The organism is Hymenobacter terricola, from assembly GCF_017921975.2.
Classification (GTDB): domain Bacteria; phylum Bacteroidota; class Bacteroidia; order Cytophagales; family Hymenobacteraceae; genus Hymenobacter; species Hymenobacter terricola.
This window is the reverse complement of record NZ_JAGEMO020000007.1, coordinates 287,681-345,351: the sequence shown is the minus strand read 5'-3', so window position 1 is coordinate 345,351 and position 57,671 is coordinate 287,681. Positions and strand designations below refer to the sequence as shown.

At 62.7% G+C, this 57,671-nt stretch carries 46 protein-coding genes (2 of these 46 running past the window's edge); 18 read left to right on the top strand and 28 right to left on the bottom strand.

What is annotated here, in order from left to right; translation table 11 throughout:
- A protein-coding gene (locus J4G38_RS08150) for a M16 family metallopeptidase (protein ID WP_210513671.1) crosses the window boundary here: on the bottom strand, nucleotides 1-434 show its beginning. It extends 814 nt beyond the left edge of the window; only the first 434 of its 1,248 coding nucleotides appear in the window; its start codon is at nucleotides 432-434; its stop codon lies off the left edge, out of view.
- 172 nt (nucleotides 435-606) lie between these two features.
- Between J4G38_RS08150 and J4G38_RS08145 the strand changes: the two genes are divergently transcribed.
- The 3 genes from J4G38_RS08145 to J4G38_RS08135 are packed head-to-tail and all read left to right on the top strand — an operon-like array spanning nucleotide 607 to nucleotide 5,267.
- Complete coding sequence (locus tag J4G38_RS08145; RefSeq protein WP_210513672.1) at nucleotides 607-1,296, top strand: hypothetical protein; 690 nt, start codon at nucleotides 607-609, stop codon at nucleotides 1,294-1,296.
- Nucleotides 1,297-1,308: 12 nt separating this feature from the next.
- Nucleotides 1,309-1,638 (top strand): hypothetical protein, encoded by a 330-nt coding sequence (locus tag J4G38_RS08140; protein ID WP_210513673.1) that lies wholly within the window; start codon nucleotides 1,309-1,311, stop codon nucleotides 1,636-1,638.
- Nucleotides 1,635-5,267, top strand: a complete 3,633-nt coding sequence (locus tag J4G38_RS08135) for a fibronectin type III domain-containing protein (protein ID WP_210513674.1) — start codon at nucleotides 1,635-1,637, stop codon at nucleotides 5,265-5,267. Before J4G38_RS08140 ends, J4G38_RS08135 begins: the two co-directional genes overlap by 4 nt.
- A 75-nt stretch (nucleotides 5,268-5,342) precedes the next feature.
- Here J4G38_RS08135 and J4G38_RS08130 read toward each other — a convergent pair whose 3' ends face one another.
- The 3 genes from J4G38_RS08130 to J4G38_RS08120 form a co-directional block, all read right to left on the bottom strand.
- A complete protein-coding gene (locus tag J4G38_RS08130; protein WP_210513675.1) occupies nucleotides 5,343-8,162 on the bottom strand; it encodes a TonB-dependent receptor plug domain-containing protein in 2,820 nt (939 codons plus the stop codon).
- A gap of 112 nt (nucleotides 8,163-8,274) precedes the next feature.
- The gene (locus J4G38_RS08125; RefSeq protein WP_210513676.1) at nucleotides 8,275-8,928 is read right to left on the bottom strand and encodes a hypothetical protein; all 654 of its coding nucleotides are present in this window, start codon (nucleotides 8,926-8,928) and stop codon (nucleotides 8,275-8,277) included.
- 177 nt (nucleotides 8,929-9,105) lie between these two features.
- Complete coding sequence (locus J4G38_RS08120; RefSeq protein ID WP_210513677.1) at nucleotides 9,106-9,792, bottom strand: hypothetical protein; 687 nt, start codon at nucleotides 9,790-9,792, stop codon at nucleotides 9,106-9,108.
- 87 nt (nucleotides 9,793-9,879) lie between these two features.
- Between J4G38_RS08120 and J4G38_RS08115 the strand changes: the two genes are divergently transcribed.
- The 4 genes from J4G38_RS08115 (at nucleotide 9,880) to ytxJ (ending at nucleotide 13,531) form a co-directional block, all read left to right on the top strand.
- Nucleotides 9,880-11,916 (top strand): alpha-ketoacid dehydrogenase subunit alpha/beta, encoded by a 2,037-nt coding sequence (locus J4G38_RS08115; RefSeq protein WP_210513678.1) that lies wholly within the window; start codon nucleotides 9,880-9,882, stop codon nucleotides 11,914-11,916.
- Nucleotides 11,917-12,039: 123 nt separating this feature from the next.
- Nucleotides 12,040-12,690, top strand: coding sequence for a hypothetical protein (locus tag J4G38_RS08110; protein WP_210513679.1), 651 nt, complete (start codon nucleotides 12,040-12,042; stop codon nucleotides 12,688-12,690).
- Nucleotides 12,671-13,003, top strand: a complete 333-nt coding sequence (locus J4G38_RS08105) for a hypothetical protein (protein WP_210513680.1) — start codon at nucleotides 12,671-12,673, stop codon at nucleotides 13,001-13,003. The genes J4G38_RS08110 and J4G38_RS08105 overlap by 20 nt, the downstream gene beginning before the upstream one ends.
- A 186-nt stretch (nucleotides 13,004-13,189) precedes the next feature.
- Nucleotides 13,190-13,531 (top strand): bacillithiol system redox-active protein YtxJ, encoded by a 342-nt coding sequence (gene ytxJ / locus J4G38_RS08100; RefSeq protein WP_210513681.1) that lies wholly within the window; start codon nucleotides 13,190-13,192, stop codon nucleotides 13,529-13,531.
- A gap of 83 nt (nucleotides 13,532-13,614) precedes the next feature.
- Here the strand turns inward: ytxJ and J4G38_RS08095 are convergent, their stop codons facing one another.
- On the bottom strand, nucleotides 13,615-14,022 hold the full coding sequence (locus tag J4G38_RS08095; protein ID WP_210513682.1) for an OsmC family protein: 408 nt from the start codon (nucleotides 14,020-14,022) through the stop codon (nucleotides 13,615-13,617).
- A 106-nt stretch (nucleotides 14,023-14,128) separates the two neighbouring features.
- Between J4G38_RS08095 and J4G38_RS08090 the strand changes: the two genes are divergently transcribed.
- The 3 genes from J4G38_RS08090 to J4G38_RS08080 all read left to right on the top strand — a co-directional run bounded on the left by J4G38_RS08090 (nucleotide 14,129) and on the right by J4G38_RS08080 (nucleotide 23,364).
- A complete protein-coding gene (locus tag J4G38_RS08090; RefSeq protein ID WP_210513683.1) occupies nucleotides 14,129-15,025 on the top strand; it encodes a hypothetical protein in 897 nt (298 codons plus the stop codon).
- Between the two features lie 183 nt (nucleotides 15,026-15,208).
- Nucleotides 15,209-16,102 (top strand): lipoyl synthase, encoded by an 894-nt coding sequence (gene lipA, locus J4G38_RS08085; RefSeq protein ID WP_210513684.1) that lies wholly within the window; start codon nucleotides 15,209-15,211, stop codon nucleotides 16,100-16,102.
- Between the two features lie 494 nt (nucleotides 16,103-16,596).
- Complete coding sequence (locus tag J4G38_RS08080) at nucleotides 16,597-23,364, top strand: Ig-like domain-containing protein (RefSeq protein WP_226163276.1); 6,768 nt, start codon at nucleotides 16,597-16,599, stop codon at nucleotides 23,362-23,364.
- A gap of 111 nt (nucleotides 23,365-23,475) precedes the next feature.
- On the opposite strand, the gene J4G38_RS08075 is transcribed toward J4G38_RS08080, so the two are convergent.
- The gene (locus J4G38_RS08075; RefSeq protein WP_210513687.1) at nucleotides 23,476-24,072 is read right to left on the bottom strand and encodes a DUF4136 domain-containing protein; all 597 of its coding nucleotides are present in this window, start codon (nucleotides 24,070-24,072) and stop codon (nucleotides 23,476-23,478) included.
- Between the two features lie 229 nt (nucleotides 24,073-24,301).
- On the opposite strand from J4G38_RS08075, the gene J4G38_RS08070 reads away from it, so the two are divergent.
- Nucleotides 24,302-24,610, top strand: a complete 309-nt coding sequence (locus J4G38_RS08070; protein WP_210513688.1) for a hypothetical protein — start codon at nucleotides 24,302-24,304, stop codon at nucleotides 24,608-24,610.
- 78 nt (nucleotides 24,611-24,688) lie between these two features.
- Here J4G38_RS08070 and gcvP read toward each other — a convergent pair whose 3' ends face one another.
- Nucleotides 24,689-27,607: an aminomethyl-transferring glycine dehydrogenase gene (gene gcvP, locus J4G38_RS08065; RefSeq protein WP_210513689.1), complete on the bottom strand. Its 2,919-nt coding sequence runs from the start codon at nucleotides 27,605-27,607 to the stop codon at nucleotides 24,689-24,691.
- A 415-nt stretch (nucleotides 27,608-28,022) separates the two neighbouring features.
- On the opposite strand from gcvP, the gene J4G38_RS08060 reads away from it, so the two are divergent.
- A complete protein-coding gene (locus J4G38_RS08060; protein ID WP_210513690.1) occupies nucleotides 28,023-29,246 on the top strand; it encodes an NAD(P)-dependent oxidoreductase in 1,224 nt (407 codons plus the stop codon).
- A gap of 50 nt (nucleotides 29,247-29,296) precedes the next feature.
- On the top strand, nucleotides 29,297-29,893 hold the full coding sequence (locus J4G38_RS08055; protein ID WP_210513691.1) for a Uma2 family endonuclease: 597 nt from the start codon (nucleotides 29,297-29,299) through the stop codon (nucleotides 29,891-29,893).
- An 8-nt stretch (nucleotides 29,894-29,901) separates the two neighbouring features.
- Here J4G38_RS08055 and fucP read toward each other — a convergent pair whose 3' ends face one another.
- The 10 genes from fucP to J4G38_RS08000 all read right to left on the bottom strand — a co-directional run bounded on the left by fucP (nucleotide 29,902) and on the right by J4G38_RS08000 (nucleotide 43,373).
- Nucleotides 29,902-31,170, bottom strand: a complete 1,269-nt coding sequence (gene fucP / locus J4G38_RS08050; RefSeq protein WP_210513692.1) for an L-fucose:H+ symporter permease — start codon at nucleotides 31,168-31,170, stop codon at nucleotides 29,902-29,904.
- A gap of 215 nt (nucleotides 31,171-31,385) precedes the next feature.
- Nucleotides 31,386-32,585 (bottom strand): glycoside hydrolase family 130 protein, encoded by a 1,200-nt coding sequence (locus J4G38_RS08045; RefSeq protein WP_226163275.1) that lies wholly within the window; start codon nucleotides 32,583-32,585, stop codon nucleotides 31,386-31,388.
- Between the two features lie 224 nt (nucleotides 32,586-32,809).
- Complete coding sequence (locus J4G38_RS08040; RefSeq protein WP_210513693.1) at nucleotides 32,810-33,907, bottom strand: LamG domain-containing protein; 1,098 nt, start codon at nucleotides 33,905-33,907, stop codon at nucleotides 32,810-32,812.
- A gap of 59 nt (nucleotides 33,908-33,966) precedes the next feature.
- The gene (locus J4G38_RS08035) at nucleotides 33,967-35,469 is read right to left on the bottom strand and encodes a RagB/SusD family nutrient uptake outer membrane protein (RefSeq protein ID WP_210513694.1); all 1,503 of its coding nucleotides are present in this window, start codon (nucleotides 35,467-35,469) and stop codon (nucleotides 33,967-33,969) included.
- Nucleotides 35,470-35,680: 211 nt separating this feature from the next.
- A complete protein-coding gene (locus J4G38_RS08030; RefSeq protein WP_210513695.1) occupies nucleotides 35,681-39,142 on the bottom strand; it encodes a SusC/RagA family TonB-linked outer membrane protein in 3,462 nt (1,153 codons plus the stop codon).
- A 64-nt stretch (nucleotides 39,143-39,206) separates the two neighbouring features.
- Entirely contained in the window at nucleotides 39,207-40,277 is a 1,071-nt protein-coding gene (locus tag J4G38_RS08025; protein WP_210513696.1) for a FecR family protein, read from the bottom strand.
- 194 nt (nucleotides 40,278-40,471) lie between these two features.
- On the bottom strand, nucleotides 40,472-41,053 hold the full coding sequence (locus J4G38_RS08020) for an RNA polymerase sigma factor (RefSeq protein ID WP_210513697.1): 582 nt from the start codon (nucleotides 41,051-41,053) through the stop codon (nucleotides 40,472-40,474).
- Between the two features lie 321 nt (nucleotides 41,054-41,374).
- A complete protein-coding gene (locus J4G38_RS28945; RefSeq protein ID WP_317198184.1) occupies nucleotides 41,375-41,803 on the bottom strand; it encodes a CsbD family protein in 429 nt (142 codons plus the stop codon).
- Between the two features lie 148 nt (nucleotides 41,804-41,951).
- On the bottom strand, nucleotides 41,952-42,566 hold the full coding sequence (locus tag J4G38_RS08005; RefSeq protein WP_210513698.1) for a hypothetical protein: 615 nt from the start codon (nucleotides 42,564-42,566) through the stop codon (nucleotides 41,952-41,954).
- Between the two features lie 30 nt (nucleotides 42,567-42,596).
- Entirely contained in the window at nucleotides 42,597-43,373 is a 777-nt protein-coding gene (locus J4G38_RS08000; protein WP_210513699.1) for a hypothetical protein, read from the bottom strand.
- 194 nt (nucleotides 43,374-43,567) lie between these two features.
- On the opposite strand from J4G38_RS08000, the gene J4G38_RS07995 reads away from it, so the two are divergent.
- Complete coding sequence (locus J4G38_RS07995) at nucleotides 43,568-45,142, top strand: hypothetical protein (RefSeq protein ID WP_210513700.1); 1,575 nt, start codon at nucleotides 43,568-43,570, stop codon at nucleotides 45,140-45,142.
- Nucleotides 45,143-45,202: 60 nt separating this feature from the next.
- On the opposite strand, the gene J4G38_RS07990 is transcribed toward J4G38_RS07995, so the two are convergent.
- The gene (locus J4G38_RS07990) at nucleotides 45,203-45,634 is read right to left on the bottom strand and encodes a hypothetical protein (RefSeq protein ID WP_210513701.1); all 432 of its coding nucleotides are present in this window, start codon (nucleotides 45,632-45,634) and stop codon (nucleotides 45,203-45,205) included.
- A 166-nt stretch (nucleotides 45,635-45,800) separates the two neighbouring features.
- Here J4G38_RS07990 and J4G38_RS07985 point away from each other — a divergent pair, with 166 nt between their 5' ends.
- The 4 genes from J4G38_RS07985 (at nucleotide 45,801) to J4G38_RS07970 (ending at nucleotide 49,144) form a co-directional block, all read left to right on the top strand.
- Nucleotides 45,801-46,202, top strand: a complete 402-nt coding sequence (locus tag J4G38_RS07985; RefSeq protein ID WP_210513702.1) for a hypothetical protein — start codon at nucleotides 45,801-45,803, stop codon at nucleotides 46,200-46,202.
- Between the two features lie 135 nt (nucleotides 46,203-46,337).
- Nucleotides 46,338-47,354, top strand: a complete 1,017-nt coding sequence (locus J4G38_RS07980; protein WP_210513703.1) for a hypothetical protein — start codon at nucleotides 46,338-46,340, stop codon at nucleotides 47,352-47,354.
- A 95-nt stretch (nucleotides 47,355-47,449) separates the two neighbouring features.
- Nucleotides 47,450-48,454 carry a DUF3089 domain-containing protein gene (locus tag J4G38_RS07975; RefSeq protein ID WP_210513704.1) on the top strand — a complete coding sequence of 335 codons (1,005 nt, stop codon included), beginning with the start codon at nucleotides 47,450-47,452 and terminating at the stop codon, nucleotides 48,452-48,454.
- 60 nt (nucleotides 48,455-48,514) lie between these two features.
- Nucleotides 48,515-49,144, top strand: coding sequence for a DUF6624 domain-containing protein (locus tag J4G38_RS07970; RefSeq protein ID WP_210513705.1), 630 nt, complete (start codon nucleotides 48,515-48,517; stop codon nucleotides 49,142-49,144).
- 56 nt (nucleotides 49,145-49,200) lie between these two features.
- On the opposite strand, the gene tsf is transcribed toward J4G38_RS07970, so the two are convergent.
- The 10 genes from tsf to recA all read right to left on the bottom strand — a co-directional run.
- Complete coding sequence (tsf, locus tag J4G38_RS07965; protein ID WP_210513706.1) at nucleotides 49,201-50,037, bottom strand: translation elongation factor Ts; 837 nt, start codon at nucleotides 50,035-50,037, stop codon at nucleotides 49,201-49,203.
- Between the two features lie 101 nt (nucleotides 50,038-50,138).
- Complete coding sequence (rpsB, locus tag J4G38_RS07960; protein WP_210513707.1) at nucleotides 50,139-50,906, bottom strand: 30S ribosomal protein S2; 768 nt, start codon at nucleotides 50,904-50,906, stop codon at nucleotides 50,139-50,141.
- Between the two features lie 18 nt (nucleotides 50,907-50,924).
- Entirely contained in the window at nucleotides 50,925-51,311 is a 387-nt protein-coding gene (gene rpsI / locus J4G38_RS07955; protein ID WP_210513708.1) for a 30S ribosomal protein S9, read from the bottom strand.
- Nucleotides 51,312-51,346: 35 nt separating this feature from the next.
- Nucleotides 51,347-51,799, bottom strand: a complete 453-nt coding sequence (gene rplM / locus J4G38_RS07950; protein ID WP_210513709.1) for a 50S ribosomal protein L13 — start codon at nucleotides 51,797-51,799, stop codon at nucleotides 51,347-51,349.
- A gap of 265 nt (nucleotides 51,800-52,064) precedes the next feature.
- Nucleotides 52,065-52,778 (bottom strand): RluA family pseudouridine synthase, encoded by a 714-nt coding sequence (locus tag J4G38_RS07945; RefSeq protein ID WP_210513710.1) that lies wholly within the window; start codon nucleotides 52,776-52,778, stop codon nucleotides 52,065-52,067.
- Nucleotides 52,779-52,895: 117 nt separating this feature from the next.
- Complete coding sequence (locus J4G38_RS07940) at nucleotides 52,896-53,957, bottom strand: sensor histidine kinase (RefSeq protein WP_210513711.1); 1,062 nt, start codon at nucleotides 53,955-53,957, stop codon at nucleotides 52,896-52,898.
- A 138-nt stretch (nucleotides 53,958-54,095) separates the two neighbouring features.
- On the bottom strand, nucleotides 54,096-54,788 hold the full coding sequence (locus J4G38_RS07935) for a response regulator transcription factor (RefSeq protein ID WP_210514073.1): 693 nt from the start codon (nucleotides 54,786-54,788) through the stop codon (nucleotides 54,096-54,098).
- 159 nt (nucleotides 54,789-54,947) lie between these two features.
- Nucleotides 54,948-55,604 carry a hypothetical protein gene (locus J4G38_RS07930; RefSeq protein ID WP_210513712.1) on the bottom strand — a complete coding sequence of 219 codons (657 nt, stop codon included), beginning with the start codon at nucleotides 55,602-55,604 and terminating at the stop codon, nucleotides 54,948-54,950.
- Between the two features lie 123 nt (nucleotides 55,605-55,727).
- Nucleotides 55,728-56,507, bottom strand: a complete 780-nt coding sequence (locus tag J4G38_RS07925) for a DUF3108 domain-containing protein (protein ID WP_226163274.1) — start codon at nucleotides 56,505-56,507, stop codon at nucleotides 55,728-55,730.
- A 187-nt stretch (nucleotides 56,508-56,694) separates the two neighbouring features.
- Nucleotides 56,695-57,671, bottom strand: partial view of a recombinase RecA gene (gene recA / locus J4G38_RS07920; protein ID WP_210514075.1) — the 3' portion only. 76 nt of this gene lie beyond the right edge of the window; 977 of the gene's 1,053 nt are visible here — the last part of the coding sequence; its start codon lies beyond the right edge, outside the window — the gene reads right to left on this strand; it ends in the stop codon at nucleotides 56,695-56,697.

Sequence of the window (57,671 nt, the reverse complement as noted above, 5' to 3'; positions counted from 1 at the left end):
GGCTTGAGCTGGAGCCACACGTCGCCGTAGGGCTGGTTGAGGTAGCTCTGCTTGAACTCCTCGACCACGACTTTGCGCTGCACTTCGAGGCCGTTTTCGGAGAAGGCCAGGTTCAGCATCCGGTCCGATTCGAGCCAGAAGCCGGTTTCGAGGTTGGCGGCGGGCAGCGAGAGGTAGTAGTTGGTGACGTCGGCGGAGGTGAAGGCGTTGTTTTCGCCGCCCACGCGCTGCAACGGCTCGTCGTAGTTGGGAATGTTGACGGAGCCCGAGAACATGAGGTGCTCAAACAGGTGGGCGAAGCCGGTGTGGGCGGCGTCCTCATCGCGCGAGCCCACGTCGTACATGATGTTGAGCACGGCCATGGGCGTGGTGAAATCTTCGTGCACGATGCAGCGCAGGCCGTTGTCGAGGGTGAATTCGGTGAAGTGAATCATGGGGAGGGGAGAGCGGAATTTTGAGCACAACAAAGAACGGCAGCTTCCTGCTTTTTCGCTGAAAAAACAGTTCTTTCGCGGCTACTTTGCTTTTCATTCAGCATCTTTAGCCGCAGAACCTGGCCGGACTGGTTAAGGGCTTGTTTTTCACCTTCCTTTTTTACCCACTGTGATGCTTTTTGACGACAAGTACGACAACCATTTCCTCCACATCGACTGTGGCCGGGCCAAGTTCATCACCTTCGCCGATTACACCCTCACGGCCGTGAGCAAGCCCGATGCCCCGGCGGCCCTGGCGGCTTTGGCGCCCGCCCTGGCCCTGGTGCTCGCCGCTTTTGGGGGGCATGTGGTGGCCCGCACGGGCGGTGGCGGCACCGCCCAAACGGCTACGGCCACCGAAGACGGGCAGTGGACGGCCATCAAGGCCTTCATCACCGAAACCGACGTGAAGGCCGTGCGGCCCGCCTATTTTGGCAACGACGAGGGGCTGCTGACCATTTACCCGGCCAAGCTGGGGGGCCTCACCCAGGCCAGCAAGGCCACCCGCCTCACCAAATTTGAGGCCTACGTGCAGGCCCTGGAAGGCGCCGCCGCGCTGCTCACCGCCGCGCCCGGCCAGGCGGCCCGCCTGCTGCTGAAGGACTACCGCGCCGTGGCCAGCACCAAGGCCGGCACCAAAAGCGGCGTAACTGCCCTCATCGGGAAGCTGGGCCCCGAGGCCGAAGCCGTGTGCTGGGCCCTGTGGGACGTGCATTGCGCCGGCCTGGCCGTGTATGCCCGGAGCCCGCGCCTGGCCGCCGCCCTGTTCGACTACGCCCTGCTGCCCACCAAAAAGCGCGGCACCCCGCCGCCCCAACTTTAGCGCCGGCCGGCCGTGGCCGGTGAGCTGCTTGGGAGCCTTGCGGGCCGGCCGGCCCCGGCCGGTGAGCTGCTTGGGAGCCTTGCGGGCCGGCCGGCCGTGGCCGGTGGGCTACTCATGCGCCTCGTGGGCTGGCCGGCCGTGGCCGGTGGGCTGCTTGGGAGCTTTGCGGGCCGGCCGGCCGTGGCCGGTGAGGGGCTCATGCGCCTGGCGGGCCCACCGGCCGTGGCCGGTGAGGCACTCAACATCCATGGCGGGCTGCCGGCCGGGGCCGGGGCATTGGGTGGGCCGGTTTTAGTAATGCTGCTTATTACCTTTTTCACCATTTCCTTTTCCTGCGTATGAAGATTTCTACTGCTTTTCTCGGCCGTTCGCGCCGAACCTTGCTGGCCCTGGCGGCCACGGGGGCGTTGTGGCTGGGCACGGCCCCGGCCCGGGCCCAGGCTCCCGCCAACGACGACCCCTGCGGGGCCGTGACCCTCACGCCCCAGGGCAGCCTGTGCACGGCCCCCACGGTGAGCACCAACCTCAATGCCACCACCACGGTGCCCAATGGCTACGCCAACAGCGGCAACCCGCTCGATGTGTGGTTTGCGTTTACGACGGCGGCCACGGGCCCGGCCAGCTTCGGGGCCACCATCACAGTGAACGGCAACCCGGCGACGTTCGTCCAGCTGTTTTCGGCCCCGGCGTGCACGGGGCCGTTCACGGCGCTGGACTATTCGGCCTCGAACCAGGCCAACACCACGGCCCCGCGCCTGATTACGGGCGTGCTGCTGGCCAGCACCACGTACTACGTGCGGGTATCGGGCAATCCTTCGTTTAACGATACGCCCGGCCCGTTCACCATTTGCGTGAGCGACGGGCCGGGCTCGGCCACCTGCCTGCCGCCCGTCATCACCAGCCTGACGCAGACGGCCCCCGGCACGGTCACCATCGCCTTCACGCCGGGCCGCAACAGCGTGCCGCCCTATGCCTACACCTACACCGGCAACGGGGCCACGCGCAGCGGCACCACTGCCACGTCGCCCATCGTGCTCACGGGGCTGCCGCTGGGGCCGTATTCGTTCACGCTGGGGGCGGCCTGCAGCTCGGGTGGACAGGCCTCGGCGGCTACCAGCGGTACGCTGCACCCCATCAATGACGAGGCCTGCGGGGCGCTGCCGCTTCCCTTTGCCGGTGCCAGCACCTGCGCGGGCCCCACAAGTGGCTCGTTCGACTACGCGGTGGGCACGGGCGGCCTGGCGCTCAGCAACTGCAACATATTCGGCAACCAAAGCCCCCCCGACCTGTGGTACGCGGTGACGACCACGGCCAGCGGGCCGGGCAGCACCAGCCTCACCGTGACGGGCACGGGGGGCGTGCAACTGCTGCGGCTGTACGCGGGCACGCCGTCGGGGGGGTATTGCAACGTGAGCACCTTGCAGGAGCGGGCGTGCTCATCGTCGGGAGGGCTGCCCACGGCGGCCCCGCTCACGGCCACGGGCCTCACGCCCGGCACCACCTATTACGTGCAGGCTGCCCAAAGCAACACCGGCATCAGCGGGCCTAACTTCACGCTCTGCGCCACGGCTCCGGTGAGCTGCGCCCCGCCGGTCAACCTGTTCGTGGGCAACGTGACCACGACCACGGCCCCGCTCATTTTCACGCCGGGCTTTGGCAACACCGGCTACACCGTGACCTACACGCCCCTGGGCGGCACGGCCCTGACGGCCACCTTCCCCGCCCTGCCCTACACCCTGAGCAACCTGCTGCCCGGCACGCCCTACACGGTGAGCGTGGTGGGGAATTGCGGCGGCGGGCAAACGTCGGCGGCGGCCACGGCCACCTTCAGCACCCTTATTGGGAACGATGAGCCCTGCACGGCCACCCCCGTGGCCCTAAGCGGCGTGGGCTGCACCGCCACGGCCGGCACCACCACCGGGGCCACCGCCAGCCCGGCCACCGGCTACAACGCCCAGGGCTGCGGCTACGGCACCAGCAACGACGTGTGGTACACCTTCACCACGGCCGCCACCGGCGTGGCCAGCACGGGGGCCACCATCACCCTGCCCAACGGGGTGAGCAAGCAGGTGCGGGCCTTCTCGGCCAGCTCCTGCAGCGGGCCGTTCACCGAGCTGGGCTGCGCGTTCTCGTCCCCCGGCACCACGGGCACCAACCAAAGCCCCGTGCCGCCGCTGGCCCTGAGCAACCTCACCCCCAGCACTACTTACTACGTGAGCGTGGGCGAAGGCAACTACTTCGGCCTGCCCAATTTCAGCCTCTGCGTGAGCAACCCGCCGGCCTGCCCCGGCCCCACCGCGCTGGCCGTGGGCGGCATCACCCAAACCGGGGCCAGCGTGAGCTTCACGCCGGCGGCCGGCACTACGTCCTACACCGTCACCTACCAGGCCACCGGCGGCCCGGTGCAAACCGTGGCCCCGGCCCCCACCGCTTCGCCGGTGCTGCTGAGCGGCCTCACGGCCAGCACTACCTACACCGTCACCGTGCAGGCCGTGTGCCCGGCCGGCCTGGGCACCTTGCTCACGGCCACGCTCACCACGCTGCCCGTGGGCCTCACCAACGATGAGTGCGCCACCGCCGTGCCGGTTGCCAGCATTGGGGCGGGCACCTGCGGCACGGCCGTGGCCGGCACCACCACGGGCGCGACGACTTCGGCGGGCGTGCCGGCACCGGGCTGCGCGGGCTCGACGTTCAATGACGTGTGGTATAGCCTCACGGTGCCGGCCAACGGCATTCTGCAAGTTGAAACCGACCCCGTGGCCGGCTCCGCCCTCACCGATACCGGCCTGGCGCTGTACGCCGGCACCTGCGGCAGCCTCACCCTGCTCGGCTGCAACGACGATTCCCGGGCCAGCCTCTTTTCCCAGGTCCGCAGCGCGGGCCTCACGCCCGGCAGCACCGTTTATGCCCGCGTGTGGAACTATGGCAGCACGCCCACGGGGGCCTTCACCCTCTGCGCCCAGACCGACGCGGCCTGTCCGGCCGTGACGGGCCTCGCGGCCACCATCGCCGGCACCACGGCCAGCGTGGCATTCACCGGGCCCGGCAGCGCCACCGGCTACACGCTTACCTACACGCCCAGCGGCGGCACGGCCACCACCGTCACCGCCACGGCTTCGCCCGTGAGCATCCCCGGCCTGCTGCCCTTCACCACCTACACCGTGGCCGTGGTGAGCAACTGCGGCGGGGGGCTGACGTCGGCGGTGGCCACGCTCACCTTCAGCACCAGCACGTATTGCATCACCAACATTGGCGGCGGCTGCGGGGGCAATGACATCGTGGCCGTGGCCATCCCCACCACCACGCTCAACAACGCCGGCACCACCTGCGTCACCACTTCCGGCAATGCCTACGCCACCTACCCGGCCACGGGCAGCAGCACGGCCAGCCTGCTCCGGAATGGAACTTACCAGTACCGCGTCACCACTACGGGTACTTCCGACATCACGGCCTGGATTGACTTCAACCAGGACGGGGTATTCTCCACCGGCGAAGGCACCCAGGTAGCCCTGGGCAGCATCGCCAGCCTGCCCGCCACGGCCACGTTCACGGTGCCGGCCACGGCCGCGCTTGGCCGCACGGGCCTGCGGGTGCGCAGCCGCTCGGCCGGCAACGGCAACGGCCCCGCCGATGCCTGCACGCAGTTCGGCTCGGGCGAGACGGAGGACTACCTCGTCACCATCGTGCTGGGCACGGCCACGCACGAAAGTGCCCTGGCCGCCCAGGTGAGCCTGTATCCGAACCCGGCCACGGCCGTCTTCACCCTCGCCGTGCCGGCCGCCCTCACGCACAAAGCCACCACGGCGGCGCTCTACAACAGCCTGGGCCAGGTGGTGCGCCGGCAGCGCCTGCCCGCCAGCGCCACCGGCACCGAGGCCCGCTTCGACGTGAGCGGCCTGGCCCACGGCGTGTACTCGCTGCGGCTGGACACCGACGCCGGCACCGCCGTGAAACGGCTGGTGGTGGAGTAGCCAGCCCAGCCACCGCTTGGCAAACAAAAAGCCTCCGGCAACTGCCGGAGGCTTTTTGTTTGTCCGGCAAGGCCGCTAAAATTCGGCCCGCACGCCCAGCAGCCAGGTACGGGGCACGGGCACGGCCCCGTAATCGACGCCGGCCAGGGAGGGGGTGGCGCCGCCGCTGCTCACGTTGGGGTCGTAGCCCCGGTAGCCGGTGAGGACAAACAGGTTCTGGCCGCCCACCCACACGCTGATGTCCTGCGTGGCCGTTTGGCGCAGGCGGTAGGTGAGCGTGAGGGAGGAAAGGCGCACGTTGGCCCCGTTTTCGAGCAGGCGGCTGGCCGTTGTGTAGCTGTTGAGGCCATTCACTGACGGGTCGTACGACCGGTTGCCGGCCACGGGTATCGCAGTGTTTTGGTGCGCGGGCGTCCACCGGTCATTCACCGAGGTGGCGCTGTTGCTGAAGCCCGTGGGCGTGTCGAGCAGGTCGAGCTGCTGGTTCAGCACCTGGTAGCCAAACAGGCCGTCGAGCTGCGCGTCGAGGGCCAGGCGGCCCAGGCGCAGCTGCTGGCTCAGGCTGGCCAGCTGCGCCGGAATGCCGCTGCCGAGGACGGCCTGGCCCGGGTAGGTAAGGCCGTTGCTGCTGGTTTGCACGAAATGCCGGTTGCCGTTGGCATCCAGGCCATCCTGCTGGTAGCCGTAGAATGTGCCCACGGGCTGATTGTCGAAGCGCGGGCTGAGCGGCACGGTGGCGTTGTCCTCGCGAACCCGGTTGCGGTTGAGGCTGCCCACCAGGTGGGTGGTGCCTTGCAGGCGGCCCCGCTGCCAGTCGGCGGTCAGGGTCAGCTCCAGCCCTTGGTTGCGGATGGTGGCCTCGTCGAAAGCAAGCAGGGTATTATTAAGGTTTGTGCCACTGGGAACGTTGAATACCGTGCTTATCAGGGCGTGGCTGCTGGTGCGCTGGTAGGCTACCAGCTGGCCCGTGAGGCGGCCGGTGCGGCGGCCCAGGCGCAGCCCGGCCTCCACCTGGTCGGTGTATAGCGGCGACTGGTAGCGGGGAGCCGGATAAGGCCCCCCAATGGGCGTGGGCGCAGTGGACGCGGGGGGCAGGCGGGCCGGGCCAAACAGCCCCCAGCCCAGGCCCAGCGTGCCGGTGCGGGCCGCGCCCGCCCACAGGCGCAGGGTGGGGTGGCCGGGCCGGGCCTGCCAGCTGAGCTGGGCGCTGGGGTAGTAATCGGTGCGGGCGGCCCCGCGATAATGCCCGTAGCTCAGGCCCGCTTCCACGGTCAGCGTGCTGTCGAAGGTGTACTGTAGGTTGGCCCAGGGCCGGTGTAGGCGCAGCTCGGCACTTTGCTCGTAGTAGCCACTGCTGAACCCGAAGCCGCCGTTAGCAAACAAGTAATCGGTGCGCCCGATAAGGTTGACGGCCTGGTATTGGTAGTCGACCTCGGCGCTGAGGGCGTGCCGCAGCCCCAGCTGCTGCTGGTAGCGCACCGCCAGCCGCGCCCCCCACTGGCTGGTGCGGTAAATCTGGGTGCCGTAGTCCTGGCTGCTCGGCGGGTTGAAAGTCGACCCGTTGAAGAAGCTTACCAGGCGGTTGCTTTCGGCACTGAGGATGGTGCGCTGAAAGTTGGCGGCGGCCTGCACGGTTACGTGCGGCACCACTTCGTAGTCGGCGGCCAGCTGCGTGAGCAGGCGGCGGGTGCGGGGCGTGCGGTAGGAGTAGTCGGCCACGGCCACAGGGTTGGTCAGGGCCAGCGTGGGGCCGAAGGTGCTCCCGATGCCGTAGCTGCTGTAGTTGCCCTGGGGGGTGCGCACCGGCTGGGTAGGCGGGGCCAGCAGCGCCGCGCGGGTGGCCCCCACGCTGCCCGTGGTGTAGGGCAGCTGCTGGGTGGTTTGGCCCAGCGCGGCGGTGCCGCGCAGGTGCAGGTGCGGGCCCACGCGTTGGTCGAGGGCCAGGCGCAAGCCCAGGCGGGTCAGGTCGGCGTGTTGCAGCACGCCGCTTTGCCTGCGGTAATCGAGGCTGAACAAAAAGGAGGTTTTGTTTCGCCCACCTTCCAGGCTCAGCTGGTGCTGCTGCACGCCGGCGGTGCGGTACGTTTCGGCCTGCCAGTCGGTGCCGGTGCCCAGGTCGGTGCGGGCAAAGGGTACCGAGGAAGCGCTTCCCTTCAGCGCCGCCTCATTAGCCAGCTTCGCATAGTCGGTGGCATCAAGCAGGGCGTAGCGCTGGCGCACCTGCTGCACCCCCAGGTAAGCCGCGTAGCGCACACGCAACGGCCGGTCGGCCCGGCCTGTCCGCGTCCGAATGCTGATGACGCCGTTGGCTCCCAGCGGCCCGTAGCGCGCCACGGCCGCCGGCCCGGCCAGCACCTCAATGCCTGCGATGGCCTCGGGCGGCAGCAGCTGCAACGGGCTGGCCCCGGCTTCGGCGTGCTGGTCGGCCACGGTGGGCTGGTACGGATAGGTACTGGAGGGCTCGTAGGGCGGCATGGGGGCCGAAACCCCGTAGCCCTGGTCCGGCGTCAGGTCGTCGTTGAGGGCGGGCAGGCCATCCACCACGTACAGCGGCTGGGCCAGTCCCTGGGACACGCTGGCCCCCCGAATGCGCACCACGCTGCCACTACCGGGGCTGCCGTCGTAGGGCGTAACCTGCACGCCGGCCACGGTGCGCAGCTGGTCCTGTACGGTGAGAAACGGCCGCACCGGCTGCTCCCGGCCTTGCAACCGGAAACTGCCGCCCGGTGTGGGGGCCGTGGCCAGCGAATCAGGCAAGTCTCCCCGAAAGGGTCGACGGACAGTATCGGCGGGGGCCGCGGCCGCGCTGGTTGCCGCCGCAGTGGGGGCTTGCTGGGCGTGGGTAGTACCGGCGGTGAGTAGGGTGAGTAAGGCGACTGGTAGCGGTCGAATCATAAAATAGGGTGGAAAGGGGTAGCGCAATGAGTCGGCAAGATAGAAGCCTTTGGCAGGCTTGGCTGAAAAACCGGGGGTGAAGCAGCTGCCCATTGGGCAAAGGGGACTGCGGCTACGGCCGGACCGCCGGGTGGAAATACACGTTGAGCGTGGCCCCGAACCAGGAATGCGTGTCGTAGTCCTCGAACGCATGGCCGCCGGAAGAATGACCGTAGGAAACCAGGGCCGGTGTGAGGCTGGGCCGGTAGGCCAGCGCCACCGTGGTTTCGTAGCGGCCGAAGGGCAGCAGGCGCACCTCAAACCCCAGCAGCCCGGTGGCCTCCACGGGGTGCGTGGCGTAAACCCCGGTCCTGTTATCAGGCACGGCCCGGCCGGTGAGCCAGAACGTGGGGCCGCCGCCCAGCAACAGGTGTACCCGCGCGGCGGGCCGGTCGGTGCGCAGGTAAAAGGGCACGAACAGCACGGCGTTGCTCGCCGAAAACGCTTGCCAGGGCCGGGCCGGGCGGCGTTCGAGCAGGGCATCGGCTTGCAGGTTGAGGAAGCCACCGGCCGCCGCAAAGCCGTAGCCGCCGCTGAGGCCGCCGGTGTAGGCCGACCACGGGTGGTGCTGGCCCGAGCCATCGGCGCTGGAGTAGCTGGCGCCGGTGCCCAGCTTCAGGCCGAAGCTCCAGCGGGAAGTGGCCGGCGCGGGCAGGTTGGAGGCCGGGGCCTGCGCCTGGGCCATCGCCGGCCAGGCCGCGAGCAGGAGTAGAAAAGCCAGGCGCATAGACGGGAGAGCAGTAGTTGGAAGGCAACCCAATATAGGCACCGCTGCGCCCGCTAACTTTGTCTTTCCCAACCCACCCGTTTTGTTCCATGATACCAGCTGCCCGGCTCTTCAGCTCGACCGCTCCGCCCCCGCTGAACCGCAAACCGCCGGCCGGTTCGATGTGCAGCTCCGCCACTAGCGGGCGGCTGCGGGGTACAGCGTGGTGCCCAGGGTGAAGCCCACCCAGCTGATGCCCACGTTTCTGCGTGACTCGTCGTTGACAACCTGTGCGCCTGGGTTGGTGTAGCTGTCCGGAAAGCCATAGGCATAGCTGGGCGTGAGCGGCGCATGCACCCGCAGGCCGAGCGTGGTTTCGTACCGGTGCCACGGCAGCACGCGTACTTCAATGCCGAGCAAGACCGTGAGCTCGACCGGACGCACATAGTAGGCGGCGTCGGCGCCGGGGCGGCCCAGTGCGAAGGTGGGCCCGGCACCTACCAGGAAGTGCAGCCTGCGGGCCGGGGCGGCGGTGCGCAGATAGAGCGGCATAAACAGCCGCCACTGGTGCAGCGTTTGGGGCCCGTAATCGGGGAACGGTGCCATCTGCCGGTAATCGACTATCATGGCGTTGCGGGATAGCAGTGCCTCTACCCCAAGGCTGACCAGCGGGCCGGCAAAATAGCGCGTGGCCATGAGGCCAACGACTGGCCCCGCCAATGATTCATCGTATTCGTGTCGGGAATCGCCGTGTTGGGTGTTGACCTGGCCCAGGCCCGCGCGGATGCCCCAGCCCCATTGCGAAACCGGCGCGGCGGCCGTCGCTTGGGCCGTAGCGCCGTGGCAGGCCAGCAGGCCAAAAGCAGTGAGTAGGAGCTGACGCATGGGCCGGGGACGAAAATGAGCGATGCCCAAATATAGCCGCCGCCGCGCCCGCTACCTTTGTCTTTCCCAACCCACCCGTTTTGTTCCATGACTTCAGCTGCACCGGCTCTTCAGTTCGACCGCCACGACCTCCCCAACGAAACCCTCCTGCACCTCTACCAGCACCTGCTGCGCCCCCGGCTGATTGAGGAAAAAATGCTGATTTTGCTGCGCCAGGGCAAGGTGAGCAAGTGGTTTTCGGGCATCGGCCAGGAGGCCATCTCGGTGGGCAGCACCCTGGCTTTGGAGGCCGACGAGTACATCCTGCCGCTGCACCGCAACCTGGGCGTGTTCACGGGGCGCGGGGTGCCGCTGGGCCGCCTGTTTGCGCAGTGGCAGGGCAAGCGCACGGGCTTCACCAAGGGCCGCGACCGCAGCTTCCACTTCGGCACCAACGAGCACCACATCGTGGGCATGATTTCGCACCTCGGGCCGCAGCTGGCCGTGGCCGGCGGCATCGCCCTGGCCGATGTGCTGGATAAAAAGCCGAAGGTGACCCTCACGTACTCCGGCGACGGCGGGGCCAGCGAAGGCGACTTCCACGAGGCCCTGAACGTGGCGGCCGTGTGGCAGCTGCCCGTCATTTTCATGATTGAGAACAACGGCTACGGCCTCAGCACGCCCAGCAACGAGCAGTTCCGCTTCAAATCCTTCGTGGATAAAGGCCCGGCCTACGGCATGGAAGCCGTGCAAATCGACGGCAACAACGTGCTCGAAGTATACCTCACCGTGAAGCGCCTGGCCGAAGACCTGCGCCAGAACCCGCGCCCCGTGCTCGTCGAGGCCCTCACCTTCCGGATGCGCGGCCACGAGGAAGCCAGCGGCACCAAGTACGTGCCCCAGTCCCTGATGGAAGAATGGGCCGCCAAAGACCCGGTGGAGAACTACGAAAAGTGGCTCCTGGCCGAAGGCATTCTCACCGAAACGGCCAAGCACAGCATCCGCGAAACCATCAAGGCCGCCATCGAAGCCGGCCTGCAGGAGGCCGATGCCGAGCCCATGCCCGTGGCCGATGTGCAGGAGGAAATCGCAGACATGTACGCGCCGGTTGAGCCAGACGCTTCTTTGGTTGTCAGTGGCAACAGCTCTGAACCAGCAACCGACAACGAACAACTGGCAACTACAAGGGAAATCCGCTTCATCGACGCCATTTCCGAGGGCCTGAAGCAGAGCATGGAGCGCTACCCCGACCTCGTGCTCATGGGCCAGGACATTGCCGATTACGGCGGCGTGTTTAAAATCACGGAAGGCTTCGTGGCCAAATTCGGCAAGGCGCGGGTGCGCAACACGCCCCTGTGCGAGTCGGCCATTGTGGGCGTGGGCCTGGGCCTCAGCATCAAGCACAAGAAGAGCATGGTCGAGATGCAATTCGCGGATTTCGTGACCTGCGGCTTCAACCAGATTGTGAACAACCTCGCCAAAAGCCATTACCGCTGGGGCCAGAACGCCGACGTCGTCATCCGGATGCCCACCGGCGCGGGCAGCGCCGCCGGCCCCTTCCACAGCCAGAGCAACGAGGCGTGGTTCACCCACGTCCCCGGCCTGAAAGTGGTGTACCCCAGCAACCCGCACGACGCCAAAGGCCTGCTCTGCGCCGCCTTCGAAGACCCCAACCCGGTGCTGTTCTTCGAGCACAAGATGCTCTATCGCAGCCTCTCCGGGCCCGTGCCCGAGGCCTACTACACCACGCCCATCGGCCAGGCCGCGCTGGCGGCGGAAGGGGAGGAGCTGAGCATCATCACCTACGGCATGGGCGTGCGCTGGGCCCTGCAAGTGTGCCAGGAGCTGGGCGTGTCGGCCGACATCCTCGACCTGCGCACCCTGCTGCCCTGGGACCAGGAAGCGGTGCGCAAAACCGTGGAGAAAAACGGCCGCGTCCTCATCCTGCACGAAGACACGCTGACCGGCGGCATCGGCGGCGAAATCGCGGCCTGGATTGGCGAAAACTGCTTCGAGCACCTTGATGCGCCCGTGCGCCGGGTGGCCTCGCTGGACACCGCCATCCCGTTTGCCCCGCCGCTGGAAGCGGCTTTCCTGCCCCAGCAGCGCCTGCGCGAGCAGGTGGCGGCCCTGCGCAATTATTAGAATGGGTATTAGTTGCTTGTTGTCAGTTGTCCGGTCGTATTCGCTTCGTAAATTGAGCGGTTCAATCTCTGACAGTAACCAGCTAACAACTGACAACGAGCAACTAACAACTAAACATTGCCGGTGAAATACTGTCTGCCCTCTGTTCTCCTTCGGTCCCTGCTGGGCGTGCTGCTGCTGGCAGCGCTGGGCAGTTGTAGCGTCTACCACAAGGTTTTTCATCCCTACCGCCTGCCCACGCCCAAGCCGTCGCCGGAATTCAAAGCCCAGCAGAAAGAAGCCGCCGCCCGGAAGAAAGCCAACGAAAAAGCTTCCGACGCCATATTTAACAAGAAGAAATCGGCCCCGACCGACGAAGCCGCGACCGATGTTTCCACGCCTTCGGGCGGGAGCATAACCGCACCCGAAGCCGCGCCCGAGGCCAGCAAGCTCCCCGAAGGCCCCACGGTGCACTACGACAAGCACGGGCTGATGAAAAAGCCCAAGCTGAACCGCCGCAAACGGCACAAGCAGTCGAAGCCTTTCCGCCCCTGGCAGTCCATTCGCAGTTTCTTCAAATTCGGCCTCCATGCAAAACCCAACTACGACCCCGACCACCGGCCCGTGGCCCCCGCGCCCACAGCCGAGCCGGACGCCGCGCCCACGCCCGATGCCGCACCTGCTGAAGACACTCCTAAGCCCGATAAAAAAGCGCCCCGCCAGGTCGTGCCCAAGCCCGATACCTCGCCCCGGCAAGAAGTTGTGCCTAAGCCCGATGGTGCCGGCAAGCCCTAGCGGCTGGCGGGGGCTGGTGGTGGTGCTGGCCGTGCTGCTGGGTGCGCCGGCGGCCCAAGCGCAAATCGTGCGCGAAAAACCGGCCCAGGTGAAGGCGGCCAACCGCCGCGCCCTGCGCGAGGTGAAGCACACCGACGTGCCCTACAAAGACAGCCACCTCGACGTAACCCGCGACCACCTCAAGCGCGGCCAGAGCAACCAGACCCTGCCCGAGGGCAGCGGCAGCGACGAACTGCGCTACAAAACCGGCGCGGCCCCCAACGTGAAGCCGACCGGCTTCCTGGGCCTGCGCCACAAAAAGAAGTCCCTGTAGGCCGTGCCGCGGGGCCCCGAAGTTTTTTGAAAGACTTTCCGGGAATCAAGTGTTATACAATTGTTGTATTACACCTGCCGGACGTGCACGCCGCCGTTCGTGCTGTGTGCGGCGGCCGTTCCAGGCACTGAGTGCCCTGGTGCGCCGTCCCGTAGCTACCTGAATTACTAATTGCTAACCGATATTATGTCCACTCCCTGGCTTCCCCTCACCCAACCCGAACAACTAACCGACCTGCAACAAGCCTCGCACGAGCAGCCGGTGCTCATCTTCAAGCACAGCACCACCTGCTCCATCAGCGCGGCGGCCAAGAGCAAGATTGAGCGCCAGTGGGCCGACAGCGGCCTGACCATGCCCATCTACTACCTCGACCTGCTGCGTTTCCGGCCCCTTTCGGCCCAGATTGCCGAGCAGTTCGGCATCCGCCACGAGTCGCCGCAGCTGTTGCTCATCAAGGATGGCGAGTGCCGCTACGATGCCTCCCACATGGGCATCCGCCTCAGCGATGTGAAATCAATGGCGAATTAGAGAACGAAGTAAGTTGATAAAGACCGTCATGTCTCGGTCTCTGCTTCATGCGCAGGATGCTCGACATGACGGCCTTTTCCATTCTACCGATACTCAAACACCACGTTCTGCTTGACGTCGGGGTGCAGGCTCATGGTCACCGGGCAGGTGTGGGCGGCGCGCTCCAGCAGGGCCCGCTCGCTCGGGGCCAGGGTGGCGGGCAGGGTCAGCGTCACGTCGATTTGCGCAATGCGGCGCGGGGCTTCGGTGCTCATGTGCTTCGTCACCACAAACGTGCTGCCGGCCAAATCCCACTCGTGGCGCTCGGCCACGATGCCCATGGTCGTGATGATGCACGCACCCAGGGCGGTGCTCACCAGGTCGGTGGGCGAAAAGGCTTCGCCCCGGCCGTGATTATCGACGGGGGCATCGGTTTGAATAATGGTACCCGAGGCAACGTGAGTGGCTTCGGTGCGGAGGTGCCCGTCGTAGCGAGCGGTGGCGGTGTTCATCAAGTCAGCGAGTTATCTTTACAAAGTTGTTTCTGATTTAGCTAAATTACGTACTACTTGATGCGCCGCGCCTGTGGCGCTTGGTCGGTTCCATTTCTGGTTGACTATGCATCTCCTTTCCTCCCGTTTTTTTGGTTTGCTGGCCGTTGGTTTGCTGGCCGCCGGCAGCATCCAGGCGCAGGACTCTGGACGTTCCACGCCCGCCCGCGCCGCATCGTCGTCCGCGCCGGAGCCCTCGTCGTCCCCGGCGCGCGCAGCCCAGGCACCGCTGCGTTCAACGGCGGTGCCGGCCGCGCCGTCCGATGAACAGTCGTACCGCAAGGAATTTGTTTTTGGCATTAATTTCAATAACCAGGGCGGCTTATTGGGCGGCGCGTCGGTGCGCTCCTCGCACGTGCTCGACGACCGTTTCCTGCGCTTCTGGAGCATTGAGGGGGTGATGCTGAAAAATGGCAAAGAAGTGCGCTTTACTTCGGTAGTGGGGGGCACCTACATCGACCGCAAAACCAACTACGCCTTTGTGCTACGTCCCTCGGTGGGCCTGCAGCGCATCCTGTTTCGCAAAGCCGCCGATGCCGGTGTGCAGGTGAATGCCCTGTTGAGCGTGGGGCCGTCCATCGGCCTGCTGATGCCTTACTACATCAGCTACGACCGCACGGCTACGAAAACCAGGGTTATCAACGTGCAGACCGACGACATCGTGAACGAGCAGTACGACCCCTACAAGCACACCGATTCGGGGGCCATTCTCGACCACGGCCCGCTGTTCAGCGGCATTGGGCAAACGCAGGTGGTGCCCGGCTTCCACCTGCGTGGCGGTCTCAGCTTCGAGTACGGCCGCTACCGCGACGCCGTGACCGGCCTGGAAGTGGGCTTTCTGGTGGAAGGCTTTACCAAGCGCATGGTCATCCTCAGTCCCGGCACCCTGTCCGACACTGACGCGCTGAATCACAAATTCTTCCCCTCGGTGTACCTGACGCTGTATTTCGGCCACCGCTCATAAGGGTAGTTAGCAGTTAATAGTGAGCAGTTAACGGCTGCCAGGGTGTGACGCGGAGGTAGTTATGCCCGAGGCACAGACTTCCTTGATTAATTTTGTGCAGCTTTTTTTTCGAACCGATTGGGCTGCGAATTGCTTTTGCATAGGGTTAACTGCTCACCGTTAACTGCTAACTGTTAACTGAAAATGATTGATTTGCCCGTTATCCAGCCCGAAACGGCTGCCCCCGCCCGCCCCCGCAAGCCCGACTGGCTGCGCGTGAAGCTGCCCGTGGGCGAAGAATACGCCGCCGTGCGCCGCCTCGTGGACGAGCACAAGCTGCACACCATCTGCGAGAGCGGCAACTGCCCCAATATGGGCGAATGCTGGGGCGCCGGCACGGCCACCTTCATGATTCTGGGCAACATCTGCACCCGGTCGTGCTCGTTCTGCGCCGTGGCCACCGGCCGCCCCACCGAGTACGACCTCGACGAGCCCCGCCGTGTGGCCGAAGCCATTCACCTCATGAAAGTGAAGCACGCCGTTATCACCAGCGTGAACCGCGACGAGCTGAAGGACCGGGGCGCCAGCGTGTGGCGCGAAACCGTGGTGCTCACCAAGCAGCTCAGCCCCGGCACCACCATCGAAACCCTGATTCCGGACGTGAAAGCCAACTGGGACGCGCTCGACGTGATGATTTCGGGCGGCCAGGAAGTGATTTCGCACAACATCGAAACCGTGGGCAGCCTCTACCGCCTCGTGCGCCCGCAGGCCCGTTACGACCGCAGCCTGGAGCAAATCCGTCGCACGAAACTGGCCGGCCACCGCACCAAATCCGGCATCATGCTGGGCCTGGGCGAGAAGGCCGACGAGCTGTACCAGGCCATGGACGACCTCGTGGCCAATGGCCTCGACATCCTCACCCTGGGCCAGTACCTGCAGCCCACCAAGCGCCACCTCGACGTGGCCGAGTTCATCACCCCCGACCGGTTTGCCCACTATAAGGAAGAAGGCCTGAAACGGGGCCTGAAATACGTGGAAAGCGGCCCGCTGGTGCGCAGCTCCTACCACGCCGAGCGCCACGTAAACGTGCCAATTTAACGAACGAAAACGGTCGTTTCTCCAACGTCGAACTTTAGTCGACTTGTTTTTGCCTGAATTTGAAGCAGCCCCGGCCAGCCAGCCGGGGCTGCTTTTTTGCGGTCGGTGTCGTCTGTTTCGGGAGAGTAAAGAAATAATGCGACAGAGCGCAGGAAAGCCAAAAATAGTGGGGAATTCCCTGTTACAATAGCAGGATAAATATTTTTTACCTACTCAACGACTGTACTTGCTTGAGTAAAAATATAAAAGAATATAAGCAAGTGAAAGGGTTAGCTTTGCCGAAAATAGGGCCGAGAAATACTTTTTGCCAAGCTGGCATGAGGAGATAACGCTTTTGCTTAACCCCCCACACTTTGGATATACCATTACAACCCTTGTCCCGAGTGCCGGGATTTTTTTTGCTGCTGACTTTACTTTTTGAGCCTTTTGTGGGCTCAGCCACTAGATTCCGGCCTGTAAATTCAGTTAAGGCGAAGGCGGCTTCGCGCGGCTCGTTGAGGCCTGCGGGGAGTCGGTCGATACTGGCCGGCAATGTGCTGGTGACGACCATCAGCGGACCCACCAGCACGAGCATCGGGCAGGTGATAACCTACATTGCGACCACCCAGAACGTGACCACCGTGGATGCCACGGGCGTGGTCGTCACCATCAAGCTGCCCATTGGCCTGCCGCTGAGTACGGTGAGCGGCGGCACCTACGCCCCGGCGACCGGCCTGGTCACCTTTGCCTCCACCACGGTGGCCGTGGGCACGAGCCTGGCCAGCGCCGTGAGCTTCCTGGCCCAAAGCACCGGCACTTACACCGGCAAAGCAGCCAGCACGGCCAGCGCCGCCAATGCCGAAGCCACGCTGACCGACAACGACGGCTCGGCCGCCAATGCCAACCTTTCGACTACGGTTGCGGGCGCGCTCTGCGCCCCTACCACGGCCTCGATTGCCAAGGACGGCAGCCCCACCAACCTGGGAACGGCCGGCCCGGCCGGGGGCCTCATCGTGAATACGTACTTTCCCTCCGCCACCACGGCGCAGACGCTGAGCGTGGGGGCTACCAGTATTGTGGTGGGCACCCCCACCGGGGCGGCCCCCGGTGTGACGGCCGGCGACTTGCTGCTCATCATTCAAATGCAGGGCGCGGACATCGACGTGAATAATACCAACACGTACGGCGACGGCCTGACCGGCGCTGATGCTGCCGGCTACTTAGTCAACGCCAACTTCACGGCCGGCACCTACGAGTACGTAGTGGCCAATAGCACCTTGGCCGCAGGCGCTTCGGGCACGCTGACTTTGGCCAGCCCGCTCCGCAATGCCTACCTGAACGCTGCCGCAGTAGCCACCACCAGCGGCCCGCGCACGTTTCAGGTAGTGCGGGTGCCGCAATACGGCAACGTGACGCTGGCCGGCAACATTGGGGCGGCCCAGTGGGACGGCGCCAAGGGCGGCATGGTGGCGCTGGAAGTAGCCGGCAAGCTGACTTTTGCCGGCTTCGCCATCACGTCCGCCGCGCGCGGCTTCCGGGGCGGCGGCGGGCGGGCCCTGTTTAATGCCCCGGCCACCACGGCCATCAATATTGCCACCGATAATGCGTCGGCCTACGGCGAGAAAGGCGAGAGCTTCGCCGGCACGCCGCAATTTGTGGTTTATCAAAACGCGGCGCTTGTGCGCGTCGGCACTGATTTGGGCACCAATTCTTACCCCAGTGGCGGCCTGGGGCGCGGCGCTCCGGCCAATGGCGGGGGCGGCACGGCTACCCGCAAGGGCGGCGGCGGCGGCGGCGGCGGCGCGGCCGCTGGTGGCAAAGGCGGCTACAACTTAGGTGACCCAACTCCTGCCGTGGACAACCGGGCCTATGGGGGCGCGGCGGCCGCGCAGATATCGAGCAGCCGCCTGCTGATGGGCGGCGGCGGCGGCGCGGCCAACAACAGCGACAACGTGCCGCTGGATGCCAAAACCCCGGCGATGCGGGCCCTATTTAATGGCGGCGCGCAGGGCGGTGGCATCACGATTATCCGGGCCGGCAGTGTTTCGGGCACGGGTACCGTTAGCGCCTCCGGCAACGACTCGGCCCAACAAACCGTCTCGGGTGGGGGCATTGTTGTGGCCACCGGAACTCCGTTATCGAATGTCATCGAAGGCATGGGCGGCGGTGGCGGCGGCGGCACCATTCTGGTGGCGCTCCGCGATGCCACGGGCCTGGCCAACATCACAGCGGCCAATGCGGGCGGGGCGGGCGGCCTTAATGCCAATACCGCGACTACAGTTGCCACGAGTGCCACTCCCAGCCCCGCCGGGCCGGGCGGCGGCGGCGGCGGCGGGGCCGTGATTGCCAATGGCACGTTCGGCACCCTCGCGGTGGCCGGCGGTGCGGCCGGCACCTCGCAGTATGGGGGTACCACCGTCACCTTCGGCGCCACCGCCGGCAACAGCGGCGTCGTGCTCGCCCTGCCCGGCAGTAGCACCGACGGGCCCGTGGCGGCCGATGCCAGCGGCGGCGCGCCCGGCGTAGCTGCCAGCGCCGATTGCGAAGACGCCCCGGCCGCGGCCAACGATGCCTACATCACCACTCCCGGCACGGCCATCACCCTGAGCGGTGCCATCGGCACGGCCACGGCTGGCGTGCTTACTAATGATGCGGATGCCGTGGGGGGCCTCGACCCCGCCACGGTTGACCTTGACCGCAGCACGGCGGGGGTGCAGCAGGGCACAGCGGGGGCTCCCATTGCGGTGTCGGGTGGCACGGCCTACGTTACTGCGACGGGCCAAATCACCTTTACGCCCACGGCGGGCTTCAAGGGGACGGCCCTGTTCATGTACACCGTCAGCGACATTTATGGCAAAAATTCGAACCCGGCCCTGGTGCGCGTGACGATTGAAGACCCGCGCTTTGACCTGGTCACGGCCATCTCGACCACGGCCAGCCTGCCGGCCGCCGGCTCGCTGGTGCCATTCACCATCACGGCCACCAATAATAACGCGACCACCGCCGCCACCGCCGTGGTGCAAACGGCCCAGCTGCAAACCGGCCTGACCGGGACGACCCTCACCGTCACGGGGGCCACCGCCAGCGCACCCAGCAGCGGAATCATCACGTACACCGGCGGCACTTTCGCCGGCGCTACCTACAACCAAACCACCGGCCTGCTGAGCTTTCCGGCCGTGACGCTGACCAATGGCACGCCGAAAACGTATACCTTCTCGGTCGCGGCCCCGGTCAATGGCCCGTACAATGTGACGGCCCAGGTAGCCAATGGCACCGTGGACCCCGTGCCGGCCAACAATACGGCTACGGCGATTGTGGCCATAACGCCAGCCGATGGCTACGACCTCAGCACCACCATAACAGGCCCTGGCACTGCTCCCACGGCCGGCGATATTGTGGCTTACGTGGTTACGGCACAGAATGCCAGTGGCAGCCTATTGGCCAGCAACGTGGTGCAAACGGTGAATATCGGCCTGGGTAATCTAGGCGCCTATGCCACCAACGGCGGCACCTACAGCAGCGCGACGGGCCTGGTTACTTTCCCCGCCATCAGCCTGAACTCGGGGCAGGCAGTGAACAACACGGTGAGTTTTGCGGCTCCGGTTTCCGGCACCACCGTGCAGCCTGTTTCGACCTTCACCGCGGCTAGCCTGGTGAATGATACCAACCCGGCCAATAACTCGGCGACTGCCGCCGCGTTGGTAACCACGGCGGCCACTGGCGCACCGGCCCTGGGCAGTGCCGCGGCCAGCGGTACCACAGCTAACCTGCGCAACACGCTAACCGCTAGTGCGGTGCTGAACGCGGTGCCGACCAACGTGGCACCGGGCATGGTGCCGGTCAGCCAGGCCGTTACCTACACCGCCACTATCATCAACGACGGGCCCAGTACCGCCGCTAGTGTCCAGGAATTGGTGATGCTGCCCATCGGCCTGCTGCCCGCTACTCTCGCCGTGACTGGCAGCACCGGCAATACCACCCTCGGCAACGTCATCACCTACACCAGCGGCGCGGGGGTGACCACGGTGGCCACGTACAACACCGCCACGGGTGCGCTCGGCTTTCCGGCCAGCCCGACGCTGGCTGCCCAGGCCACGCAACAGTTCGTGTTCACGGTAACGGCGCCGACCAGCATGCTGGTGCTCAACGCTTCGGCCGTGGCCACCACCACCACTTCGGACCCCGTGCCGTCGGACAATATTGCCACCACGCAAACCAATGTGCAGTTCGCCAGCCAGGTGAGCACGGTGCTCACCGGCCCCAGCGCGGCCCTTGCCGGCCAGCCGGTGGTGTACAACCTGACCACCACGAACCTCGGCACGGTATCCGCCAGTAGTGTCAGTCAGACGGTGGCTATTCCGGTAGGCCTGCTGACATCCATTACTGATGCCAACGGCCTGAAGCTGAACGGCAACTTGCCCACCAGCGTGAATGCCGGGACCGGGGTCGCCACTTTCACCGACGGCTCCACTTACGTCCCGGCCACTGGCCTCCTCACCCTGCCCACGCTGCCCACGATGACCGGCGGCCAGGTGGCCCAAAACGCCATTACCTACCTGGTGCCGGCCAGCTCGGTGCTCACCAATGTGGGCGCGGTGCAGGTAGGCGCGCCCGGCAACGGCGGAAGCACGGGCACCAGCAGCGTGAGCGCGGCCGTGAGCGCCGCCTCGGATGTGGTGGTGGCCGTAACGGGGCCAACGGCGGCTCTGGTCGGCGCGCCGCTCACCTACGCCGTGACGGCCACCAACTCCGGCCTCTCGCCCACGCTGGCCGCGAATACCACGGCATTTATAGCGCAGTTTCCAACGGGCCTGCCTCTCACGGGCACCTCGCCGGTGAAAGTGAACGGGCAGCTGCCCGGCGCGCCCGCTGGCACCACCGTTACTTATGCTGATGGGGCTACCTATAATTCTGCCACGGGCATTGTGGCCTTTGCCAGCATTGTGGGGCAGGCGCCCGGCGCGGCCGGGGCCCGTACCAACACGGTGAGCTTCGACGCGCCCGACCAAGCATCCATCGCCCTCGGCTGGGCCGCTAATCCCGCCAACGCCAGCAATGACCTGAACCTGGACAATAACTCGGCGGTGCTGAATACTACGCTCACGGCCTCGTCCGTGCCTTCGGCCGACCTGGTAATTACGCTGGCTTCGGATGTTGCCACCAAGACGGCCGGCCAGCCGGTCATCTTTACCGTGACGCCCAGCAACGCCAGTACCAGCGCGAGTGCCGCCACCAATGTGCGCCCTCAATTGAATATCCCGGCGGGCCTGGCAGTTAGCGGCCTCAATCCCCTCGTCATCAATACCCAGACCACGCCCGTCAGCAATGTGGGCACGGTGTTTACTTATGCCGATGGCAGCCAGTACTATCAGAGTACCGGCCTTGTGGTACTCCCCGTGATTGCTACCCTGGCGGTGGGCGCCGCGGGCACCGTCTCCACGGTGAAGGTGCCGGCTCCTGGCACCGGCCCCTTGGTGGCCGTGGCCAGCATCAGCGCCAGCAATGCCGAGGCCAACACGGCCAACAACACGGCGGTTAACACCACCGCAACCTCGGGCGTCGCTATTACGCCCAATGCCAACCTGGTTACGAAAGTCAGCGGCCCGGCGAGTTCCCTGTTCAGCACGGTGGTGACGTACACCGTTACGACCACCAACACGGCTCCTGCCACGGCGGGCGGCGCGGGCGGCTCGCCGGCCGCGGCGGCCCAGCAGGTAATCACCATCCCGGCGGGAGTGGCCACGGCTACGCCCACCATGGCGGGCCCCGGCGCGGTCGGGGCCGTCATCACGGGCTCGCCGGCTGCGGGCTTCACCGTCACCCTGGCTCTGGGCACGCTCTATGTGGGCCTGGCCAATGCGGTATCGAATACGGTAAGCTTCAGCACGGCCAGCACCGCGGCGGCCCCCAATCCTTATTCCATCACGGGCACGGGCAGCAGCACCACTGCGGGCGCTGCCCCCAGCCCCGGTACGCAGGCCACCACCGAAGGCCCCACCGGCCCCACGGCCGATGACCTGGTGAACGCCGGCCGCGCCGGTTTCAATGCCGCCCAACAGCCCATTGGCAACACCGCGATTCCCGTGGCCATCACGTCGCTCGCGGCCATTCCTTCGGGTAGCGCCACCATTTCGACCTACAGCCTCACCACCTTTCCGGACCCTACCAAGGTGGGCACACTCTACGTGAACGGAGTGGCTGTAACCGCTCCGCGCACGCTGACGCCCGCCGAAGCACTGCTGCTCACTTTCGACCCGTTGAGCTCTTTCGTCGGCAATGCCTTCTTCCTGTTTACGGCTACCGACAACGGCGCCCTGACCTCCAACGTGGCCCGCTACACGATTCCGGTTAATCAGGACGTGCCGGGGGCTTATGCCAATACCCCAACCAAGCCGCTGCTGAGCTCCTATGTGAACGGCGACGTCATCACGAACCTCTTCGACGTGAACGGCGGCAGCACGGCCCCTTCGGGCACCGTAACGAACAACGGGGTGCGCGCCGCAACCTATAGCGCGTTCACCAGCTCGCCGTCCGGTGCCATTGTTACTCTGGCTGACCTGAGCCTGGTAGCTGACCTTGTCACGGGCCAGATTACCGTGTTTGATAAGACTAAATTGATGAATGGCTCCTTCACGCTGAATGTGACGACCACCGATGCCTACAACGGAGTGATGACCCAGCCCGTAACGTTTATCATCGGGACCGTGCCGCTGCCGGTGGAGCTGACGGCGTTTGAAGCCAAAGCCGTGCGCAACACGGACGCCCTACTGACGTGGCGCACGGCATCGGAGCGGAGCAACGACCATTTCGACGTGGAGCGCAGCCTCAACGGTACGGATTTCGCGAAAATCGGGCTGGTGAAAGGGCAGGGCAACAAGACTACTCCCACCGATTATTCCCTGACCGATACTGGTATCGGAGTCAGGGCCATGGGCCGGGTGTACTACCGGCTGCGCCAGTTTGATACGGACGGCACCACTACGTACTCGCCCGTGCGCACCGTGGCCTTCACGCAACCAACCGCCCCAGGCATTGCCCTGTACCCCAATCCTAGTCTGGCAACCACCATCACCCAACTCGATTTGAGCCAACTGCCGGCCGGCGCTTACCGGGTGAGTGTGCTCGACGCCACTGGCCGGGTGGCGCTGCACGCCACCCTGGACGCGGGCCTGACCCACGCCATCGACCTGCGCCTGCTGGCCAGCGGCGCCTACGTGGTGCTGGTGCGCAGCGAGGACGGCGGCCAGCTCATCAACCTCGCCCAGCGCCTCGTCAAGAACTAAAGGCGAAGGCTGAGGCCCGACACTGGTAGAATTGCAGCCAGTGGGATGGGAAAATAAAAAAAAGCCCCTTCCTGACGGAAGGGGCTTTTTATGCAGATAAAGCGGCCAAAATTAGCGGCGGGCGTTGCTGTCCTGCGGCGGGTAGGTGCTCAGAATGCCGTTCACAATGCGGTGGGTTTCGGCTTCGTCGATGGTGTTTTGGTTCACCTGGGCCTGGCCCGTGCCGCGCCACGCCAGCTCTTTGCGGCGGGCATCGATAACGTCAATCACCACGGTGCCGGCTTTGTACTGCGTCACGGGCGAGTAGTTGCGGCCGTAGTAGCCGTAGCCGTAGCCGTACGGGTAGCCAAGGCCGTTGTAGTAGGGCGACACCTGCTGCTTGTCCTCCACCCGGGCGCTGTAGGCAATGTAGATGTCGGGCGCGGTGGTTACTTCAGTCAGGCCTTTCTGGGTCATTTCCGTGGTTACGGCAGCGCGCATGCGCTTGTCCAGAAACGACTCGTAGCCTTTAGCGGGGCCGCTTTCGGCATCGCGGGGCTGCTGCGGATACCATGCCCAGGTTTTATAGGCACGGAAATTAACAGCGTGGTCAAAATCGTTGGTTACGCCCACGCGGGAAGCAGTGGTGCAGCCGCCGGTGCTCAGCAGCGCAAAAGCTACTGCCGCCAAGGCAAGCGGACGAGCCAGAAAACGGGTGATGCGGTTCATAAACACGAATAGGGGTTAGAAGTAAAGAAGGCCTAAAACGCCGGTTTTCGGGTGGAACGGAGCAGTTTTGTGGGCTGTCATATTAACGAAGAATCCGGGCGTGACGTTCAACTTTAGGTGCCAGGAAATCACGTTTACTTCTAGCTTAGAACGGCCGTGAGATATTGACATAACCAGATTTTGTCCTACCTTACCCCCGAATTCCCATTCTATATTTCTGATGTTGTCAATGAAAAGTACTGGCCTATTGGTTTTGCTTGCAATGGGCCTGCTGGCTGCCTGCTCGTCCGCCCGCGACGAGCTAACCAAAACTCCCGCCAACCGGGCGCCCGTCCCGCACAACACCATCGTGGATTGCCCCGTGTACGACGGCATGAAAAAAACTTCCGCGGTGCTGTCGCAAACCACCGCCAGCAACGAAGTGCAGGTCACGGATACCATCAACGCGTATTTCGTGCGTGTGCGGCTCGACAAGGACGGCAAGACTGTTGTTGGCTACATGGACCGCCGCTGCTTCGGCGAGCGAGGCAATAAATGAGTTAAAAGTTGATAATTAACAGGTAAAAAGCCCGCCTGAATCGTCAGACGGGCTTTTTACCTGTTAATTATCAACTCCTTAATACGACGGGCCTTTGTCGGCTTGCACCAGGTGCTCTTCCTGGTCGGCGTACTCCTCAATCGGGGTGCAGCTGCAAATCAGGTTGCGGTCGCCGTAGGCCGAGTCGATGCGGCTGACGGCGGGCCAGAACTTATTGGCGCGCACGTATTCCATCGGGAACACGGCCTGCTCGCGGGTGTAGGGTCGCGTCCACTCGTGCACCAGGACGGTGGCGGCGGTGTGCGGAGCGTGCTTGAGCACGTTCTCCTTGGCATCGGCGCGGCCGGTTTCTACTTCGGCGATTTCCTTGCGGATGGAAATCATGGCGTCGCAGAAACGGTCGAGCTCGGCTTTGCTTTCGCTTTCGGTGGGCTCAATCATCAGCGTGCCGGCTACCGGGAAGGAAACGGTGGGCGCGTGGAAGTTGTAGTCCATGAGGCGCTTGGCGATGTCTTCGACTTCAATGCCGGCCTTTTTGAAGTGGCGGCAGTCGAGAATCATTTCGTGGGCGCAGCGGCCGTGGCTGCCGGTGTAGAGCACCGGGTAGTGCGCTTCGAGGCGGGCCTTGATGTAGTTGGCGTTGAGAATGGCCAGCTGGGTGGCGCGCTGCAAGCCGTCGCCGCCCATCATCGAAATGTAGGCGTAGCTGATGGGCAGGATGCTGGCCGAACCCCACGGCGCGGCCGAAACCGAGCCGCTGGCGCGGCCTTCAACCGGGATTACGGCGTGGCCGGGCAGGTAGGGAATCAGGTCGGCTACCACGCCGATGGGGCCCACGCCGGGGCCGCCGCCGCCGTGCGGAATGCAGAAAGTTTTGTGCAGGTTGAGGTGGCAAACATCGGCCCCGATGGTGGCGGGGGAGGTGAGGCCCACTTGGGCGTTCATGTTGGCCCCGTCCATGTACACGCGGCCGCCGTGGCTGTGAATGGTGGCGCAGATGTCGATAATGGTTTCCTCGTACACGCCGTGGGTGCTGGGGTAGGTCACCATCAGGCAGCTGAGATTGGCGGCGTACTGCTCGGCTTTGGCCTTGAGGTCGGCCACGTCGATGTTGCCGTCTTCGGTGCTTTTCACCACTACTACCTGCATGCCGGCCATCACGGCCGAGGCGGGGTTGGTGCCGTGAGCCGAGGCCGGAATGAGGGCCACCGTGCGGTGGTGGTCGCCGCGCGCATCGTGGTAGCCTTTGATGGCCAGCAGGCCGGCGTACTCGCCCTGCGCACCCGAGTTGGGCTGGAGGCTGACAGCCGCAAAGCCGGTGATTTCGCAGAGCCAGGCTTGCAGGTCGGAGAAGATTTGCTCGTAGCCTTTGGCCTGCTCCACGGGAGCGAAGGGGTGGAGGCCGCCGATTTCGGGCCAGGTCACCGGAATCATTTCGGCGGTGGCGTTCAGCTTCATGGTGCACGAGCCGAGCGCAATCATGGAGTGCGCCAGGCTGAGGTCCTTGTTTTCGAGCTGCTTCATGTAGCGCAGCATCTCGTGTTCGGCGTGGTGCGTGTTGAAGACGGGGTGCGTGAGGTATTCGCTGCTGCGCACGAGGGCGGCGGGAACGTGCAGCTCGGCGGCGGCAATTTCTGCGGCCAGCTGGTCGGCTTCCTTGCCCAGAACCTTGGCGAAGACGTCCAGAATGTCGGCCACGTCGTGCAGCTCAGTGTTCTGGTTCAGAGAAATGCCGACGCGCACATCCTCGAAATAGCGGAAGTTGAGGCGGGCAACTTCGGCTTCCTTCTTCAGGGCCTGCTGCATTTCGACGCTTTCCAGGCGCAGGTTCAGGGTGTCGAAGTAGTGCTCGTTGGTTTGCTCCACGCCCAGTTTCTTCAGGCCGGCTTCCAGGGTTTGGGCCAGCAGGTGGGTGTTGGTGGCGAATTGCTGGAGGCGCTGCGGGCCGTGGTACACGGCGTACATGCCGGCCAGCACGCTCAGCAATACCTGCGCGGTGCAGATGTTGCTGGTGGCCTTCTCGCGGCGGATGTGCTGCTCGCGGGTTTGCAGGGCCATGCGGTAGGCTTTGTTGCCGGCCGCATCCACGCTCTGGCCGATGAGGCGGCCGGGAATCACGCGCTTGAACTGCTCGCGGCAGGAGAAGAAGCCGGCGTGCGGGCCGCCGTAGCCCATCGGCACGCCGAAGCGCTGGGAGTTGCCCACGCACACATCGGCGCCCAGCTCGCCGGGCGAAGTGAGCAGCGTGAGGGCCAGCAAATCGGCCGCCATTACCACGAAAACATCGTGTTTGCGGGCGTCGGCGATGAAGTCTTTGTAGTCGAATACCTCGCCATCGGCGGCGGGGTACTGCACCATCGCGCCGAAGAAGCCGTCGTTGCTGAGGTCCACCTGGCGGTGGTCGCCCACTACCAGCTCGATGCCGACCGGGGTGGCGCGGGTGCGCAGCAGGTCGATGGTCTGGGGCAATACCTGCTCCGAGACGAAGTATTGGTTGGCGGCCTTTTTCTTGGTCTGCGAGTGCAGCAGGTGCATGGCCTCGGCGGCGGCGGTGCCTTCGTCGAGCAGGCTGGCGTTGGCGATTTCGAGGCCGGTGAGGTCAATTACCACGGTCTGGTAATTGATGAGGGCTTCGAGGCGGCCTTGCGCGATTTCGGCCTGGTAGGGCGTGTAGGCGGTGTACCAGCCGGGGTTTTCCAGGATGTTGCGCTGGATAACCGGGGGCAGGGTGGTGTCGTGGTAGCCGAGGCCGATGTAGGACTTGAACACCTGATTCTGGCCGGCAATTTGTTTGAATTTAGCCAAAAAAGCCCGTTCGCTGAGGGCGACGGGCAGGTCCAGGGCGCGCTTGAGGCGGATGGCGGGCGGCACGGTTTCGTCTATCAGCTGCTCAATGCTTTCGACCCCGATGGTGCGCAGCATTTCTGCTTGGGCGGCGGCACCGGGGGCGTTGTGACGGGCTTCAAAAACGTCGACTGGCGAGAATTTCAACGACATAAACACAAAAAAAAGATGGGGGAGGGGGCTGAGTTCCGGGATAACAAAGGTAGGGCTGAAAGGATTGCCGACGGCGCCAGCGGCCCGGCAAATGGGGCCCGTTGGCCGGCTCCGAAGCCCCGTAGGACCGGCAGCTGTGCCCGTAAGTCCCGCTACAGCAATCGTAAGCTTGTCCTCAGCACTAATAGGCCCCGCAATAGTTCTGGTAGGCTCTTTAACAGCACTCATAGGGTCCGCAACAGCGCGAGTAAGTTCAGTAATAGCAATTTTTGTGACTAAAGTTGCGCTTTTCGGTGATTTTGGTGACGGGACGCGGCTTTTGGGGTTGGCCACTGCCGGGCGCGGGGTAGCCGGCCGGCAGTGGCCAACCCCAAAAATTCTAGCTTTGCGGCTCCCAACCATCCCACCCCCGCCCATGCCCTTTACCATCGGCCTTATTCGCGAAGGCAAAACCCCGCCTGACAAGCGCGTCCCCCTCACCCCCAAGAAATGTATTGAAGCCCAGGCCACCTTCCCCGGCCTGCGCGTGGTGGTGCAAAGCAGCGCCGTGCGCAGCTACACCGACCAGGAGTACCGCGACCTCGGCATTGAGGTGCGCGACGATGTGAGTGCTTGCGACGTGCTGCTGGGCGTGAAGGAAGTGCCCCTCGACCAGCTCATTCCCAACAAAACCTACGTCTTCTTTTCGCACACCGTGAAGATGCAGCCCGCCAACCGCAACCTGCTGCGCGAGGTGCTGAAGAAGCACATTACCCTCATCGATTACGAGCTGCTGACCAATGCGCGCAGCGAGCGCATCGTGGCTTTTGGGCGCTACGCCGGCATTGTGGGGGCCTATAATGGCCTGCTCACCTACGGCCGCAAGCACGGCCTGTTTGCCCTCAAGCCGGCCCACGAGTGCCTCGACATGGACGACATGCAGGAGGAGTTTTTCAAGGTGCGCAAGCTGCCGGCCATCAAGATGGCCGTCACCGGCTCGGGGCGCGTGGCGCAGGGCGCGCTGGAAGTGCTCGACCGCATGGGCATTCGGCGGGTGAGCGTGTACGACTACCTGTACCTCGATTTCAACGAGCCGGTGTACACCCAGCTGCTGAGCTCGGACTACAACCGCCGCCGCGACGGCCGCGTGTGGGACACCCAGAACTTCCATCAGCACCCCGAGGAATACGAGTCCACGTTCGGCCTGTTTCTGCCCGTCACGGACCTGCTCATTGCCTGCGCCTACTGGCACCCGGCGGCCCCCAAGCTGTTTGAGCTGGCCGACCTGCACCGGCCCGATTTCCACATCAACACCATTGCCGACGTGACGTGCGACATCAATGGCTCGGTACCGGTCACGCGCCGGGCCAGCACCATTGCCGACCCCGCCTACGACTTCAGCCCCCGCACCGAGGAATTGGAGCCGCCCTATTCCCGACCCGATAATATCACGGTGATGGCCGTGGACAACCTGCCCTGCGAGCTGCCCCGCAACGCCAGCCGCGACTTCGGCCGCCAGCTGCTGGACAACGTGTTTCCCCACCTGCTGGGCCGCGATGCGGACGACGTCGTGGCCCGCGCCACCATCGCCAGCCACGGCGAGCTCACGGAGCGCTACCGGTACCTGGCGGACTACGTGGCCGAGGCCGCCAACGCTTGATGCCCGTCCGGGGCTCGTACTCTTTGCTTTAACCCAACTTCTTGGCCGTCATGCCTCCCATTACCTCCCTGTCGCAACTCGATTTCACGAAGACCTACACCTACGCCGATTACGTGGCCTGGAAGTTTGATGAGTTTGTTGAGCTAATCAAAGGCAAGCTGATGCGGCCGATGACCGGGCCAAGTACGCAGCATCAGAAATTGTCGCAGCGGCTGGAATACGCCATTCTGACCTTCCTGCGCACGAGCCCGTACGAGATGTTCCACGCCCCATTTGACGTGCGCCCCACCCGCGGCACACCCAACAGCGACGCCCAGATTCAGACTGTGGTGCAGCCGGATATCTGCGTGGTGTGCGATGCGGGCAAGATTGACCAGCGCGGCTGCCTGGGTGCGCCCGATTGGATAATCGAAATCGTGTCGCCCGGCAACGTGGGCCGCGACACGAAAATTAAGTTCGACCTGTACCAGGAAAGCGGCGTGTGCGAGTACTGGGTGTTGTTTCCAGGCGAAAAAACGGTGCTGGCCTACGTACTCGAAAACGAGCGCTACGAGCTGGCCGGCGAGTATGCCGCGCCGGGGCCCATGCCCTCGGCGGTGCTGCCCGGCCTGGCGGTGGAATGGACCGACGTGTTTGACGGTTTGTAGCCGGCTCCCTACCGCACCCGGTACAGCCGCGCCCCAAACAAGGCGATGAACGCGTAGCAGATGATGGGCAGATAATACGCGGCCCCGATGTCGTGGTTGGCGATTTTGCCCATGAGGTAGGGGAACACCGCGCCGCCGGCCACGGCCATCACCAGGATGGACGAGGCCTGCTGGGTTTGCGGGCCCAGCTCCTTGATGCCGAGTGAAAAAATGGTGGGAAACATGATGCTGAAGAAGAAATTAATCAGCAGCAGGGCGATGAACGACGGCCAGCCCCAACTTTGGGCCACGAGGAGGCACATGCCCACGTTGGCCAGGGCGAAGGCGGCCAGCAGCTTGTTGGGGGCGATGTAGCGCATGAGGAAGGTGCCCACGAAGCGTCCGCTCATCATCAGGACCATAAACAGGGAGAAATAGCCGGCCGCCACCTTGTCGGTGAAGTGCATTTTCTCGACCCCGTAGTTGATGAAAAAGGCCCAGGTGCCGCCCTGCGCCGCCACGTTGAGGAACTGCGCCAGCCAGGCCCATTTGAAGTGGCTGTGCTGAAACAAGCCCTTGGCCTGCGGGACTTCCTCGGCCGTGCCGGAGTAGAAGCCGGCTTCGGTTTCGGCAGGAAGGGCGGCGTGGGCGTCCTGCAAGGGCGGTACTTTCACGAAGGAAAAAGCCACGGCAATTACCAGAATGACGCTGCCAATGGCCAGGTACAGGCTTTTTACCGAAGTTAAATCGCCGGCGACGTGCGAGCGGGCGCCGCTTAGGATGAAGTAGCTGCCCAGCAGCGGCCCCACCACCGCGCCCAGGCCGTTGAACGACTGGGCGAAGTTCAGGCGCTGGTCGCTGGTTTTTTCCGGTCCGAGGGCGGCCATGAAGGGGTGCGCCACCGCCTCCAGCGTGGCCAGTCCGCAGGCCAGAATGAACAGCGCGCCCCGGAAGAAGGTGAACGAGCCGGCATTGGCCGCCGGCACAAACAGGAAAGCCCCCAGCGCATACAGCCCCAGGCCCAGCTGCACGCCGCGCTTGTAGCCAAAGCGCTTCATGAACAGGCCCGCCGGAATGCCCATCACGGCATACGCCCCGAAGATGGAAAACTGCACCAGCCCCGACTGCGCCTTGCTCACGCTGAGCACGTTCTGGAAGTGCTTGTTCAGCACGTCGCCCATGGTGATGGCAATGGCCCAGAGCATGAACAGCGACGAGACAAAGATGAGCGTCGGGATGTATTTCTTCTCGGTGAACGGGACTTTGGCAGGGGTGCTGATGGCCGCGGTGCTTTGCATGAGGGAGATTGGGGGGGGGAGGAGGGAGAGAATGGAAAGGTAGAAAAAAGAACGTCAGGCGCAAGGCCTTCATGCCGAGCGCAGCCGAGGCATCTCGCGTGGGGGAGTAACTCAATCGTGAAAACGGCATTGATTACTCTCCCACGCGAGATGCTTCGACAAGCTCAGCATGACGTTCTGCCGCCTGACGGTTTTTATCGTGCGAGTGCTCCAAATTACTCCACCGGCCGCTTGGCCACGGCAATCTTGGAATCAGCCGTGCCGTAGTATAGGAACCACTTCGAGTTGAAGCGGGCGAGGCCTTCCAGAAACACCACCTGATTGACCTGGCCGGTGGTTTCGTAGGCTTTCTCGGGGCGCATGAAGTAGGTGTCCATGCGTTTGAGCAGTTTGCTGGGGTCGTTTTTGTCGAACAAAGCCTGGGCGGCGGAGTAGGTGCCCACCGGCAGGGCCGGGTCGCCGAAGGACGGCTCGTTGCGGCTGTTATAAATCAGGCGGATGCCCTGGTCGGTAATCATGGCCGGCGGGCCGGATTCCACCAGGTCGCTGTCGAACTTGCCTTCGCGGGTGGGCAGCACAATCTTCAGATTGGGCATGGTGAGGGCCTGGGCGCGCAGGGGCACGGGCGGCTTTTCGCCGGGGGCCATTTCGATGGGCGTCCAGTGAATGAGGTCATCGGACGAGGCCAGCCAGATTTGGGCGTCGCCCCAGTACATCCAGTATTTGCCGTTGATTTTGGTGGCGATAATGCGGCCGTCGGTCTCGTAGCGCGACACGATGGAGCCCGATTTGGTCCACTTATCCACGTAGCTGCCGCCGCTGAACTGGGCGAACACGTTGCCGTATTTGGTCCAGTGCAGCAGGTCGGGGCTGGTGGCGATGTGCAGGCGGGCCTTGTTGCCGTCGTAGGCGGTGTAGGTCATGTAGTAGGTGTGCTGGTCGTCCTCCACCACGCGGGGGTCCTCGGTGCCGCCGGGCCATTCCCAGCGTTTCTGGGCGTCGTTGTCGGGGTGAAGCACGGGCGTGGCCATGCGGGTGAAGTGCACGCCGTCGGTGCTGCTGGCCAGGCCGATGCGGGAGGTTTTGCCCACGGTAGGCGTCACCAGGTTTTCGGCCCGGTACAGCATGTAGATTTTGCCGTCCTTCACCACCACGGCGGGGTTGAAGACGTCTTTTTCTTCCCAATGAATGGGCCGGCTGAGGATGGGGTCCTGAAACACGCCCACCGGGCTCGGCCCCATGATGGGGTTGAGGCTGTCGGCTTTCACGAAGTTCACCAGCTGCCAGCTATCGGGGCCGGGCGGGGTGGCGTCGGGGGTGGAGCGGTCGGTGCCGTTGCAGCCCAGCAGCAGGGCCAGGGCCAGCGTAGCGGCGCTGCCGGCCAGGCGGGGAGCGGAAAGGTCGGGGCGAATCATGCGATTACGAAGAATAAGGGCCTAAAAAAATCCCCCACCATTCCAGGGTCAGAACAGTGGGAGACGGGAGGGTTTTTGAGGATATGGACGGCTGTAAGAACGTCATGCTGAGCTTGCCGAAGCATCTCTACCGCAATAGTAAATCTGATTACTTCCCCGGTAGAGATGCTTCGGCAAGCTCAGCATGACGTTCTCATTACATTTTGCTTAATCCAGACGTAGCGCTACAGCGTGTTTTCGATGGTGAAGATGGACTGCACCTCGGCATCGGACAGGGCGCGGTTGTAGATGCGGATGTCATCCATCTGGCCCTTAAAGTAAGCCGGGCTGTAGTACTGGAAGTAGTCGGCGGCCTGGCCGGCGGTGGGGGCGCTGTTGTAGATGTTCTTCGGCAGCTGCTGGCCAATGCACAGGGGCACTTGCTGGCCCACGGCCCGGATGGTGCCCGTAACGTCGGTCCAGGTTTTCACCAGCGCGCCGTTGATGTAGAACTTCATGGTGCCGTCGACATAGGAGGAAACGACGTGCGACCACACATTGACGGCCACGATGCCCGAAGCCGCGTCACGGTCCGAAATGGGGTTGGTGGTGTTGGTGGTGGTCACGGTCAGGAAGGGCTTGCGGTCGCCTTGCAGCTGGAATTTGTAGCCCGTCCACCGGTTCAGCGACACGATGTAGTTGTCCGGGTTCGAATCGAAGGGCTTCACCCAGGCGCTGATGGTGATGGCCTGCGGGTTCAGGGCCAGACGGTAGGGGACTTCGATGTAGGCGCCGCCGTTGAACTCATACGCCTGGTTGGCCCGGCCAAAGCGGTCGGCTACCGCGATGGGCAGCACCGTGCCATCGGCCGGGGCCGCGGGGAAAGTGGGGGCCGCGCCGGCCGGGCCGGTCTTCAGCACGCCGTTGTTGGCGTTGGCCGTGGCGTCGTTGGCATTGCCGGCAAATTTCCACTGGGCCACCAGGTTAGCCGCCGATACTTCCTGAATGAGGCTGTTCTGGAACGTTTTGGCCGCGCGGCGCAGGCTGGATTCGGAGGTGTTGACGGTGGCCTGGGTGGCCGCGCCGTCATTCTTGGTCGTGGTAGCCAGGTCGATGGAGGTTTTCAGGATGGCTTTCGAGCCCGCGGCGTAGGTGCCGGGCTTGGTGCCTTCCACGGCGGCCGTGTACACGGTGTTCACCGAGTCAATCAGGGCCGAGAGCTTGGCTTTATCGGCGGTGGGAGCGGGCGTCGAATCGTTGGACTTCGAACAGGATGATATCACCGACGCGGCGCCGAACATCAGCAAGGCCAGGATGAAGAGGTAAACCTTAGCGTTTTTCATGGGGAGGTTGAGAAAATTGTGGGAATTAAAAAGTGGGAAAAAGTTGGCGGGAAGCGCGGCTAGAGGCCCAGGCTTTTGTTGGTGTCGCGCTCGCTCTGCGGCACCGGGAAAAACTTGTGGCGGGCGTAGTTGAAGTTGGGCCGGTCGCTGAACGCCAGGCGGGCGTAGGGCTCGCCGTAGCGGATGACGTCGAAGAAGCGCTGGAATTCCAGGGCCAGTTCCGAGCGCCGCTCCCGGCGGATGTTGTCGCGCAGCTGGCCCTGGTCGGTGGTGGTGATGTCGGGCAGCAGGCCCACCGGCACCGTGCCGAAGCCGGGCAGGGTGCGGTCGTTGAGGTAGCTTTCGCGGGCCCGTTTGCGCACTTTATTCAGGGCCACGAGGGCGGCGGCGGGGTTGCCGGCCTCGTTGCTGGCCTCGGCCTCAATGAGCAGCACCTCGGCGTAGCGAATGGCCTGGTAGTTCAGGTTGCCGTCGCCCTTGGTGTTGGCCGGCACCTCGCTGAGCGGCTGCAAGTGCTTCTTGGAGAGGTAGCCGGTGGTGGTCCAGGTGGTGTCGAAGGGCACGCCGAAAAACGACTGGCCGAGCCGGCCCACCGAGTAGTCGAGGCGCGGGTCGTACACGCCGGCCGGGGTTTGCTCGAAATTATTGACCAGGCTGCGGGTGGGGTAAAAGAATCCGTAGCCGTTCTGCTGGCGCGGGGCAAACCACTGGTTCAGGTTATTGCCCTGGTTCGGACTGAGGCCCGCGGTGTGCTGCACCGAGAAAATGGCCTCCGCATTGTTCTTGGTGGCCGCCCGGAAATTATCGGCGAACACGGGCAGCAGGGTGTAGCCCAGCGCCGTTACCTGCTGGGCCGTGGTGGCGGCCAGGGCCCATTTCTTCTCATACAAATACGTTTTGGCCAGCAGCGCCAGGGCCGCGCCCTTGGTGGCCCGGCCGATGTCGGCCCCGGTCCAGGTGGCGGGCAGCGCCGTGGCGGCGGCCTGGCAGTCGGCCTCAATCTGGGCGTAGATGACGGTTTGGTCGCGGGCCGGGCTTTGCAGCTCCTCGGGGGTTTCCACCTTCACGCGCAGCGGAATGCGGCCGTAGATGGTGGTGAGCTGGAAGTAGTAGTACGCCCGCAGGAACTGCGCCTGGCCCAGCACCTGCTGGCGCACGTCGGCGCTCACGGCGGCGTTGGTGGCGGGCAGGCCGTCGGTCACCACGTTGCACTTGAATATTCCGTCGTAGTAGCGCTTCCACATGGCTTCCACGGCCGCGTTGGTGGGCGTGATGTTGAACTGGTCGATGTTCTCGAAATCGGCCTGGTCGCCGGGGTTGCTGCCTTTCACGGCGTCGTCGGAGGCCACGTCGCCCAGCACCCACAGCGGGTTGCTGGCCGCGTCGCGGAACGAGAGCGGCACGTAGGCGGCGTTCACGGCCAGCACGGCGTTGGTGTTCGACGTGAAGAACTGACCGGCCTCGTACTGCCCCAGCACGGGTTGGTCCAGGAATTTATCGCAGCCCGCCGTAGCCAATGCCAGGGTGGCGAGCAAGCCGAATGCAAGGGGTGGGAATTTCATGGGGAAAGGGTGGTTTTTGGGGAGGGAGGCAGCACGTGTTGGAAAGGGGCAGAACGTCATGCAGAGCGGAGCGCAGCGAAGTCGAAGCATCCCGCGTGTGGTAGTAATTCAATCATTGCAGCGGGTTTGATTGGTGGTGGCAAGCGAGATGCTTCGACTCCACTCTGCTCTGCATGACGTTCTTGTTTTCTGTTCGGACAATCAAAATCAGCTAAAAGCCCGCGTTGATGCCCACCGTGAAGGTGCGCGCCGAGGGGTAAGTCCCGAAGTCGATGCCCGTGGCCCGCACGCCGTCGCCCAGCGAGTTGCTGTTGGTGCCCTGCTCGGGGTCGAGGCCGGTGTACTTGGTGAATGTGAGCAGGTTCTGCACGCTGGCGTAGAGGCGCACCGAGGAGATGTGCACGGGCGCCAGCAGCTTATCGCCGAAGGTGTAGCCCAGCTGCACGTTCTTGAGCCGCAGGTAGGAGCCCGATTCGAGGAAGCGGTCGGAGGGCTGCTTGTTGTTGGTGGCGCCGGTCCACGACAGGCGCGGGTACACGTTGGTGCTGCCCTCGCCGGTCCAGTAGTTGGTGGCGGCCCGCTCGGTCAGGTTGAAGGCCCGGTAAAAGCCTTCAATGTCGGTGTTGACCTGGTTGTAAATCTTGTTGCCGGAGATGCCCTGGAAGAAGACGCTCAAATCGAGGTGCTTGTAGCGCACGTTGGCGGTCAGGCCGTAGGTGAGCGTCGGAATCGGGCTGCCCACGAAGGTGCGGTCGTAGCCGTCAATGATGCCGTCGGGCACGCCGTCCGGCCCGCTGATGTCCTTAAATTTCACGTCGCCCGGCTTGATGCCCGGCCCCTGGTAGGCGTGGGTGAAAACTTCCTGCGCATTCTGGAAAATACCCTCCGTCTGGAGCAGGTAGAACGAGCCGATGGGGTGGCCCACGGCGGTGAGCGTGGCGTAGTAGTTGTTATCGATGCGCCCGCCCACAATTGGCGCGGCACTGCCGAGCGACACCACTTCGTTACTGAGCGTGGCCATGTTGCCCGTCACCCCAAAGCTCCAGTCCTTGCCGATGGAGTTGCGGTACGACAGTTCCACTTCCAGGCCCTTGTTGCGGATTTTGCCGGCGTTCACGGCCGGGTTGCCGCCGGCCCCGGCGCTGCTGGGCTGCGGCAGAAACAGCAGCACATTCGACGTATTCTTGATGAAATAGTCCACCGTGAGCTGCAAAGCACCTTTCAGCAGGCCCATATCGAGGCCCACGTCGGTCTGGGTGCTGGTTTCCCAGCGGATGTTCGGGTTGCCCTTGGTTACGATGCTCAGGCCCTGGGTCGACACCCCGCCGAACGGATAATAGCCGGTGTTGCTTATCAGCGAGGCATACGGATAGTTGCCGATAGCCGAGTTGCCAAGCTGGCCCACGCTGGCCCGCACTTTGAGCAGCGAAAAGGCCGAGAAGTTCTGCATAAAGCCTTCCTGGGCCAGGTTCCAGCCCACTGAGCCCGAATAAAAGCTTTGCGCCCGCTGCCCCGGCAAGAATTGCGACGAGGCATCGCGCCGGAAGTTGAAGCTGGCCAGGTACCGTTCCTTATAGCTGTAGCCCAGCCGCCCAAACGCCGAGAGCAGCGACGAGTGCGACTGGCCCCCGCCGTTCTGCTGGATGCCGGTGCCGGCGTCGAGGTACTGGAACGTGGCCGACTGGTCGACGTAGCCCCGGCGCGAGGCCGAAATGGCTTTGATGTTATTCTTAATGGCCTCCGTGCCCACCAGAATGTTGAACATGCTCTCGCCCACCGGCAGGTCGTAGGTGGCGGTGTTGGTCCAGTTGTAGTTGAATTCGTTGGTGTTGGACTGGGCCAGCTGCGGCGGCGAGTTGAACGAGCGGTCGATGCCGAACGTCTTGAAAAACTGCTTGTAATCGGTGATGCGGAAGGTGATGCCGTAGTCGGAGCGGATGCGCAGGTGCTCCACCGGCGTAAAATCCACGTAGCCGTTGCCCAAAATGGAGTAGGCGTTGAAGTTGCGGTCGGCCGCATCGGCCAAAGCCACCGGGTTGATGCCGTCGCCGAAAAAGGCCGACGTCAGCACGCCGTTCGATTTCGGCAAATCCACGAACTGGCCCTGGTCGTTGTAAACCGGCGTGGCCGGCGTCCGGAACAGGGCGTAGCGCACGATGCTGGCCCCCGGGTTGCCGTCGCCAAACCCGTCGCCGGAGGTGCCCACCTGCCGGGTTTTGGCATAGGAAAGGTTGGCGTTGGTGCCCACCTTGAAGTATTTCGACAGCGTGCTGTTCACCGCCGTGCGCAGGTTGTAGCGGTCGTACGACGAGTTCTGAATCAAGCCGTCCTGCTTCAGGTAGCTGCCCGACACGATGTACTGCGAGTTTTCGCCGCCACCGCTCACGTCGGCCTGCACGTTGTACTGCTGGGCGGGCTTCAGCACTTCCTTCAGCCAGTTCACATCGGGCAGCGTGGCGGCCAGCGCGGGGGTAATCTGGTCGCGGCCGTCGTTCACCGCCGCCACGTTGTAGGCGTTCACGTACTGGCTGGTGTTGGCCATTTTGATGAGGTTGGCCGCCGTTTGCACCCCGCTATAGGCGCTCACGCTCAGCCGGGGCTTGCCCGATTTGCCGCGCTTCGTGGTCACAATCACCACTCCGTTCGAGGCCCGCGCCCCGTACGTAGCCGCCGCCGCCGCATCCTTTATAATGTTGATGCTCTCAATATCATTGGGCGAAATCTGGTTGATGCCGTCCTTGGTCGGCACACCGTCGATGATGTAAAGTGGGTCGTTATCGTTGATGGTCCCCACGCCACGAATGCGCACTGCAATGTTCTCGCCGGGTGCGCCGGTGGCCTGCGTAATGGCCACTCCGGCTGCTTTACCCTGCATAATCTGGGCTACGCCCGTCACCGGAATGCTGCCAATGTCACGCTGATTAATTTGCGAAACTGCCCCCGTCAGGTCAGTTTTTTTCTGGCTGTAGTAGCCTAACACCACCACTTCCTCCAGGGCTTTCACGTCGGTTTGCAGGGCCACATTCACTTGCGTGCGCCCTTGCAGCGGTACTTCCTGCGTTACGAAGCCGATGGCGGAAATAACCAGCGTTCCGTCGGCATCAGGTAGACTGAGGGAGAAATTGCCCTCCGCATCGGTGGTGGTGCCGTTGGTGGTGTTTTTCACCAGCACCGTCACCCCCGGAATGGGCGCTTTGTCGGGCCCAACCACCTGGCCCCGAACCGTTACGGGCACCGGGCTGATGGCGCCGGCCATTTCCCAGCCCGCCACGCTGGGCCCGCTGCCCGCCCCAATCGATTGCAGGCTGGGGCTGGAAGATTTTGGCCCCGAGATGACGTACACGTTGCGGTCGGTTTTCTCCACGCGCAGGCCGCTCACCGTCACGGCATACGTCAGCTTATCTTCCCAGCTGCGGAAGCTCAGAGCCTCAATGTTGACGAATTTATCTTTGATTAAGTCGCTGCGGTACAGGAAATAAGCGTGGTGCGCAACTTTAAATTCCTGCAGAATGCTTTCCAGCGAAGTGCCCCGGGCGCCCGGCCGGTTCGTCGTCGGCTCGGGCTGCTGCGTGGACTTGAGCTGCGCTACCAGCGGGCTTTGAGCCCGGGCCGCGCACAGGCTTCCGGCCAACACCAGCGGGAGCAGCTTTAGCGAGTGAGTAAACAGTGCCATAGGTGGGAATTCTAGGGTGAAGAGCAGGGCAAAGCGGCCCGAACAGGCCTTCAATAGCAAGTAATCAGTCGAGCCGCACCCGGTTGCCCTCGCGATGCACGCTGACATCCAGGGATTTGCCGAAGGCGTTCAGCAGCGCGTCCACGTCGTGGTTGGGCACCGAGCCCGTCAGCTTCTGCTGCCGCAGGGCCGGGTCACGCACCGAAATCCGGAGGCCGTAGGTGTCCTCCAACAGGGTGATAATTTCCGAAACCGGCGTATTGTCGAAATCCAGGTGTCCGGTGGTCCAGGCGGCATACAGCTCGGCATTCACGGGGCGCTTGGCCAGGGGCGCCTGGGCCTCAGCCGGGCGGTATTCCACCAGCTCGCCGGGCTTCATCAGCAGCTCTTCGGTGCGGCCGGCCAACTGATGGCGCAGCTGCACCTGACCCGATTTCAGGATGACATTCGTCCGGCCCGGCCGGTTCAGCACGTCGAACTGCGTGCCCAGCACCGCCACGTCCAGCGGCCCGGCGTGCACCGTGAATTTCACATTGGCCGGGGCCGCTGTCACCGCTTTCAATTGCGCCGGCGCCGTGTGTTGAACATTAAAAAATGCCTCGCCCGTCAGCCATACCTCCCGGGCCTGGCCCGGCTGCCAGGCCGTGGCCAGCTTCAGTACGGAGTTGGCATTCAGGGTCACGCGGGAGCCGTCGGGCAGCGTCACCTGGCGATGTTCGCCGCTGTGGGTGGCATAGCTGGTCCAGGCTGCGGCCGTGGTGGGTGCGGCGGCGCGCTGCCACAGGCCGAGGCCGGCGCAACCCAATACCACGGCAGCCCCGGCGGCGCTGGCCCAACGGCGGGCGCGCCGGCCCACGCGCAAGGCCGGCTGGGCGCGGGGCGCTACGGGTGGGTGCATGCTGTGCCACAGCTTGGCGGCTTCTATCTGCTTCAGGGCCTCGGGCAGGGGCAGCGGCTGGCGGGTGGCCAGCAACTCCAACACCGCCACGGCATCATTAAACTCAGTTTCTTTGGCCGGGTGCTGCGCTATCCACGTCTGCCAGAACTGCACGGCGGCGGGGTCGGTCCCAACCACAAACGATTGAAACGACTCGTCAGCCAAAAAATCCTCGGTCGAGTAAACAGCGTATTTCATAAGCAGATAGCGAACGGGCGGGCGGCTCTGTGCCGCGTTTGCGCGGCGCGGCGGGTAGTCGCTGGCAGCCCCGTTCATATCCATCACGGCCGATGCGGCCGTTTATACTCATTCCTCGCAAAACTTTTTTTATAAAAGGCAGCAGGCAGACCGTTCCGGTCGGGCTCGTTGGGGCATCGCCAGCGGCGCCACCTTCAGTTGGCCAGCAGGAAAAGCAGGGCCAGCGCCGCCACCAGGACCTTGCGCAAGGTCTTCAACGCATTGAAAATCAAATTGCGAACCGACTGGGTGTTGAGCGACATCACCTCGGCGATGCGCTCGTAGGAAAACCCGTCGAAAAACTTCAGGTACAGGGCTTCCCGTTGGCGCTTCGAGAGCTGGTTGAGGGCGGCCAGCAGCCGGGCACTCTGCTCGGCATCGCCCTGCTGGGCAATCAGAAACTCCTCGTGCGAATACGTGACTTCGAACGAATCGGTGTAGTTGGGCAGCAGGTGCCGGTGCTGCAACAGCTTGGTTTCGTCGCCCAGGTGGCGGCGCAGGGCTTTGAACAGGTAGGCCTTCACTACCTGCACGGCGCGCAGGCCCTCGCGCCGCCGCCACAGCTTTTGAAACAGGTTCTGAATGCAGTCTTTCACCAGCTCCTCGTCGCCGGTCAGCTTCAGCCCGTAGTGGTACAAGGCGTCGTAATACATTTCGAACAGCGCGGCCAGGGCCCGGGCTTCGCCCCCGCGAAAGGTTTCCCAAAGCTGCGCGCTGTTCTCGTCGGCTTCGGTCATGGCTGTAAAGGGCGTGCGGAATTAAAAGTAGCGGCCGAAACGGGATGGACCCCTGACCACTACACTGGCGAAAGGTTGTTACCGGGCGCTAAGGTATGCGGTTTGCTCACGCATTGGGACGTGGGAAAAATGATAAAAAATTACTGTTAGACCCAAGTTTGCTGTTGCGCCAGTACCCAAGGCCGGGCGAAGGCAAACCGGGAAGCAAAAGAAGAAAAAGGAACCACAAAAAAGCCCCTCCTGGTAACAGGAGGGGCTTTTGATGATGAAATAGCGGCGTGTGGATTAGGAAGGCGCCTTATTTCATCGGGAAAAGTCGGGTTAGAACGTGCGGCTGAACCAGGACTTGATGTCGTCCACGGCGTGGCCGGTTTTCTCTTGCAGCTTGCCGAACCATTCGTCCTGCTTGCCTTCTTCGTAGTTCAGGTCGTCGTCGGTGAGGTTGCCCCACTTCTGCTTGGCCTGGCCTTTAATCTGGTTCCAGTCGCCGCGCGCCCGCAGCTCGGTGCCCTTGCTCGAAGCCGTGGCGTTGTCGGTTTTGTCGTTGAACCAGTTCTTGATGTCATCAATCTTCTGGCCGGTTTTCTGCTGGAGCTTGCCGAACCATTCGTCCTGCTTGCCTTCGTCATAGGTCAGGTCATCATCAGTCAGGCCGGCCCATTTCTGCTTAGCCTGGCCCTTAATGTCGTTCCAGTTGCCGCGAGCCCGGAGCTCGGTACTGTCGCCGATGTTATTATTGTTGAGGTCCATAGTTGAAAAGGATTAGGGAAGGAAATGTGGGCGGGAAGGTTTGAAATTATGGGCCTTGTACGCACTCGCTTTTGGTATCGTTTACGCTCCGGCGGGAATGCCAGAATTTTGCACACCGGCTCGCTGCTGCCCGTCATTCAGGTGGCGGCTAGTGAGCGTTGGCCAGAAGTGATGCAAACAGCACCACCCATGCGGCCGTGCCCACGCCGTAGCCGGCCCACGCCCGGCCGCGCTTGCGGCGCTGGGCTTCCTGGCGGTAAGCCTCGCCATAAAATGCGTCGGCCAGCAGCGCGGGGTGCGGGGCTCCCAGGTTGCGCTCTGCCACCCGATGCGGGGCTATCACGGCCGGTGCCACCAGTCCAAACACGGGCCCGCCATACAGCGTAGCTCCCAACGAGCCCCAGAACGCGGCATGGTCGGTGTATCCGTGGGTGGCATCCCGCTGCGCCAGGGTGCGGCGTCCAGTTTCGCTCAGGCCCGGCAGCGGGCCGGGGGCAGTGGGGGCGTTGGCCGGGGCCGGGTGCAGCACCTCGCGGGTGCCATTGGCGTAGCGCACCAGGAACACGTCGGCAACGGCCAGGGGCAGGGTGTCGGCCCCGGTCGGGGGCAGGTAGCGTAGCTCCAGGGGCGTGATGGTGAGCACGCGGCCAGATACTTCCGTGCCGTCGGTGCGCAGAATGACATCAGTGGCCGGTGTTTGCGCCCGGGCCGGGCTGGCCCCGGCTGCCAGCAGCACCAGGAGCAGTAGTCGTATTCTTTGCATCACGGGGCAGAATAAAATCAGCAGCATGGCCTAGCGATGGCGGGCGTTGAAGCCCAGCAGCAGGCTGACGCGGGCGCCGCCGTTGCCGGGCACGACGGCCAGATTCACCGGGAAGTTGATGCCGTTGGAGCGGAACGAGGTGCCCACGGCCAGCACGATGTCGGCTCCCAGCGGGGTCACGTTGGGCCCGAGGCCGAATTCAAACCCTTTGGCCCCGCGAATTCCAATCAGCCCGCTGATGCTCGGGATAAACTGGCCCTGCTCCAGGCCGCCCACCAGCGGCACAAATTCGGCCAGCCCGCTCAGCCCATTGGGCATCCGGAACAGGCGCGTTTCAAACTGCCAGCCAAACTGCGTAAGAAAGGGGTTGAGGCTGGGCAGGTGCTCGTGGGCTTTGTCCAGCACGCCACTCGTGAGCACGGTAAAGCCGATGCGAGGGCCGTCGAGGTGAATGGGTTCTTCCAGAATCGCGTCGTCGGGCGACTGGTTGTTGACCGTGGGAACCTCGCGCGGAAAGACGGTTTGCCCGGCCGTGGCCGGCATTGGGGCGCCGGGGGCGGCCGGCGCGGCATTGAGCATTTCCTTGGTGCCGTTGGCGTAGCGAATCATAAACACCTCCGTCTTCCACACGCTGATGAGCGGCCCATCGGGATTGTCGGTGCGGCGGTAGCGCACCTCGGCGGGCGTGATTTCAACCACCTTCACGGCCACTTCCTCGCCGTTGCGCTTGGTGAGTAAATCCTGGGCGCGGGCCGGGCCGGCCAGCAGCGCCAGCAGGGGCAATAATAAGAGTAGGCGTGCAAACATGGGTCAGGGGGCTAAGGGTGAATTTCTGACCAAAGATGATGCGGGCCGGAACCGTTTTTCAACTGTACTTTGCAGATTATTCGACCTTTGTCAACAAGGTTTATTGCTGCCAATTGCCTGATTTTCAGAATTGAATACAGAAAATAAAGGATATTAAAATTGATATTCAATAGGCCTCGCCGCTCCGCCCCGTTATGGACGACCTTCGCACGACCCTGCTTACCCTCAGCCCCGACGACCGGCGCGACTTCGGCCGGTTCATCCAGCGGCAGCGCCGCAAGGCCACCGGCCGCCTCGACTCGCACCTCTACGAGTTGCTGGTGCAGGCCAAAGAGCTGAAGCCGGAGCAGCTCGTCGCCAGGCTCTACCCCGACGAGGCCAACCCCGTGGCTTACTACGCGCTGCGCAAGCGCCTCATGCGCCATCTCACCGACTACTTGCTGCTGCGCCAGCGCCAGCTCGACACCACGGCCGCGGCCACAGTGCGCGGCCAGCTTACCCTAGCCCAGTACCTGTTCGAGGCCGGCATTCCGCGCCTGGCCTGGAACACGCTGCGCAAAGCCGAAAAGCTGGCCCGCGAAAACGAGCAGTACGAGCCGCTGAATGCCGTGTACAACCTCCAGATTCAGCACGCCGACTCGCCCCACGCCGTGCCCCTCGACGAAATAATTGCCCGCTACCGCCTCAACAAGAAGGCCGCCGGCGAAGAGGAGCGCGCCAACATTGCCGACAGCCTGCTGCGCCAGCGCCTGCGCGAAACCCGCGTGCGCGGCCGGGCCGCCGTGCCCGTCGATGCCATTCTGCAAAATATTCTGACCGAGTACGACCTGCAGGAAGCCTTCGCCCGCTCGCCCTCGCTCCTGAGCCGGCTCATGTCCATTGCCCGCAGCGCCATGCTGATACGCCGCGATTTCACCACCTTCGCGGCCTTTATCGAGCGGTGCTACAAGCTGATGGAGCGCCGCCACGGCTTCGCGCCGGCCCAGCGCGGGCACCAGCTGCGGCTGCTCTACATGCTGGCCCATGCGCTCTACCGCTCGCGCCGCTTTGCCGAGTCGGTGGCGTATCTGGAAAAAGGCCACGCCATTATGAATGCCGGCCCGGCCCGCCAATTCGGCGAGTTCGAGCCGCGCTTCACGTTTTTGCTGGCGGCCAACTACGCCTTCCTGCGCCGCAACGCCGAAAGCATTTGCCTGCTCGAAAAAGCGCTGCACGGCCCCAAACCCCTCGCCCTCGCCGACGACCTCACGGCCCGTTTCCAGCTCACGTTTCACTACTTCGCCGAAGGCAAAATTGCCAAAGCCAACCAGGCCCTGCTCGGCCTCGCCCGCACCGACCACTGGCTGGAACAGCACCTGGGCCTGGAGTGGATGCTGAACCGCAACATCGGCGAAACCCTCATCCAGGCCGAGCTGGGCAATACCGAGCTGGCCCTCAGCCGCCTCCGCGCCACCGAGCGCGTGCTGCGCGAGCAGTTTCCCGCCGTGCCCGCCAACGCCGCCGACGCCATCGAGGCTGTGCCCGTGGGCGGCCCGTACTACGCGGTGCTCGTGTTCCTGGCCCTGGTGGGCGAGGTGATTGAGGACCCGGCCGCGGCCCGCCAGCCTGAGTTTATGGCCCGCGTGGCCCACGTCCCCGCCTTCCTCACCCAGGAGCGCGAAGATTTGCAGGTGGTGAGCTTCTACGCTTGGCTGCGTGCCCGCGTGCTGGGCCGCCCGTACTACGACGTGCTGCTGGAGCTGGCCCACGCCTACACCACCACCGAATAAACTCAAAAAAGGCCCGTGTGCAGCTGCACACGGGCCTTTTTAGCAATGAAACCGGCTGAATTACTTCTTGGCGGCTTCTTTCATGTTCTCTTTGGTTTGCGCGGCCGACTTGGCAGCGGCAGCACCCATGGCGTCCATTTTGGCCCCGGCGGCGTTCATTTTAGCATCCATCTTAGCCCCGGCGGCATCCATTTTGGCGTCCATTTTAGCCCCGGCGGCGTCCATTTTGGCGCCGGCTTCTTCCATCTTGGCGTCCATTTTGGCACCAGCGTCCTTAGCGCCCTCTTTCATGTTGGCCGAGGCGTTGTCAACGGCGGCACCGGCGGCGGCACCAGCCTCGGCGGCAGTGGTAGCGCTGCTGTCCGTGGTCACGGTGGCGGTGGTGCCTTCGGGCGTGGTCGAGGTTTCGGTGGTGGTTTTGGTTTGCTCGCAGGCGGTGGCGGTCAGGGCTACGGCGGCGGCAACAAACAAGGCTTTAACGGAGATTTTCATGGGTTCAATTAAGTTAGGTGAGATGTGCCCTTAATCAACTAAGGCCAAAAAGGTAACCCGCCCGCTGATGGCGCGGCCGTATCTTCCGGTCTGAAAATAGCCGGACTAACTTTTTGGGGCCGGCGTGAGTATAGCCATTTTGCATCTTTCTTTTTTTCGCATTCCCATGGATTCCACTGCTAATACTCCGCAAACGCCCGCCACTCCCGAAGTGCCCATGGCCGTGAGCGACCAGCAAAATACCGCCCTTCTCGACGATACGCTCACCTTTCTCACCGCCAGCACGCCCACCAATTCCGGCCCCCAGGGCATTACCGAAATTGAGCGGTGGACGGCCGTTCTCGCCGCGTCGGAACGTCCGGGCCTGGCCAAAATCAAGCAGGAGCTCGGCCAACTCAGCACCTTGCTCGCCGATGCCAAAACGCCCGCCCACGACATCGCTGAAATTCTCGCCAGCCTCGGGGCCGAAACCGCCAAAGTAGCCGAAGAAGCCGGCGGCGACTACAGCGCCCCGCTCGTGAACCTGAGCAAATTGCTCATCAAAGCGGGCAATACGCTGTCGCGGTAATCCCCACCGCTTCGGCTCCGCATCTTCCGTAACCATTGTAGCGCGAACTTTGTAGTTCGCGTCCCCGCGCTGCCAGGGCCAATCCCGGCCAGCGCGTGGCGACGCGAACAACAACGCTCGCGCTACTGCTTTTTTATGCCCCAGCTCACCCCCGCCGACCTCATTCCCTACGACCCGTTCGACGGCATGCGGTTCGGCCCCGATACCTGCTTCCTCAGCGGCCAGCCCGTGGGCCCCGACGATACCGTGCCCGTGTTCGCCGACTGGCTGCAAGCCCGCTACGGCATCGCCGACCGCCCCATTCACCTGCTCGACCAGCGCACCGTCCTCATCCGCGACCTTCGCCTGCCCGCCAGCCCCGCTGCCCGCCAGCGTATTCAGGAGTTGGAGAGTAGGGTAGAGGCCGCGGCCTTGCAAGGCCCCGCTGCCCTCCGCGCCCTCGGCGACGACACGCTGTTCCTCTGGATGGGCAAAATGTTCTACGGCATCTTTATCACCGAGCTGCTGAACGAGTTCGAGCCGCTGATAAAACCCAAGTATCCGCTGGCTGAGAACGCGGCTTTGGTCCGCCGCTTCCAGGCATTTTTCCAGCTGCTGCAAGGCCTGCGCGTGCCCACCGAGTACGCCGATTTCGTGCCCGGCTCCGTGTTCGTCCTCGAAGCCGACCCCACCGAGGATGTTACGCCTTTCGAATACGACGACGACCTGAACACGCTCGTTTTCAGCATTAAGCTCGACAAATCCGTGCTGGTTGCCTGTCTGGTCGACATCGGCCTTGTGGGCCAGGCCATGCGCAAGGTGTACGCCGATGCCCAGCGCCCCCTGCACCCCGTCCAGATTGCCGAGTTTAAGGCCCGTGTGTACTACGCCGCTCATCTGCTGCACGTCGTGCCCGACCTTTACCCGCGCCACCCGCGCCCCGGCGATACCAAATTAGTATTCGATGCCCTTATCGATGACGTCACCGGCGCCATCTTCAACCCCTGGGAAAACAGCGCCTACACCCAGGCCCTGGCCGAGATGTGGCAGCGCTGGCATATCACCCTCGCCGACGTAGTAACCAACCCCGCCGAGCCGCTGAGCTTGCTCTACAACCCCGACGGAAGCCCCCGCGAGTTGAAATCGTGGCCCTCAGTTTCAAGAGAAGCTTAAGCAGCATGAGCAACTCCGAAAAAGTGCATCCGGCTCCCCCTCTCTTTTGGAGAGGGGGTTGGGGGGTGAGGTTATCCGTCTGGTTAGTAACACTCTTGCTTTCCCTCACCAGCTGCCTCAACCTCCTCAAGCCCCGTCACGATTTCGTGGCCTATAGTTCTGCGCCCGGCCCCGATTATGCCCAGGATAGCCTCTGGGCCGCCCTGCCCACCCGGCTCGATTCTGCCGACCTTGTCCCCAAAAACTCCGGCCTCCACGACGAGCAAGCCACCGCCGCCGCCGACGTTTTCTTCATTCACCCCACTACCTACTACTGGCGCAAAGCCTGGAACGCCGACCTCAGCAAGGAAAAGCTGAACCGCTACACCGACAAAAGCACCATCCGCCATCAAGCCAGCGCCTTCAATGCCGCCGGCCGCATCTACGCCCCGCGCTACCGCCAGGCCACCCTCTATTCCTTCTTCGACGAAGAAACTACCAACGGCCAGGCCGCCCTCGACCTCGCCTACGCCGACGTCCGCACCGCCTTCCAATACTACCTCGCTCACTACAACCAGGGCCGGCCCATCATCATCGCCGGCCACAGCCAGGGCACCGCCCACGCCACCCGCCTCCTCCACGAGTTTTTCGACAACGACCGCAAACTGCGCCGCCAGCTCGTGGCCGCCTACCTCATCGGCTTCAAGGTGAAGCCCAACGAGTACCAGACCATCAGTCCCTGCGCCGATTCCCTCGCCACTGGCTGCTTCATTACCTACAACACCGTTGCCACCGGCAACGACTACGCGCCCTTCCGTCCCTTCGCCGTCACCAATCCCCTCACCTGGACGCTCGACACCCTGCTCGCCCCCGCCGCCCTCAACCGCGGCGGCGTCAGTCAGGATTTCAAGCGCATCGACCCGCAGGTAACCGATGCCAAAGTCCACCAGGGCCTGCTCTGGATAACCCCGCCCAAGCCCGGCGGCTACCCGCGCTTCCTGCTCCCCGGCCGCCCTGAGTTGCGCCACTCCTTCCACATCGCCGATTATGGCCTGTTCTACATGAACATCCGCGAGAACGCCAAGGCACGGGTGCGGGCCTGGCAACGAATAAACCGGTAAACTTGCCGATACAAGTTTGCTTCCGCCCGCCATTGAGGAAGCACACCAAAAACTTTCCCGATGAAAAAAAATCTCGCAGTTCTGGTCTTCAGCGTCTACGCATTGTCCGCATCGGCGCAACCCAAGCCCGTGTTACATCCCGCCCTAAGCAAAACCATCGACAGCCTGGCTTTTGTCGACCAATGGCCAATGCAGCAAATGTTTCATCAAAAGGCAGATAGCGCAGGACGAAATTTAGTGGATGTAGAAAAGACCAATTTCGCGCGTCATCAGCCTATTCTAGAAAAGATAATCAAACAATACGGGTACCCCGGCTTTAAGCAAGTGGGCGAAAAAAGCGCTGATAACTTTTGTTTGCTCGTACAGCATGCGGATGCCCATCTGGATTTTCAGCGCCAAATACTTAAGCTGATGCTACCTGAGGTAAAAAAGAAAAATGCCTCCCCTGTAAAATACGCTTACCTCATCGACCGCGTAGCAATTAATTCAGGACAGGCTGAAGAATATGGGACTCAATTAGTATACAAAGGAAAAGATATGAGCATTACGGCCGTTCCCGTATCGTTACGCGACCCCAAAAATGTAGACAAACGCCGTGCTGCTATTGGGATGGAACCGCTACAAGATTACCTGAACATGATGACTGAGGTGACTAGGCAAATGAACAAGCCCAAACCGCAGATACCGTAAAAAAAGCCCCGCCGGCATAATGCCAGCGGGGCTTCCAATTTAGCTATAAACGGCAATTAAGCGCCGATAGCCACGCGCTTGAAGTCCGACACCGTTAGGCCTTTCGACTTGCTGTCGAGCAGCTGGGCGATGGTCTTCGAGTTGTCTTTCACGAACTCCTGGTTCAGCAGAGTGTTGTCTTTGTAGAACTTGTTGAGTTTGCCGAGGGCAATTTTTTCCAGCATAGCTTCGGGCTTGCCTTCGGCTCGCGCCTGCTCTTTGCCCACTTCAATTTCGCGCTCCGCAATGGTGGCATCCACCCCGTCTTTGTCGACGGCAATGGGCTTCATGGCCACGATTTGCATGGCTACGTCGCGGCCCACTTCGGCTGTGTCGGCACCGCCTACGTTCTTCAGGCCTACGAGCACACCTTTCTTGCTGTCGGAGTGGATGTACGAAGCTACTTTCTCCGCGGTCAGCGTAGCATAAGTCACTTCCAGCTTCTCCCCAATTTTGCCCATCAGGTCGGTTACGTGCTCCTGCACGGTCAGGCCATCCGAAGCTTTGGCGGCTAGGATGTCTTCTTTCGTGCCGGCGTCGATGCGCACGGCCGTGTCCAGAATTTGCTGGGCCAGCTCGCGGAAGTTAGCCACTTTGGCTACCGATTCGGTTTCGCAAGCCAAGGCCACCAGTTTGCCTTTGGTGCCGTCTTCGCTCACGTTCACCAGCACCACGCCTTCCGAAGTGGCGTTGTCGGCGCGCTTGTCCGCGATTTTCTGGCCGTGCTTGCGGAGAATGTCGCGGGCGGCTTCGAAGTCGCCATCGGCTTCCACCAGGGCTTTTTTGCAATCCATCATCCCCGCACCGGTCATGGTGCGGAGCTTATTTACGTCTGCGGCGGTAATAGCGGCCATTAGAGAGGTTTTTGTTGGGTTGGAATTCAGATAAAAGAAAAAGGGAACCTCCGGAGCCTAGCTACTCGAAGGTTCCCTTTTTTCAAAGAGCTAAGAAGGGACTATTCTTCGTCAGCGGCCGTTTTCTCGGCGATGGCAGCCTCATCGGCTTCCTTGCGCTCGGCGTCTTCTTTGTCAACTTTGCGCTCCGACAGGCCGTCTTCGATGGCCTTGCCAATCACGCCCACGATGAGCTGAATCGACTTCGAGGCATCGTCGTTGGCGGGAATCGGGAACTGCACCAGCTCGGGGTTCGAGTTCGTGTCGCAGATAGCAAACACCGGGATACCCAGTTTGTGGGCTTCTTTCACGGCGATGTGCTCGCGCTTCACGTCCACGATGAACAGGGCAGCGGGCAGACGGCCGAGGTCGGCGATGCCACCCAGCACGCGGTCCAGCTTGGCGCGCTCACGCGACATCATCAGCTTTTCACGCTTGGCGAGTGCGGCGTAAGCCGTGTTCTCTTTCACCATCTTGTCGATGGTGGCCATTTTCTTCAGGCTCTTGCGCACCGTGGCGAAGTTGGTGAGCATGCCGCCCAGCCACCGGTCGGTGACGAAGGGCATCTTCAAGCGTTCGGCTTCGGTGGTCACAATCTCCTGGGCCTGCTTCTTCGTGGCTACGAACATGATTTTGCGGCCGCTCTTCGCAATGTTGCGAATGGCAGTGGCAGCGTAATCAAGCGAAACCAGCGTTTTGTTGAGGTCGATGATGTGGATGCCGTTCTTCTCCATGAAGATGTACGGCGCCATTTTGGGGTCCCACTTGCGGGTGAGGTGACCAAAATGGGCACCTGCGTCGAGCAGGTCTTTATAAGTCGTCTGAGCCATGATAAAATCCTCCTGGTTTTAGCGTTTCGAGAACTGGAACGAGCGACGAGCCTTGCGCTTGCCGAATTTCTTGCGTTCCACCATGCGCGGGTCGCGGGTCAGAAAGCCTTCCTTCTTCAAAGCCGGACGGGTTTCCTCGTTGTCGCTAACCAGTGCTTTGGTGATTGCCAGACGGATAGCCTCGGCCTGAGCCGAGATGCCGCCGCCTTTCACATTCACCTTGATGTCGTACTGGCCGACTTGCTCAAGAATTGCCAGGGGTTGGTTCACAACGTTTTCCAGCAACTCGTTGCTGAAATACGCCTTCATGTCCCGGTCGTTGATAGTGATAATCCCTTGCCCGGCCTGCATGTAAATGCGGGCCACCGAGGTTTTTCTTCTACCAGAGGTGTTGGTAATTGCCATTTAGTGAAAAAATAAAAGCGTAAGCCGTCGTTGACTTACAGGTTTTTGAGTTCGATTGCCACGGGCTGCTGCGCCTCGTGCGGATGCTCGGTGCCGGCGTACACGTACAGGTTGCGGTACTGAGCCGAGCCGAGTTTGTTGCCTTGCAGCATGCCTTTCACGGCGTGCTCAATCACGCGGGTCGAGTCGCGGTCCATTTGCTCGCGCACGGTGCGACGCTTCTGGCCGCCGGGGTAGCCCGAGTGCGTGATGTAGACCTTCTCGGTCATTTTTTTGCCCGTTACCCGCAGGTTGTCGGCGTTGATAACGATGACGTTGTCGCCGCAATCCGCGTTGGGGGTGAACGAAGGCTTGTGCTTACCGCGCAGAATGTTGGCAATCTGGCTGCAAACGCGGCCCAACGGGGCTACGCTGGCGTCTACGATAACCCAGCTCTTCTGGGCGTTGGCCTTACTGACGTGGGTCGTCTTGAAGCTCAGGTGGTCCATGAGTCGAAAAAAAGGTATGCTAAACTATTGAAAAAGAGTTCGAAGCCAGTACGGCTTCGGGAAAAACGGACACAAAGGTACTGTTTTTTCGGCAGAATGCAAACAGCTGCTTGCTATTTCCCACTGAAAAGCAGCCTTGTAGTCAAATGAACAGTTTTTACTTTGACACCAATTCCCCAAACACGGACAGCAACCAGCCCGGTAGCGCCATTCTCAAGTAAATGAGAAGGACCAGCAGTTTGGTGCGCAGGTTCAGGTTCATTGGCTACTGATTCTGCCGCAGGGCTTCCACCAGCACCCGGAAATCTTTGGGGTAAGGGGCTTCCACGCTGATTTCTTCCCCATTCAACCCGGAAAACTCGAGCTTGAGCGCGTGCAAAGCAAAGCGTTTGATGAACGGCTGCTCTTCCTCGCCTTCCTTGAGGTTGAATTTTTTCTTGAGCGAAGACAGGAAAAAATCCTCGCCGCCGTAGTCCTTATCGCCGATGATGGGCGCTTGCAAGTACATGAGATGCAGGCGAATCTGGTGCATGCGGCCGGTGATGGGCTCGCACTGAATGAGGGCGTGGCGGGTGAAGGTTTCGAGGGTGGTGAAGTAGGTTTCGGCGGGCTTGCCTTTGTAGGCGAGGCGGGCCTTGCCGCGGGTGGTGGTTTCGATGCTGCGCTCCACCAGCTGATGGTCGAAGTGCGGGGTGCCCCACACGGCGGCGTGGTACTGCTTTTTCACCTCGCGGTTCTCGAACTGCATGGCGAGGTGGCGGTAGGCGGCGGGGTTCTTGGCGAAGGCCAGGGCCCCGCTGGTTTCGCGGTCGAGGCGGTGGGCCGCCTGAATGTCGTCGTGGTGCTGGCGGGCCAGGCGCAGCATGTTGGGCGCGCCGCCCACCCGCTCATCAAGCGTGGCCAGAAACGGCGGTTTATTGACGACAAGGTAATCGTCATTCTCGAAAATGACGAGGTCGGAAAAATTAGGAAGCTTCATAAGAAGCCGCAAAGGTACGGCCGCCGTCATGCTGAGCCCAGCCGCAGCATCGCTACCACGCTACCAGTCAGGTTTAGTTATGGGGAAAGATAGTGCGGCTGGGCTCAGCATGACGTTCTAATTACCCGTAGTTCCCTTCGGCTTGCTTAGCTTGAACTCCAGCGTCGTGCCCTCGCCCACGGTGCTTTTTACCCGGATATTGGACTTATGGGCTTCCACGATGTGCTTGCTGATGGCCAGCCCCAGCCCGGAGCCGCCCGATTCGCGCGAGCGGCTTTTGTCAATGCGATAGAACCGCTCGAAAATGCGGGCCTGGTGCTCGGGCGCAATGCCGGCCCCATCGTCGCGCACGGCAATGCGTACCGAGCGGCCGCTTTCCACCAGCGAAACCACCACGCGGCCCTGCTCCCGGCCGTACTTGATGGCGTTGTCAATCAGATTGATGAGAACCTGGCGAATGCGGTTGCGGTCGGCCACTATCAGCAAGCCGGCTTCTGGCAACGTGGGCGGAAACAGCACCAGGTGGGTGCCACGCCGGGCGGCCTGCTGCTCCAGCAGCTCAAATATTTCGCGCACCAAGGCAATAACATCGAAGCGCTGGCGGCGCATGCGCACCACTCCTTTTTCGAGCTGGGCAATGGTAACGAGGTCCTGCACCAGGGCGTCCAGCGTGTCGAGACTGGCGGCGGCTTTGCGCAGGAACTTGCGGCGGGTGGCAATGTCAATTTCATCGTCCTCGTCGTCCAGAATGGTGTGCACGAAGCCCTGGGCGGCAAAAAGTGGCGTTTTCAGCTCGTGCGAAACGTCGGCCAGGAACTCGCGGCGCAGGGCTTGCAGGCGCACCAGCTCATCCAACTCCTGCTGGCGGCGCTCGGCCATGAGCAGGATTTCGTCGCGCACGCGCTTCACCGGCTCGGGGCGGAACAGGAATTTGTTGCTGAGCTTCTTGAATTCCTTGCGTTTGATGTGTTCCAGGCCCGCGTAGATGCCGTTGATTTCCCGGAAAATCAGCGCTTCAAACGACAGGTAAACCAGCAGAAAACACGCCGCTACGGTAACGCCCGCTGCCAGGAAAGCCTCCCGAAAAGGCAGCGTGGGGCCGATGCGGGCGTAGGCCGTGAGCACGCCCGCCACCAGCAGCGCAATGAGAATGGCAATGGTGCGGGAGGAAAGATTCATTTTTCAGTGAGCAGTGAGCAGTGAGCAGTGAACAGTTAGCAGTTGTTCGGTGCGGTGACGGGGAATTGGAATATAAAGAAAATGAGCAACAGTCATTGCGACCATTGCTCATTATTTACTGCAGGCAGTTTACTGAAATTAATCGGCGTTGAATTTATAGCCTACGCCTTTGATGGTCTGGATGTGGTGGTCGCCCACCTTTTCGCGGACCTTGCGCACGTGCACGTCCACGGTGCGGGCCAGCACGAACACGTCGTTGCCCCAGATGTTTTTCAGCAGCTCTTCGCGGTTGAATACCTTGTGGGGCGTGGCGGCCAGAAAAGCCAGCAGCTCAAACTCCTTCTTGGGCAAGGTGATTTTTTTGCCGTCCTGGTACACGGCAAACCCGGTGCGGTCAATGCGCAGACCGTTGATGTCGATGGCATCGATGGCGGTGTGTGGGTCCTGGTCGCGGCGCTTCACGGCGGCCAGGCGGCCCAGCAGGGCCCGGGGCTTGATGGGCTTGGCGATGAAATCGTCGGCCCCGGCCTCAAAGGCGGCTACTTCCGAAAACTCTTCGGCGCGGGCCGTGAGGAACAGGATGTAGGTGTCCTTGAACTTGGGCTGCTCGCGCAGCAGGCGGCAGGTGGCGATGCCGTCGAGGTTGGGCATCATGACATCAAGCAGAATGATGTCGGGGTTGAACTCGGCGGCCACGTCCAGGGCTTTGCGGCCATCGGAAGCCGAGGCAGTCTGGTAGCCTTCTTTCTTCAGGTTGAACTCCAGCAACTCAACGATATCCGGGTCGTCGTCGACCACGAGAATCTTATACACGGGCGATTTAGGAGCAATCACAGCAGTAGGGGCTTAGTTGAAGCAGGGCTTTGCTTGCGCAAAAGTACCGCTATCCGTGCGCCGGCCTGTGTTACGATTGTGTGATGCCCGTGCCGCCTCAGCAAAAAGACCTGGGCAGCCAGACCGCCGCTGCCGCCGGCATTCGTAGCAGCCCCGCTATACGTGTCTGCGCGGGTTGATGCACAGCGCAACGGAGTACAGGATGTTCAGAAAAATGTATAGTAAAGCGTGTATAGTCCACACATTCAGGCTTAAAGTATGGGAGAGATGGAGCACATAGTTGCTGGACAAAAAAATGAGAATGTTGCCCGAGAAATAGAGCAGCAGTCCGGTTGAAACCCAAAGCAGCGGTTCGCGCTCCAGCCGTGCGAGCACGACTTTGCGGGTAATCTCCCGATAAAAAAAGAGCAAAACGAACGTGAGAACCAGGAGGCTTTCGATGAACCGCTGAATCGGGCTGAATTCGGCCGTGTCCAGCCGCGGACTGTAGGTGAGCAGCGAGCCCAGCACAAAGGCGCCCACAATGGCCGGCATGTAGCGGCTCAGGGCCGCCGGGCGCAGGGTGCGCCGGTAGACCAAGGCCAGCAAGGTAAATTCGATGGTGGTGTCGATGGGGGCCAAAAAAAGGTTGGGCTTTCCGTGAGCCAGCAGCGTCCGGGCTACTATTTCCACAGCCAGCGCACACAGCGTCAGCACCGTCAAATACCGGAGCGCCTGGTCGAGCCGACGGAACCGCACTACCCCAATGATGCTGGCAATGACCACCGGCACCACTGAAAAATCCAGAATTAATCGCTGAACGGAATATTCCATGCAGAGGCAAGATAGTCGCGTATCAGTAAGAAAATCCGTTGTTTATGGCAGGCCCAACGATGAGGTAACTGCTTTGGCGCCTGGCAACTGAAGGAACGTGCTGCAACGGCCCGTTTCCCGTCCTTACTGCACCATATTCAGGCGCCATTTCAGGCCCTGGTAGCGCACCATGTCCACCTTCACGGTGCCCACAAACATTTCGGCCTGGAACAACACCGGAATCTTGTTCCGGTCATCGGAGAGGTACACGGAGATGGCGTTTTCGCCCCGGAAAAGCTTGTTGTTCGGCATCTTGGGCACCAGCTTGAAGGCGCGGACATCGCCGGCTTTCGTTTCCACCACTTCGCGGCCTTTGTAGGTCACTTCGAGCATGAAATTGTCGCCGTCGAAATAGCCGGGCATCCGGATGACGTCGCCCACTTTCATGTGGTCGAAATTGATGGTGCGGAGGTAATAAAAGCCACTCACCAGCTCCAGGGTGTTATTGGCCACCTTTACGGTGGTGTGCTTGGGGTTCTCCTTGTTATGGTCCTGCACCTCGGCAATGTCGTGGAAGTGGTCGAAATCGACGGTTTCCTTCTTGCGGTAGTTCTTCTCGGCAATGTCGCGCTGGGCGCGGATGGGCAGGATGCTGGTCGTGTCGATGTAGGCGCGCCACTGGTCGCGGATGCGCAAGAAGAAATCGAACGAGCCGGTGGTTTTGCCGCTCACGGTGGCTTTGTAGCAGGGGCGCTCGTTCACGCGCTCCAGGCTACCGCCGGTTTCCACGGTGGCCTCGCCGCCGTTGATGAGGCCGTAGTGAACGGTGTACTTAATGGTTTCGCCCCGCCCAAAACTGGTTTGCGGAATGCTGCGAACGGCATCGCCGGGGCCTAAGGCGGGCTGGGCGGCAATCAGAAGCAACAGGATAATGGGAGTAAAAAAGAACCAACGGCGGGCCATAACAATACCTATAACATAAGAACAAAGCGGTGCGGGACGTAGACAAACGTAATGCCACCTCCTGAGCAAAGTAAAGGTACGAACATAAAAAAAGCCCGTTGCCAATAGGCAACGGGCTTTGGATTATTCGCGGATAGCGCAACGGTGCCTACAGCGTGTCTTCGCCGTCCTCAACAATGGTCAGGTCCACGGGAATGACGTCGGAGTCGCCCTTGGCCATGGCCCGGATTTTGGCTTCGATTTCAGCCGCCAGCTCGGGGTTGTCGAGCAGCAGGGTTTTCACGGCTTCGCGGCCCTGGCCGATTTTGGTTTCGCCGTAGTTGAACCACGAGCCCGACTTGCCGATGATGCCCATATCGACCCCAAGGTCAACTATTTCGCCGACTTTGCTGATGCCCTGGCCGTAGATGATATCGAACTCGACCACCTTGAAAGGCGGCGCCACTTTGTTTTTCACCACTTTCACCTTGGTGCGGTTGCCGGTGATATTGTCCTTGTCCTCCTTGATTTGGCCGATGCGGCGGATGTCGAGGCGCACAGAAGCGTAGAATTTGAGGGCGTTACCGCCGGTCGTGGTTTCGGGCGAGCCGAACATCACGCCGATTTTCTCGCGGAGCTGGTTGATGAACACGCAGCAGCAGCCGGTCTTGTTGATGGTGCCGGTGAGTTTGCGCAGGGCCTGGCTCATGAGGCGGGCGTGCAGGCCGACTTTCGAGTCGCCCATGTCACCTTCGAGTTCACCTTTGGGCACGAGGGCGGCCACGGAGTCAATCACGATGATGTCGATGGCACCCGAGGAAATCAGCTGGTCGGCAATTTCGAGGGCTTGCTCGCCGTTGTCGGGCTGGGCGATGAGCAGGTTGCTAGTGTCGATGCCCAGCTTCTCGGCGTAAGACTTGTCGAAGGCGTGCTCGGCGTCGATGAACGCGGCCATGCCGCCTTTCTTCTGCGCTTCGGCAATCATGTGCATGGTCAGGGTGGTCTTACCCGACGATTCCGGGCCGTAGATTTCCACCACGCGGCCACGGGGCACGCCGCCAATGCCCAACGCGATGTCGAGCGAGAGCGAACCGGTGCTGATGCTCGGAATGTCCCCAACTTTGTTGTCGCTGAGCTTCATCACGG

Bases quoted from the DNA above. Each gene is read 5' to 3' on its own strand.
- J4G38_RS08060 (WP_210513690.1), top strand. From the start codon at position 28,023: ATGCCCTTTACCATCGGCCTTATTCGCGAAGGCAAAACCCCGCCTGAC.
- rpsB (WP_210513707.1), bottom strand. From the start codon at position 50,906: ATGGCTCAGACGACTTATAAAGACCTGCTCGACGCAGGTGCCCATTTT.
- J4G38_RS08035 (WP_210513694.1), bottom strand. From the start codon at position 35,469: ATGAAATTCCCACCCCTTGCATTCGGCTTGCTCGCCACCCTGGCATTG.
- J4G38_RS08000 (WP_210513699.1), bottom strand. From the start codon at position 43,373: ATGTTTGCACGCCTACTCTTATTATTGCCCCTGCTGGCGCTGCTGGCC.
- J4G38_RS07985 (WP_210513702.1), top strand. From the start codon at position 45,801: ATGGATTCCACTGCTAATACTCCGCAAACGCCCGCCACTCCCGAAGTG.
- fucP (WP_210513692.1), bottom strand. From the start codon at position 31,170: ATGCAAAGCACCGCGGCCATCAGCACCCCTGCCAAAGTCCCGTTCACC.
- J4G38_RS08025 (WP_210513696.1), bottom strand. From the start codon at position 40,277: ATGAAATACGCTGTTTACTCGACCGAGGATTTTTTGGCTGACGAGTCG.
- J4G38_RS08070 (WP_210513688.1), top strand. From the start codon at position 24,302: ATGAAAAGTACTGGCCTATTGGTTTTGCTTGCAATGGGCCTGCTGGCT.
- J4G38_RS08105 (WP_210513680.1), top strand. From the start codon at position 12,671: ATGGTGCCGGCAAGCCCTAGCGGCTGGCGGGGGCTGGTGGTGGTGCTG.
- J4G38_RS08120 (WP_210513677.1), bottom strand. From the start codon at position 9,792: ATGCGTCAGCTCCTACTCACTGCTTTTGGCCTGCTGGCCTGCCACGGC.
- J4G38_RS07940 (WP_210513711.1), bottom strand. From the start codon at position 53,957: ATGAATCTTTCCTCCCGCACCATTGCCATTCTCATTGCGCTGCTGGTG.
- J4G38_RS08040 (WP_210513693.1), bottom strand. From the start codon at position 33,907: ATGAAAAACGCTAAGGTTTACCTCTTCATCCTGGCCTTGCTGATGTTC.
- rpsI (WP_210513708.1), bottom strand. From the start codon at position 51,311: ATGGCAATTACCAACACCTCTGGTAGAAGAAAAACCTCGGTGGCCCGC.
- J4G38_RS08145 (WP_210513672.1), top strand. From the start codon at position 607: ATGCTTTTTGACGACAAGTACGACAACCATTTCCTCCACATCGACTGT.
- rplM (WP_210513709.1), bottom strand. From the start codon at position 51,799: ATGGACCACCTGAGCTTCAAGACGACCCACGTCAGTAAGGCCAACGCC.
- J4G38_RS08090 (WP_210513683.1), top strand. From the start codon at position 14,129: ATGCATCTCCTTTCCTCCCGTTTTTTTGGTTTGCTGGCCGTTGGTTTG.
- gcvP (WP_210513689.1), bottom strand. From the start codon at position 27,607: ATGTCGTTGAAATTCTCGCCAGTCGACGTTTTTGAAGCCCGTCACAAC.
- J4G38_RS08020 (WP_210513697.1), bottom strand. From the start codon at position 41,053: ATGACCGAAGCCGACGAGAACAGCGCGCAGCTTTGGGAAACCTTTCGC.
- J4G38_RS28945 (WP_317198184.1), bottom strand. From the start codon at position 41,803: ATGGACCTCAACAATAATAACATCGGCGACAGTACCGAGCTCCGGGCT.
- J4G38_RS08095 (WP_210513682.1), bottom strand. From the start codon at position 14,022: ATGAACACCGCCACCGCTCGCTACGACGGGCACCTCCGCACCGAAGCC.
- J4G38_RS07990 (WP_210513701.1), bottom strand. From the start codon at position 45,634: ATGAAAATCTCCGTTAAAGCCTTGTTTGTTGCCGCCGCCGTAGCCCTG.
- J4G38_RS08130 (WP_210513675.1), bottom strand. From the start codon at position 8,162: ATGATTCGACCGCTACCAGTCGCCTTACTCACCCTACTCACCGCCGGT.
- J4G38_RS08125 (WP_210513676.1), bottom strand. From the start codon at position 8,928: ATGCGCCTGGCTTTTCTACTCCTGCTCGCGGCCTGGCCGGCGATGGCC.
- J4G38_RS07995 (WP_210513700.1), top strand. From the start codon at position 43,568: ATGGACGACCTTCGCACGACCCTGCTTACCCTCAGCCCCGACGACCGG.
- J4G38_RS07980 (WP_210513703.1), top strand. From the start codon at position 46,338: ATGCCCCAGCTCACCCCCGCCGACCTCATTCCCTACGACCCGTTCGAC.
- J4G38_RS08115 (WP_210513678.1), top strand. From the start codon at position 9,880: ATGACTTCAGCTGCACCGGCTCTTCAGTTCGACCGCCACGACCTCCCC.
- J4G38_RS07970 (WP_210513705.1), top strand. From the start codon at position 48,515: ATGAAAAAAAATCTCGCAGTTCTGGTCTTCAGCGTCTACGCATTGTCC.
- J4G38_RS08075 (WP_210513687.1), bottom strand. From the start codon at position 24,072: ATGAACCGCATCACCCGTTTTCTGGCTCGTCCGCTTGCCTTGGCGGCA.
- ytxJ (WP_210513681.1), top strand. From the start codon at position 13,190: ATGTCCACTCCCTGGCTTCCCCTCACCCAACCCGAACAACTAACCGAC.
- tsf (WP_210513706.1), bottom strand. From the start codon at position 50,037: ATGGCCGCTATTACCGCCGCAGACGTAAATAAGCTCCGCACCATGACC.
- J4G38_RS08030 (WP_210513695.1), bottom strand. From the start codon at position 39,142: ATGGCACTGTTTACTCACTCGCTAAAGCTGCTCCCGCTGGTGTTGGCC.
- J4G38_RS08045 (WP_226163275.1), bottom strand. From the start codon at position 32,585: ATGATTCGCCCCGACCTTTCCGCTCCCCGCCTGGCCGGCAGCGCCGCT.
- J4G38_RS08135 (WP_210513674.1), top strand. From the start codon at position 1,635: ATGAAGATTTCTACTGCTTTTCTCGGCCGTTCGCGCCGAACCTTGCTG.
- J4G38_RS08055 (WP_210513691.1), top strand. From the start codon at position 29,297: ATGCCTCCCATTACCTCCCTGTCGCAACTCGATTTCACGAAGACCTAC.
- lipA (WP_210513684.1), top strand. From the start codon at position 15,209: ATGATTGATTTGCCCGTTATCCAGCCCGAAACGGCTGCCCCCGCCCGC.
- J4G38_RS07930 (WP_210513712.1), bottom strand. From the start codon at position 55,604: ATGGAATATTCCGTTCAGCGATTAATTCTGGATTTTTCAGTGGTGCCG.
- J4G38_RS08005 (WP_210513698.1), bottom strand. From the start codon at position 42,566: ATGCAAAGAATACGACTACTGCTCCTGGTGCTGCTGGCAGCCGGGGCC.
- J4G38_RS07945 (WP_210513710.1), bottom strand. From the start codon at position 52,778: ATGAAGCTTCCTAATTTTTCCGACCTCGTCATTTTCGAGAATGACGAT.